The organism is Streptomyces sp. GQ60 (assembly GCF_059758875.1).
Window position 1 is genome coordinate 564,759 of record NZ_JCAXEG010000003.1, and the last position, 54,363, is coordinate 619,121.

Below are 54,363 nucleotides of genomic sequence, written 5' to 3' on the forward strand. Positions count from 1 at the left end.
GTGGGTGCCTACGAGATCCCGCTCGGGGACGTGGTCGGGTCGGTGCGGCACCGCCTCGGGCTCGGGGGCGCCCCCCTCGACCGGGTCGGGGAGAGCGTGCTGTGGAACGTACGGCTGCCGCGCGTGGTACTCGCCCTGCTCGTCGGGGCCAGCCTCGGCTGCGCGGGGGCGCTGATGCAGGGGGTGTTCGGCAATCCGCTGGCCGAGCCCGGGGTCATCGGGATCTCGGCGGGCGCGGCCGTCGGCGCGGTCGCCGCGATCGGGCTGGGCCTGACCTTCTTCGGCAACTGGACCATCACCGCCTGCGCGTTCGTCGCGGGACTGATCACCGTCGGCGCCGTCTACCTGCTCTCCCGCAACGGCGGCAAGCCCCCCAAGACGGAGGTCGTCACCCTCATCCTGACGGGCATCGCCGTCAACGCCTTCGCGGGCGCCCTGATCGGCCTGTTCATCTTCTTCGCGGACAGCGGCCAGGTGAACCAGATCACCTTCTGGCAGCTCGGCTCCCTCGCCCAGGCCACCTGGCCCAAGGTGCTGGCCGTGCTGCCCTGCGCGCTGACCGGCCTGGTCATCGCCCCCTTGTACTCCCGCAAGCTGGACCTGCTGTCGCTCGGCGAGCGCCCCGCCCGCCATCTCGGCGTGGAGGTGGAGCGGCTGCGCCTCGCGCTGATCCTGGTCGTCGCGCTGCTCACGGCGGCCGCCGTCGCCGTCGCCGGGATCATCGCCTTCGTCGGGCTGCTCGTGCCGCACCTGCTGCGCATGGCCAACGGTCCGGGCCACCGGTTCCTGGTGCCCGGCAGCGCCCTCGCCGGAGCCGTGGTGCTGGTCGCCGGGGACCTGGCCGCACGGACCCTCGCCCAGCCCGCCGAGCTGCCGCTCGGCGTCCTGACCGCCCTGTTCGGCAGCCCGTTCTTCTTCTGGCTGCTGCGCCGCACCCGCCGCAAGCAAGGAGGCTGGGCATGAGCGTCCGGTTCCGTTCCGGCCTCGCCGCGCTCCGCGGGCGGGGGCGCGCCGTCCCCGCCCGGCCCGCCCCCGGCGCGCCGCTGGCCGAGGTCGCGGACCTGCGCGTACGGCTCGGTGGGCGCGAGGTGCTCGCCGGGATCGGGCTGACCGTGCGGGCCGGGGAGGTGCTGGCCCTGGTCGGGCCGAACGGCGCGGGCAAGTCGACCCTGCTGGCGGCCCTGTCCGCGGACCTGCCGGCCGCCTCCGGGGAGGTGCGGATCGACGGGCGCCCGGTGGGCGACTGGCCGGCCCCCGAGCTGGCCCTGCGCCGGGCGGTGCTCCCCCAATCGGCCGCGCTGGCCTTCCCCTTCCCGGTGGAGGACGTCGTACGGATGGGCCGCGCACCCTGGGCGGACACCGAACTGGCCGACTCCGACGAGGAGGCGGTGGCCGCGGCGATGGCCGCCACCGAGGTGACGGGCTTCGCGGCCCGCCCGTTCTCGGCGCTCTCGGGCGGCGAACGGGCCCGGGTCGCGCTGGCCCGCGTACTGGCCCAGCGGGCCCCGCTGCTGCTGCTCGACGAGCCCACGGCGGCCCTGGACCTGCGCCACCAGGAGCTGGTGCTGCGGATCTGCCGGGAGCGGGCGGCGGCCGGGGACGGGGTCGTGGTGGTCCTGCACGACCTGGGCCTGGCGGCGGCGTACGCGGACCGGGTGGCCGTGCTGCACGACGGCCGGATCGCGGTGGACGGCCCGCCGGCGGACGTGTTCGAGGACGGGCTGCTGAGCCGGGTCTACCGCCAGCCGGTGGAGGTCCTCCCCCACCCGCGCACCGGGGCCCCGCTGGTGGTCCCCGTACGGGACGAGGAGCCCGGTGAACCGGGGCCCGGCCGTCCCGCCGTACGCAACGGCCACGGCCACCGGGGCTTGACCTCGGCCTGACCCGGTCACGGGGCCTGCGCGGGGCGCCCGCAACGGCCCCGCGTCCGGGGCGCGAAGGGTGCACCGCGCGGCACCTGAAGGCCGCGCGGACCTGGTCCGCGCGGCCTTCGCCGTCGTTACGGGATCCGGGTCCCGGCCCCGCCGACCCGGACGCGGGGGTCGCCGGAGCGCAGCTCGACCGTGAGCACGCCCGGGCGGCCCATGTCGGCGCCCTGGTGGAGGGTGAGGACCGCGTCGGCCGGGACCAGGCCGGTCTCGCGCGCGTACGCGCCGAAGGCGGCCGCGGCCGCGCCGGTCGCCGGGTCCTCGACGACGCCGCCGACCGGGAAGGGATTGCGTACGTGGAACTCCGTCGGGCCCGCCCGGTACACGAGCTGCGCGGTGACCATGTCGAGGCGCCGCAACAGCGCCTCCAGCCGGGCGAAGTCGTACGAGAGGTCCGCGAGCCGGGCCCGGGTGGCGACGCCGATCACCAGGTGGCGGGCGCCGGCGTAGGCGATCCGCGGCGGGAACTGCGGGTCCAGGTCGGCGGCCGGCCAGTCCAGCGCGGCCAGCGCCTCGGCGAGGTCGGCCGGGTCCAGGTCCTCGGTGTGCGGTTCGACGCTGGTCAGGGTGGCGCGCAGCCCGCCGCCCTCCCGGGTCACGGACACCGGCACGGTGCCGGCCGGGGTCGCGAACAGCAGCTCGCCGGGCCCGATCCGCTCGCCGAGCGCGACGGCGGTGGCAACGGTGGCGTGCCCGCAGAAGGGGACCTCCACCTTCGGGCTGAAGTAGCGCACGGAGAAGGCCCGGCCCCGCTCCCCGCCGAGCCCCTCGGGCGGGGCGGTGAGGAAGGCCGTCTCGCTGTAGCCCGCCTCGGCGGCGATCTCGAGCATGGCCGCCTCGTCCAGGCCGCTCGCGTCGAGCACCACCCCGGCCGGGTTTCCGCCTTCCGGGTCGTCGGAGAAGGCGGTGTAGCTCAGTACGTCGATAGTCATGATCACCACAACCCCGGCCCCCGGGCGGCCATTCCCCCTTGGGCGGTACAAGATCGGCCGCGGCCGGCGCACGCGTCAGCCGCGCCCGATGTACGGCATCGCCGTCGCCATCACCGTCGCGAACTGCACGTTCGCCCCCAGCGGGAGTTCCGCCATGTGCAGCACCGTGCGCGCCACGTCGGCCGCGTCCATGACGGGCTCCACCGCGAGCTGTCCGTTGGCCTGCATGATCCCGGTCTGCATCCGCTCGGTCATCTCGGTGGCCGCGTTGCCGATGTCGATCTGCCCGCACGCGATCCCGTACGGGCGCCCGTCCAGCGACAGGGACTTCGTCAGGCCGGTCATGGCGTGCTTGGTCGCGGTGTACGCGATCGAGTTCGGCCGGGGCACGTGCGCGGAGATGGAGCCGTTGTTGATGATGCGTCCGCCCTGCGGGTCCTGGGCCTTCATCACCCGGAAGGCCGCCTGCGCGCAGAGGAAGGAGCCGGTGAGGTTGACGTCGACCACCGAGCGCCAGGCCTCGTAGGAGATGTCCTCCAGCGCGACCCCGGCCGGGCCGAAGGTGCCGGCGTTGTTGAAGAGCAGGTCGATCCGTCCGTAGCGCTCGCGCACCGTCTCGAACAGCGCCGCCACGTCGTCCGGATCGCTCACGTCGGCCCGTACGCACAGCACGTCGGCGTCCGGGTGGGCGGCCCTGGCCGCCTCGGCCGCCTCTTCCAGCGGCCCGGTCCGGCGGCCGGCCACGGCCACGGCCCATCCGGCGGCGGCGAGGGTGAGGGCCACGGAGCGGCCGATTCCGGATCCGGCTCCGGTCACTACGGCGATCTGCTTCACACGTGCGTTCATGGGGCCGCAGGTTACGTCACACGCTCCGCCCGTCCCGGAACGTTCCGATAGCTGAGAGCATGGGGCGGCAGGGGTGCTGAGAAATGACGATAGGACTGGAGCTTCCGTATGCCGGAGAGAGGCCCCGTGACAGCGCCCTCGAAGACAGCGTCCTCGCACGACGCGTCGCACTCGACCCCCTCCCCTTCCCCCGCCCTCACCGCCCCCCTGGCGGCCGCCCGCCGGACGGGGCTGCTCGTCACCTTCATCCTCGGCGGGCTCACCGCGCTCCCCCCGCTGTCCATGGACATGTACCTGCCGGCGCTGCCGACGGTGACCACGGCCCTGAACAGCCCGGCCGCGACCGTCCAGCTCACCCTGACCGCCTGCCTGGCCGGCATGGCTCTGGGCCAGCTGGTGATCGGCCCGATGAGCGACAAATGGGGCCGTCGGCGCCCCCTGCTCATCGGCATGGTCGTCTACGTCCTCGCCACGGCCATCTGCGCCTTCGCCCCGACCGTAGAGCTGCTGATCGGCTTCCGGCTGCTCCAGGGCCTGGCCGGCGCGGCCGCGATCGTGATCGCGCGGGCCGTCGTACGCGATCTGTACGACGGGGTCGAGATGGCCCGGTTCTTCTCCACCCTGATGCTCATATCCGGCGCGGCGCCGATCGTCGCCCCGCTCATCGGCGGCCAGGTGCTCCGCTTCGCCGACTGGCGGGGGGTCTTCCTCGTCCTCACCGTCGTGGGGGCCCTGCTGACCGTCCTGGTCTGGCGCAGGCTCGACGAGACGCTGCCGCCCGAACGGCGCCAGACCGGCGGGGTCGGCGCCGCGCTGCGGACCATGCGCGGACTGTTGGCCGACCGGGTCTTCGCCGGCTACACGTTGGCCGGCGGGTTCTCCTTCGCGGCGCTGTTCGCGTACATCTCCGCCTCGCCGTTCGTCGTGCAGGAGATCTACGGGGCTTCGGCCCAGACCTTCAGCCTGCTGTTCGGCGTCAACTCCCTCGGCCTGATCGCGGTGGGCCAGATCAACGGCAAGCTGCTGGTCGGCCGGGTCAGCCTGGACAAGGTGCTGGGGTACGGGCTCGCGGTCATCATGGCGGCCTCGGCCGCCCTGCTCCTCATGACCGCCGGGGTCTTCGGCGAGGTCGGGCTCTTCGCGGTCTGCGCCGGGCTGTTCGTCCTGATGTCCGCGATGGGCCTGGTGCTGCCGAACACCAACGCGCAGGCCCTGATGCGCACCCCGCACGCGGCCGGCTCGGCCTCCGCCCTGCTCGGCACCTCCTCCTTCCTGGTCGGAGCGGTGGCCTCCCCCCTGGTCGGCATCGCCGGCGAGGACACGGCGGTACCGATGGCCGTGGTCCAGGCGGCCTGCTCCCTCCTCGCGGTCCTCTGCTTCGTCGTCCTGTGCCGCCCCTGGCGGCCGAGCCCCACGACGGTCTGACCGGCCGGGGCCGGGCACGGGCTTCGCAGCCGGCCCGGCCCCGTAAACTTGGCGGGTGAACGACACCGCCACCACCACCGCCGAAACCCTGCGCAGCGCCCTCGCGGGCCTGCTCGACGGCCTCCCGCAGAAGCAGGCCACGGCTGCCGTGGAGCGGCTGATCGCCAACTACCGCGGCGAGATCCCGACCGACACGCCCGTCCTGCGCAACCGCTCCGACGTGGCCGCGTACGCGGCGTACCGGATGCCCGCCACCTTCGAGGCCGTACGGTCCGCCCTGGACGGGCTCGCCGGGGCGGCCCCGGGCTGGTCCCCGGCCTCGCACGTGGACGTGGGCGGCGGCACCGGCGCGGCGGCCTGGGCGGCGGACGCCACCTGGGGCGGGCGCCGCGAGACGGCGGTACTGGACTGGGCGGACCCGGCCCTGCTCCTCGGCAAGGAGCTGGCCGCGGCCTCCTCCTCCGCCACGCTGCGGGCCGCCGAGTGGCGGCGGACCGTCATCGGGGCCGGTCTGGCGCTCCCCGACGCGGACCTGGTGACGGTCTCGTACGTCCTGGGCGAACTGACCCCGGAGGCCCGCCGCGAGGTCGTCGCCGAGGCGGCGCGGGCCGGTCAGGCCGTGGTGCTGGTCGAGCCGGGCACGCCCGAGGGGTACCTGCGCATCCGCGAGGCCCGCGACCAGTTGATCGAGGCCGGACTGCGGGTCGCGGCCCCGTGCCCGCACGACGGGACCTGCCCGATCGAGGTCGGCAAGGACTGGTGCCACTTCTCGACCCGGGTCAGCCGTTCCTCCCTGCACCGCCTGGTCAAGGGCGGCTCGCTGTCCTACGAGGACGAGAAGTTCAGCTACGTGGCCGCCACCCGCTTCCCGGTGGAGCCGGCCGCCTCCCGGATCACGCGCAGGCCGCAGCTCCGGAAGGGGCTGGTGCTGCTGGAGCTGTGCGGACCCGAGTCCGAGGGCCAGACCCGGGTCAACGTGACCAAGCGCCACGGCGACCTGTACAAGGCCGCGCGGGACGCCGACTGGGGCCAGGAGTGGCCGCCTCCGCAGGGGGCCTGAGCCCCAAGGAGAGGCTCAGGCCCGTAGGAGCCGGCCTAGGGCCTCAGCTCCTGCGTGCAGCACTTCACGCTGCCACCTCCCTTGAGCAGTTCCCCCAGGTCCATCGGGACCGGCTCGAACCCTCGCGCCCGCAGGGGCGCGAGGAGTCCGGTCGCCTCCTGCGGGAGCAGCACGTGCCGGCCGTCCGAGACCGCGTTGAGCCCGAGGGCGGCCGCGTCCTCGGCCTGCGCGATCAGCGCGTCGGGGAAGAGCCGGCGCAGGACCGCCCGGCTGCCCTCGGAGAAGGCGTCCGGGTAGTACATGACCTCGTCGCCGTCGAGCACGGACAGGGCCGTGTCCAGGTGGTAGTAGCGCGGGTCGACCAGATCGAGCCCGATGACCGGGCGGCCGAAGAACTCCTGGGCCTCGTCGTGCGAGAGCGGGCTGGAGCGGAAGCCCCGGCCGGCCAGGATGTAGGTGGCGGTGACGGCGAAGTCGCCCTCGCCCTCGTTGACGTGGGACGGCTCGTGAACGTCCTGGAACCCGTGGGCGCGGAACCAGTCGAGGTGGATCTCCGCTTCGGCGGCCCGCTCGGGATGGGCGAACCGCGCGCCCAGCACCCGGCCGTCGACGACGAGGGCGCCGTTCGCCGCGAAGACCATGTCGGGCAGACCGCGGTCGGGGACCAGGGTCTCGACGGTGTGGCCGAGGGCCAGGTAGCGGTCGCGGAGGTCCTCCCACTGGGCCATGGCCAGGGGCAGGTCCACCGGTTTCGTGGGGTCCATCCACGGGTTGATGGAGTACGTGACCTTGAAGTGCGCGGGTGGGCACATCAGGTAGCGCCGGGGTGTGGCGTCTCTGCGCAATGCAGGCTCCTCACGGTGATGAGAAGAGAATCGTCTCTCCTCGACGAGGACGGCGCAGTGAACTGACCGGGTGGTTTCCCGAACGGCTGAAAGACGAGCGGTTCGTGGTTGATAAGTTGCCGAAATGAGCTCCAGCCCTCTCCCCGCTTCCGCCCCCCGGTCCCCGGACGCCACGCGTCGCAGCGACCGCTCGCGGCGGGCCATCCTGGACGCCGCGCTCGACCTGGTGGGGGAGGTCGGCTACAACAAGCTGACCGTCGAGGCCATCGCCGCCCGCGCCGGAGTCGGCAAGCAGACCATCTACCGCTGGTGGCCGTCGAAGGCCGCGGTCCTGCTGGACGCCTCGGTCGCGCTCGCCGGGGACGCGCGGTCCGAGGGTGCCTGGACCGGCTTCCCCGACACCGGGGACCTGGCCGCCGACCTGAAGTACGTACTGCGGGCGACGGTGGACGAGTTCGCCGACGAGCGGTACGCGGCCCCCGCGCGCGCCCTGACGGCGGCCGGCGCCACCGATCCCGAGCTCGGGGCACGCTTCACCGAGCAGCTGCTGGAGCCCCAGCTCGCACTGTACGAGGAGCGGTTGCGGTCGGCCCGCGAGGCCGGACAGCTCCCGCCGGACACCGATCTGCGGCTGACCGTCGAGATGCTGCTCGGACCTCTGACCTACCGCTGGCTGCTGCGCACGGCGCCGCTCACGCACGCGTATGCGGACGCGCTGGTGGACTCGGTGCTGGGCGGGGCCGGCGCGAGGCCCTGACCAGGGGCGGGACCCGGCAGGGCCGGGGTGGGAGCCGGTCGGGACCGGGGTGGGATAAGTCATGAGCCTCTGATGGCCGAGAACATATGGCCGATTTCTATGGTTATGTGGGAGTCCTGGTCGGGGGGTGCGGTCACCCGGCGCCCAGGATGGTGGGAACATGTGAGGGTCTGCCGGGGCAATGGTGTAGGTGAGGGGATAGATGGGGTCTGAGTCGGGCCGCGTCAAACGCGGCGAGCAGAGCAGGATTTCCCAGTGGCTGCGCCGCAAGCCGAAACCCGACGCCGAGGACCCCGCACGGGAACGCGAAGCCCTGCTGCTGGCCGTCGCCGCGGCGGGTCTGCCGATCTCGCCCGCCGCGCATCCCGCCGGCTACCGGTGTTCGTGCGACCGGATCGGCTGTCCGACGCCCGCACGACACCCCATCTCCTTCGCCTGGCAGACGCAGTCCACGACGGACCGCGCGCAGGTCGAACGCTGGGCGCGCAACCAGCCCGCGGCCAACTTCATCACCGCGACCGGCATGGTCCACGACGTGCTGGACGTCCCCCTGGAAGCCGGGCACAGCGCGCTGGAGCGCCTGCTGGCCGCCGGCATCGAGGTCGGCCCGGTCGCCGAGTCCGGCGGTACGGGCGACCAGGCCCGGATGCTCTTCTTCACCGCGACCCGGGGGACGCCCGAGGACGAGGACGAGTGGTGGCCCTGCGAACTGGACTGCCACCCCGAGACGATGGACGAGCACCCCGGGCTGCGCTGGCACTGCCGGGGCAGCTACGTACTGGTGCCGCCGGCCGCCCTGCCGGGGGACCTCTCGGTGACCTGGCTCCGCGGCATGGAGCATCCGCTCGTCGATCCGCTGACCCTGCTGGAAACCCTCACGGACGCGTGCGCCACCTACGCCGGCGCCTCGGACCACACCCCGGCCGCGGTCGCCTGGCCCCTGGGCCGCTGACGGCTGCCGCCCGGACCTGACCGGCCCGGCGCCGCCGAGCCCCGGGCGGGCGGCCTCCGCGGGGCGTATCCCCGACCCCCGCGCCGCGTGGGCCCACGACTGCGGGTAGGTCGGCCCTGCGGGGGCGAAGTCCCCTACCCGCCCTTCCACCGTTCCCCGGGCGCTGCCCGGACCCGGTCCTCAGGCGCCGGACGGCTGAAGGGCCTCGAAGCTGCCCGGGTCGGGGACGGGGGCGGGGTGGGGCGGGGTGTCGGCCGGGGCCCCACTCGCAGCCCCAGATCAGTGGATCTGGGTGACCACCACGTCGAGGGACCATGGCTTGCCCGGCTTCGCGGGGGCTGCGGCCTCCACCGTGAAGCCCAGGTCCCGCAGGGCCGTCACCAGCTCCGCCGGGGACGCGGGGACGGCGCCCGCCGACAGCAGGTCGCGGACCAGGCGGCCCTTGGTGGCCTTGTTGAAGTGGCTCACCACCGACCGCTTCTCCACCCCGTCCACCATCTGGGAGTGCAGCACCCGGACCGTGGCCGTGCGGCCCGCCACCTCTCCCTTGGGCTTCCACGCGGAGGCGTACGCCGAGGACCGCAGGTCCAGGACCAGCCCCTCCCCCGCCGCCTCCGGCATCACCGACGCCATCGGTTCGCGCCAGAACGCGCCCAGCGCCCCCAGCCCCGGCAGCTTCACGCCCATCGAGCACCGGTAGGAGGGGATGCGGTCCGCGACCCGGACCGCTCCCCACAGGCCCGAGAAGACCAGCAGGGATTCCCCGGCCAGGGACGCCGCCGCGGGCGAGAGGGTCGACAGGCCCAGCGCGTCGTAGAGGACGCCCGTGTAGATCTCCCCGGCCGGGCGGGCGACCGCCGTCGGCAGCTCCGCGTTCTTGGCGACCTCGCCGCGCAGGCCCTCGCTCAGGCCGAGCACCTCGCGGGCCTTCAGCTCGTCGCCCGCGCACAGCTCGACCAGCTCCTCCAGCACCGCGGCCCGGGCCGCGGCCAGCCCCGGCAGCGAGAGCGTCTCCGGCTTCAGCGGTGCGCCGGAGCCGCCGGCGGCCTTTCCTTCGGACGGCGGCAGCAGCACGAGCACGGTGGTTCTCCTTCGGACGGGCGGCACAGCAGCGGGGGTGCGGCCCCCGACCAGGGTAGACGGCTCGCCGTGCCGCCCGGGCCCACCGGCCGTAGGGGGTGTCTTGCCGATCAGGCCGGGCTCGCGGTGTCTGGTGCCGCGCCCCGCCGCCTTCTCGTCGGTCGACGACGCTCCGCGTCGCCTCCCTCCTCGGCCTTGCGACGCACGACACCAGACACCGCTCCCTGATCCGGCCTGATCGGCAAGACACCCCCTAGGCTCGGCTCATGCCACGCCGTCATATGATCATGACCGGCGCAGACGGGGCTGCTCTGCGGGCCGCGCTGCGTGAACTGCGGACGAAGCTGGAGGTGCCGGAGGAGTTCCCGGCGCCCGTACTCGCCGAGGCCGAGCGCGCGGTACGCGGCCCCCTCCTGCCGGACTTCGACGCCACCGACATCCCCTTCTTCACGATCGATCCGCCGACTTCACGCGATCTGGACCAGGCCATGCACCTGGCGAAGCGCGCCTCCGGCGGCTACCGGGTCCACTACGCCATCGCCGACGTCGCCGCCTACGTCACCCCCGGCGGCGCGATCGACACCGAGGCCCACCGCCGGGTCACCACCCTCTACTTCCCCGACGAGAAGGTCCCCCTGCACCCGGCCGTGCTCTCGGAGGGCGCCGCCAGCCTGCTCCCCGACCAGACCTGCCCGGCCCTGCTGTGGCGGCTCGACCTGGACGCCGAGGGGCGGGTGGAGAGCACCGGGGTGCGCCGCGCGCTCGTGCGCAGCCGGGCCAAGCTCGACTACGGCGGCGTCCAGAAGGCCATCGACGCGGGCACCGCCGAGGAGCCGCTGGCCCTGCTGCGGGACATCGGGCGGCTGCGCGAGGCCCTGGAGGCGGAGCGCGGGGGGATCTCGCTGAACGTGCCCGAGCAGGAGATCGTGGAGCACGGGGGTTCGTACAGCCTCGCCTACCGGGCTCCGCTCCCGGCCGACGGCTGGAACGCGCAGATCTCCCTGATGACCGGCATGGCGGCCGCCGAGCTGATGCTCGCCGCCGGGACCGGCATCCTGCGGACCCTGCCGTCCGCCCCCGACGGAGCGGTCGGGCGGCTGCGCCGGGCGGCGAAGGCCCTGCGGATCGAGTGGCCGCACCACGTCCCGTACGCGCAGCTCGTGCGCGGGCTCGATCCGCACCGGTCCGCCCACGCCGCCTTCCTCCAGGAGTGCACCACCCTGCTGCGCGGCGCCGGCTACACGGTCTTCACCGGCGGCGAGTCCCCGGACCCCGTGCTGCACGCCGCGGTCGCGGCCCCGTACGCCCACTGCACCGCGCCGCTGCGCCGGCTCGTCGACCGGTACACGGGCGAGCTCTGCGTGGCGGCCGTCGCCGGGACCGAGCCCCCGGGGTGGGCGCTGGAGGCGCTCGACGCCCTGCCGAAGGAGATGTCGGACGGAACCCGGCTGGCGAACTCGGCGGAGCGGGAGTCCGTGGACCTGGTGGAGGCGGCGCTGCTCAAGGACCGCGTCGGGGAGACCTTCGAGGCGACGGTCATCGACGTCAAGGACCGGGAGCCGCTGGTCGGCACGGTCCACCTGGCGGACCCGGCGGTGATCGGCCGCGTCGAGTCCGCCTCGGCGGAGCTACCGCTGGGCGACCGGATCAGGGTCCGGCTGACGGAGGCGGATCCGGGGCGGGCGAAGGTGCTCTTCGTGCCGGCCTAGGGCGTCTCTTTCGGATCTTGCCGTCAGGCCCGCGTCGTTCGGTGCCGTGCCTCGCCGCGCTGCCGGGGCTCCCGCGTACTGGACGTACTCGGGTGCCCCGGCAGTGCGGCGAGGTGCGGTGCCGGGCGGCGCGGGCCAGGCAAGATCCGAAGGAGACGGCCCAGGCCGGCGCGGAGTGCGGGCGTCGGCGGTGGACGCTCCGCGCTGCCGTCGGGGGTGATCCGCTGGCGGGGGTGATCCGCTGGCGGAACGCTCTGGTCATCGCGTCCCGTGACCTGGCATCATCGGCCGACCGCGCGGTATCACCGGCCGCGCAACAGCGGGGGGAGGGACCGGACATGGGCTCGGTCGACGTCTTCGACGTACGCGCGATGCCCGCCGCCGCGGGCCGCCGATCGGCGCGCCGCCGCCCGCCGGCCGCCGCACTGCGGTCGGTCATCATCAACTACACGGGGTTCCACACCGAGTTCACCGCCCCGAGGCGCCGCCTGGAGCTGCCCACCGGCTGCGTGACGCTGGTCTTCAACTTCTCCGAGGGCCTGTGGGTCTCCCGTACGGAGGACCTCGCCGAGGCCCGGCCGCGGCCCGCCGCCCGGGCCATGATCAGCGGCCCGCGCACGGTGCCGGCGATCGGGGTGCACGCGGGGGTCGTGCACGGGCTGGAGGTGAACATGACCCCGCAGGGCTGCTACCGGCTGTTCGGCATCCCGATGTGGCACTTCGAGGACGCCCACGTGGACCTGGTGGAGGTGCTCGGACCGCAGGGCGGCCACCTCACCGAACGACTCCGGGCGCTCCCCTCCTGGACGGAGCGCTTCGCCCTGCTCGACGCGCTGTTCCACGCCCGCCTCGACGGCGGCCCCCGCACCGCGCCCGAGGTCGACGGAGCCCTCTCCGGGCTCTGGACGGACAGCGGCTCCCTGGCCCGGGTGAGTGCCGCGACGGGGTGGAGCGCCCGGACCGTACGGGCGCGGTTCCGCGAACAGGTGGGCCTCTCCCCCAAGGCCATGGCCCGCGTGTTCCGGCTGCAGCACGCACTGCGGATGCTGGCGGCGGGAACGGCGGCCGCACAGGTGGCGGCGGCCTGCGGCTATCACGACCAGGCGCACCTGAGCCGCGAGGTGAAGGCGATGACGGGGCTGCCCCCGTCCCGGTTCGTCCTGCTGCGGGGCGGCCTGGCGCCGGGTTCGGCCCTGGACCGGATGGCGGGCCGGGTCAGCAGCGTGATGCTGGCCGGCTAGGCCGGCTCTTTCGGATCTGGCCGTCAGGCCCGCGTCGTCCGGTGCCGTGCCTCGCCGCGCTGCCGGGGCTCCCGCGTACTGGACGTACTCGGGTGCCCCGGCAGTGCGGCGAGGTGCGGTGCCGGGCGGCGCGGGCCAGGCAAGATCCGAAAGAGGCGGCCCAGGCCGGCCGCCGCGCCCGGCGGGTCGCGGCCCGGGGCGCGCCTCGGATCGCGTCCCGGGGCGCGGCGGACCGTGCCGTCCGGCGGCGGCTCCCCCGTTGGATTCCGCCGGACCCCGCCGGCGGGCGTCGGCTCCCGTCGGCGAGCGGTTCGCCCGCCCTGGGCTGAGGACCCCCGTACCCCAGCCCGCGGGCGAGCGCTCCGCCCCCCTGGTCCTGCGTCTGGAGCCTGCCGCCGTGGCGGCATCGCGACTCCTCCCCCTTCCGTCCTGCGCCCACCGGTTCCGCCGCTCAGTCGGCTAGACGCGGTGCGTCGAGCGATTGAGCGCCGCTCCATCTAGTGGGCTAGACGGCTGGACGAAGATACGCCGCGGCACACATGCCCTGTCAAGGTCCCGCGGGGCACCCCGAGGGCAATATGACGTGGGTCACATTCCCCGGGGTCCGCTAGCTGGGTAGACGCACTTCGTTGCACTGTGTGGCGAAAGCCATCTAGGCCAGTAGATAATGCCGGTGATGATTTAGTACTGGACCATCGGATCCAGCAGCAGACGGGAGCAGTGACGGTGATGGGTGAGGAGACCCCCACCGGCCGGCGGGACACCATGGGTGACCGCCTCGGCTTCTTGATCGAGACGATCCATCCGGCGGGCCGCGGTCCGTACACGTACCAGGAGATCGCCGAGGGCACCAAGAAGCTGTCCGGACCCTCCGTCTCGCACGGCACCGTTCAGACCATCCGCCTGAACAACAACCCGAACCCGGGCATCGACTCGATCCGCGCGATCGCCAACTTCTTCGGCGTCACCGTCGGATACCTGGCCGACGGCGAGAACGCCCAGGCGATCGAGCAGCGGATCGAGGAGCGGATCATGCGGCTGCGCGAGGAGATGGGCAAGGCCGCCGCGGCCGACGAGTTCGCCCAGGTCCTCGAGGACGAGCAGGTCAAGGCCGCGGCCTTCCGTCTCAGCGGGTTGTCCGCCGGGTCCATGCGGTCCGTCACCGGCTTGATCAAGCAGCTCCGGAAGGCCGAAGGGCTTCCGGATGTGAAGCCGCGGCGCCGCCGCGGCAAGGAGTCCTGAGGCGCGAATCGGCCACGCACCTCACCCGAGCAGTCGTATTCCGGCCACCGACCCGCCCTCAGTGAGCCCCTGCTGCGCTTCCGGTTACTCTCAAACCCGATCGGGTGTGCGGACTGGGCGACGACGGCGGGGAGGGCGACCATGCGCTGGTGGAAGCGCGCCGACGCGGAGTGCGCCGCCGTCGCGGACCGGCTCGTCATCCCCCGGCCGTTCGACCTCGAAGCCTTCTGCGAGGGCATAGCCGCGCAGCGCGGCCGGCCGCTGATCCTGCTGCCCCTCGACGGCCCCCCCGACCCGGCCCTGCCCTGCGGGATATGGCTCGGACTGGACGTCGCCGACCTCGTCTTCTACGACGCCGTCGCGGCCGAGATCCTCAAGGTGCAGATCGTCCTCCACGAGATCTCGCACATGCTGCTCGGCCACGTCGCTCCCGAACTCGACATCCCCGAACAGGCGTCGGACCAGGAGATCGCCCGGGCCTCCGAGCACTTCCAGCGCCTGCTGACGCGTACGCACACGGCCGTCTCCGGACTCGACCGCCCCGAGCTGCCCGTGGCCGAGATCATCCGCACCGAGGCGGCCCGGATCAGGAACGTCGCCCGCGTCAGCGAATCGATCGACGAGGAACTCGGCCTCGACATCGACCGCCTGGCGCACCTCATGGGGCGGAGCAAGTTCGCCAGCCCGCAGGAGCGGCAGGCCGAGACCCTGGCCACGCTCATCCACGAGCGGGCCGGCCGCTACCACACGACGCAGTCGACCTCCAGTGAGGCCGAGGACCGTCTCGTGCGGCTCCATGACGCCCTCGGGCACCCCGTTCGGAATACGTGGTCGTGAAGTGAAACACCTCGAAATCGCCATCCTGGCCATGCTCTGGACGGTGACGGTCTGGCGCGCCCCCTCCGCCGTCCGCTCGGTCAAACAGCGGGCCCTGTGGACGGCCTTCGCCGCCCTGACCGTCTCCATGACGCTCCGCCTCCCCGGCGTGATGCGCACCCTGGACGACTGGGCGGGAGTCAACAACCTCTCCACCCTCTTCAAGCACTGGCTGGGCATGATCGCGGCCGGCGCGGTCGTCGACTTCGTCGTCGCCATCGCCCGCCCGGAGACCGGCCGCCGGCTGCGGGCCCGCCACTACGCCGCCCTGACCGCGATGACGGCCATGGCGGTGCTCTTCGTGTTCTTCGTCCCGCGGCCCCGCGAGATGACCGACTTCTTCGAGGAGACCGCGGGCAACGGCTGGGCGACGGTCTACTACCTCCTCTTCGTCGTCTACCTCGGCATCGCCATGGCCACCGCCACCTGGCTCTTCTGGGGCAGCGCCCGGCACGCCAGCGCCCTGTGGCTGCGGACCGGCGTCCGCCTCATGGGCATCGGAACCGCCGTCGGCGTGCTCTACACCCTGCTGCGGGCCGGGTACATCGCGAGCCGTCTCGCGGGCCTCACGGACGACACCAGCGACACCGCGGTCGACAACGTCACGGACGCCCTGAAGTACCTGGCGATCGGCTTCATCCTCATCGGGAGCAGCATCCCGGCGTTCGGCGTGGCCTGGCGCACCGTCCAGGACGGCCGCCACCACCGGCAGCTCCAGCCGCTCTGGCAGGACCTGACCGCGGTGACCCCCGACATCGTCCTGAAGACCGGAGTCCTGCGCAGCCCCCGCCTGCGGCTGTACCGGCGGGTGATCGAGATCCGCGACGCCGCCCTGACCCTCGACGCCTACACCGCCGGCGACGTCCGCGAGCGCGCGCACCGCGCCGCCCTGGAGGCCGGATTCGACCCGGCGACGAGCCCGGCGGCCGAAGCCCTCTGGCTGCGGGCGGCCCGCGAGGGCAAGGCCCGCGGCGTCCTGCCGGTCCGCGGCACGCAGGAGCCGGCGGCCACCGTCGGGACCGACGAACTCGACTTCAGCACCGAAGTACTGCGACTCATCCAGCTCGCCCGGATCTACCACTCCGCCGTGGCCGACGACTTCCTCACCACGACCAGCCAGGAGGCGACGGCGTGACCGCCACGCTCACCCAGCCCACCGAGTCCCGATCCGCCCGCCTGATCACCGACGGGCTCGATCCCAAGACCTGGATCATCGCCGACACCGTCCTGATCGGCTGGCACACCGCCGGCCTCGCCGGGATCGGCTGGGGACTCCTCGGCTGCCTGTTCGCCGCCGTCATCCCGCTGGTCTTCATCAAGTACGGCATCCGGCGCGGCCGCTGGGCCGACCGGCACGTCGGCCAGCGCCAACAGCGCATCACCGTGATGGTGTTCATCATCGGCTCGGTCGCCACCGGCATCCTGCTGATGGCGCTCCTCGGCTCCCCCCGCACGATGATCGCGCTGATCGCGGCCATGCTGGTCACCCTCGCGGCCCTGCTCGCCGTGACCCCCGCCTGGAAGATCAGCGTGCACGCGGCCGTCTCCTCCGGGAGCGTCGCCATGCTCGCCATGACCTACGGGCCCTGGCTGCTGCTCGCCTACCCGCTGGTCGCCGTCGTCGGCTGGTCCCGGGTCGAGCTGAAGGACCACACCCTCGCGCAGGTCGTCGTGGGCGCCGCGGTGGGCGCGGCCGTCGCGGCCGCCACCTTCGCGCTGGTCCGCTGAGCCGGGCGCCCGCCCCACTGTTTTCGAGCCGTGCCGTTTTCGACAAGACAGGCGCGCTCCGGCTTGTCACGCTCGGCGCACACGGTCGGCACTGCGACAGCCCGTCACGGGGGTACGGGCTGCCGCAGTGCGTCGACCAGTGCGCGCGGCTCGTCCGCGTGGAAGCGGATGACGCGGGCCTCGGCGCGGGCGCCGAGCGGGCGGCGGAAGGCGAGCGGGCGGGTCAGTTCCACGGTGACGGTGGTCTGGCTGCCGACGATCAGGTCGAGCACCCCGTCCTCGGAGAGGGTGACGAGCCGTCCCTCGGGGTAGCGCCGGTCCACCCGGACCGAGGCCAACGCGTCCCGCGGGACGGTCAGGTCGAAGAGGGCTCCGTAGCGGATGCGCAGGGTCCCGTCGGAGCCCACCACGTGCGGCCGGGTGACGCAGGCCGCGTGCAGCGCGAGCATCAGCAGCACCCCGTACACGTCGAGGACGAGCACCACCCGGTGGACGGCCGGCCAGGGGATCAGGAAGGCCAGCGCCACCGTCTCGATCAGCGACACGAACACCAGCCCGTACATCATGGCCGTCTGCGGTCCGGTGTACGGGGCCGCGTGGTCTCCGGCGCGGGCCCCGTGCGGCGGCCGCCGCAGCGCCCAGCGGGCCAGCGAGGCGGACGCGCGCAGCTCGTGGAGCACGAGGCGGCGCACGGTCACGGGGACCACGGCCCGTACGGCCTCGCGGCGGGCCTCGCCCGGGTCGGTGCCGCGGGCGCGCGAGGCGGCGTACAGGGAGTACAGGACGCCCGCCTCCAGGAGGAGGACCGCCGGCACCACCGCTTCGGCGGCGGCGAGCACCCAGCCGGGCGGGCGCACTCCGGCGGCCACGCAGACCACCAGCGCCAGCTCCGCGGGGAGCACGGCGGCCACCCCGGTCCGTGCCGCCCGGATCGCGCTCATTCCCGGCCCCGCTTCGTCCGCCCGGCGCTGTCCGTGAAGGCTTCCGTCACCCGGCGGACGACCTCCGCCTGCGCCGGGGCGTACTCGGCGAGCAGGGCCTCCAGGAAGCCCGGCACCGCCCGCGGCCCGGCGGCCCCCTCCGTCGCCGCCACCGCCGCGAACACCTCGGCGGGCACCGCGGCCACCAGTTCCCCGGCGAGCGGCCCGATCCGGGGATCGTCCTCGGCCGCGTCGGCGAGCTCGTCGAGCCGCTCGTACAGCGCGAGCACGGCCGGATCGGCGGCGACCGTCCCGAGCAGGGTGTAGAGCTCCTCCCCCACGGCGCCCGAGGCGTCGAGCAGGCTCAGGTGCTCGCGGTCGAGCGCGGCGGACGGCGAGGCCGTCGCGGGCGCCCTGGCCAGCAGCTCCGCGAGCACGGGCGACACGGGCTCGGTCTCCCCGGGCGGGGCGGCGAGCAGCACGGCGAGGCGCCGCCTGCGCTCGGCCAGTTCGGCCTGCTGGCGGGCGAGGTCGGCGTCGAGCTCGGCCAGTACCTCGGCCGGCTCGCGCCCCGCGTCGTCCGCGAGCACGTCGCGCACCTCGTCGAGGCTGAGCCCGAGCTCGGTCAGCCGGCGTGCCCGGGCCAGCCGGACGGCGTCGCGCACGCCGTAGGCGCGGTAGCCGTTGGGGCGCCGGTCCGGCTCGGGGAGCAGGCCGACGTGGTGGTAGTGCCGGATCGCCCGGGTCGTGACCCCGACGAGCGCGGCGATCTCTCCGATCCGCACGGGTCCAGTAGAAACCCTGCCGTTGCGTCAAGGTCAAGCCGTGATGACGCAGCCGGTACGATGGGCGGCACGACAGACGAGTCGGCCGGGCGGCCGCGTCGGGATCCCCGGATCCCGCCGAGGAACGTCCGGGCTCCACAGGGCAGGGTGGTGGCTAACGGCCACCCGGGGTGACCCGCGGGACAGTGCCACAGAAAACAGACCGCCTGGGGCTTCGGCCCCCGGTAAGGGTGAAACGGTGGTGTAAGAGACCACCAGCGCCTGAGGTGACTCAGGCGGCTAGGTAAACCCCACCCGGAGCAAGGTCAAGAGGGGCCGTTTCCGAACGGCCCTGCGCGAACGTTCGAGGGCTGCCCGCCCGAGTTCGCGGGTAGACCGCACGAGGCCGGCGGCAACGCCGGTCCTAGATGGATGGCCGTCTCCCCGGCGACCGCGAGGTCACCGGGTGACAGAACCCGGCGTACAGGCCGGCTCGTCTGTCGGCGAACAGCCCCCGCTCACCCGTTCGTTCGGGGCGGGGGTTTCGTCGTACCGGTGGCGCCGCCGTTGGTCACGCCTCCCAGTGGGCCCGGTAGCGGGGCCGGTAGGGCTCGATGACCGTCTCGGCGTCGTACAGCGCGGCACGGCAGGCGGCACGGGCCCGTGCCCGGGAGCCGCGCTCCGCGGAAGCGGCGGCCTCGGACAGGGATCCCGCGAAGGCGCAGCAGTACCGCCGGCTGTCGAAGGCGCGCCGGATCTCCCGCGGTTGCGGGCGCCGGCCTTGTTCCGCCGCGGTACGCAGCTCCGCGGCGGAGTACCGCAGGCTGCGCAGGTCGACGCGGCGCCAGGGCCCCCTGTACGGACTCCGGCCGGGGATGTCGTGCTCCGCGCGCCGCTGGGCGGCGAACGGGGTGCGCTCGGCGGGAATGTGGTGGGCGGTGCGGGACACGGAGAGCCTCCAGTCGCACCCCAGGGCCTTCCTGGGTGCTACCGGAAGCCGGACGGGTACAGCTGCACGGGGCCCCTCCTCCTGTCCGCACGTGACCCCGTTCTACCAAACGGCGGCGCGCTGCGGCGCGGGGATTGCGACGAGGCCCCCCGCCCGGTCGGGGCGGGGGGCCTCGTCGTGCGGCCGGGCGCGGTGGCTCAGCGCAGGTGGGACGTGTCGTTCAGGAGGCGGACCGAAGCGTTGCCGTCGGCGTAGTAGGCGACCGCCGACAGGGAGGCCGCCGACAGCTCCATGCGGAACAGGGCCTCCGGCGGGGCGCCCAGTGCCAGCCGGACCAGGATCTTGACCGGCGTCACGTGCGAGACCAGCAGGACCGTGCGGCCCGCGTGCTCGGCGAGCAGCCGGTCCCTGGTCGCCGAGATGCGGCGGGTGGCCGAAGCGAAGCTCTCGCCGCCGCCCGTGGGGGCGGCCCTCGGGGAGTCCAGCCACGCCTGGAGGTCCTCGGGGTGGCGCTCGCGCGCCTCCGCGAAGGTCAGCCCCTCCCACGCGCCGAAGTCGACCTCGCGCAGGCCCTCTTCGACGGTGACGGTGAGCCCGAGCCGGTCGGCGACGGCCTGCGCGGTCTCCCGGCAGCGCCGCAGCGGGGAGCTGATCACCGTCTGGACGGTGCCGCGGGCCGCCAGCGACTCCGCGACCGCGGCGGCCTGGCGGCGGCCCGCCTCGGAGAGCTCCGGGTCGCTGCCGCCGCTGCCGGAGAACCGCTTCTGCGGGGTCAGCGCGGTCTCTCCGTGGCGCAGCAGCACGAAGGTGGCGGGGGTCCCCATGTCGGGGCCCCAGCCCTGTCCCGCAGCGGGGGCGGAAACGGTGCCGGTGGACGCGACGGTCCCGGCGGCCTCGGCAGCCGTGTCCGGCCCGGAAGCGGGGGCCGCCGGGGTCGCCGGGACCGTCGGGAACTGCGCCGGGGCGGCGGCGGGCACCGGGCCCGCCAGGTCGGCCGGGTCCCCGAACAGGGTGTCGGCGCCGGCCGGTGCGGAGCGGGCCGTCCCGCCCGCAGTAGAGCCCGCCCGGGTCCGCGTACCACCGCCGGAGGCCAGCGCGGCCCGGACGGCCGCGGCACCCTTCGCCGCGTCACCCGGAGGGCCCGCCGGCGGGGTGGCGGCCAGGGCGCGGGCCGCCGAGGCGTCGAGGGCGGCCGAGGAAGCGGAAGGCTCCCACTGCTTGCCGCGCTTGCCCGCGTCCATCGCCTCGTTCGCGAGCCGGTCCGCGTGCTTGTTCTTCTCCCGCGGGATCCACTCGTACGTCACCTGCGCGCGCGGCATGGCCTTCGCCGCCTCCGCCGCGAGCGGCTTCATGTCCGGGTGCTTGATCTTCCAGCGCCCCGACATCTGCTCGACGACGAGCTTGGAGTCCATGCGTACGAGGACCACCGCGTCCGGGTCCAGCTCGCGGGCGGCCTTCAGCCCGGCGATGAGGCCCTTGTACTCGGCCACGTTGTTCGTCGCGACGCCGATGTACTCCGCGCGCTCGGCCAGCGTCTCGCCCGTCACCGGGTCGAGGACGACGGAGCCGTAGCCGGCGGGCCCCGGGTTGCCCCGGGAGCCGCCGTCGGCTTCCACAACGAACCGCGGCATCAGATGCCCGCGTCGGCCATGCGGACCAGGATGCGGCCGCAGCTCTCGTGCCGGACGACCTCGTCGCGGGCGGCGGCCTTGATCTCGTTGACCTCGGCGAGGTCGAGCTCCAGGCGGCAGCCCTCGCAGCGGCGCTGCGACAGGCGGGCGGCGCCGACGCCGCCCTGCTTCACGCGGATCTTCTCGTACAGGGCGATCAGCGCGGCCGGCATCGTGGTGACGATGACCTCGCGGTCCTTGGCGATGCCCGCGACCTCGGCGTCGATCTCGCCGGTGGCGGCGTCGCGGCGCGCGGTGGCGTCGACGAGCTTGGCCTCCAGGGAGGCGACCCGGTCGGTGAGCTCGGTGACGCGCTCCTGCGCACCCTCCAGACGCTCCATGACCTCCAGGACCACGTCCTCCAGGTCACCCTGGCGCTTGGCGAGGGAGACGACCTCGCTCTGCAGGTTGGCCAGGTCGCGGGCGGAGATGCCCGCGCCCGAGTCGAGGCGGGCCTGGTCGCGGGCGGCGCGCTGGCGCACCTGGTCCACGTCCTGCTCGGCCTTGGTCTGCTCGCGGGCGGCGTCGGTGGCCTGCGTCTGGGCGGCGACCAGGAAGTCGCGCTGCTGGGCGAGGTCGCTGGTCAGCGAGTCGACCTCGGCGTGCTCGGGGAGCATCTTGCGCTTGTGGGTGAGCTGAGACAGCCGGACGTCCAGGGCCTGGACGTCGAGAAGTCGGATCTGGTCGGCGGGCTCGGCGTTCAGTTGGGGGCTCCAGGGTGAGAAGGGGATGTCACGGACGGCGCGTGCGCCGTCCACGGGTCGGTGGCCGTGCGCGAGACGTGGGTCCGCAGACCCCAGCCGTTGCGCTCGGAGATGGCGTCCAGCTGGGCCGCGGCCTGCTCGCACCAGGGCCATTCGGTCGCCCAGTGGGCGGCGTCGACGAGGGCGAGCGGACTCTGCTCGCGGGCCTCGGACACCGGGTGGTGGCGCAGGTCGGCGGTGACGTACGCGTCGACACCGGCGGCCCGGACCTGCGCGAAGAGGCTGTCGCCGGAGCCGCCGCTGACCGCGACGGTACGGATCATCGCGTCGGGGTCACCGGCCACCCGGATGCCCTGCGCGGTCGGCTGGAGCCAGGCGGCGACGCGCGCGGTGAACTCGCGCAGCGTCTCGGGGCGGTCCAGCTCGCAGAGGCGGCCTAGGCCCCGGCGGCCGGCGGGGTCGCTCGGGTCGGGGACCAGCGGGCCGGTGACGCGCAGGTCGAGGGCGCCGGCGAGGGCGTCGGAGACGCCCGGGTCGGCGGTGTCGGCGTTGGTGTGGGCGACGTGCAGCGCGATGTCGTTCTTGATCAGCGTGTGTACGGCCCGGCCCTTGAAGGTGCCGGCGGCGACGGTGGTGGTGCCCCGCAGGTAGAGGGGGTGGTGGGTGACGAGCAGGTCGGCACCCAGCTTCACCGCTTCGTCGACGATCTCCTGGACGGGGTCGACGGCGAACAGCACCCGGGAGACCTCGGCGTCGGGGTCGCCGCAGACCGTGCCGACGGCGTCCCACTCCTCGGCCCGCGAGGGGGGCCACAGAGCGTCCAGCGCGGCGATGACTTCAGAGAGACGGGGCACAGGCCAAGGCTACCGTCCGTGGCGACCGGCCCGGCGCTCCGATCCCGGCGGAACCGGGGCGGGAGCGCGGGGCGGGCCGGGGCGGGAGCGCGGGGCGGGCCGGGGCGGGAGCGCGGGGCGGGCCGGGGCGGCCCGGCCGGCTACTTCACGAGGAACCCGCGCAGGTCGTCGAGGACCTTGTCGGCGGCGGTCACGCCGAGGCCCAGGTACCAGGTCTCGTCCGGGACGTCCTTGGCCTGGCCCTGCTTCACGGCCTCCAGGCCCTTCCACAGCGGGTTGGCCTCGGCGGAGTCGCGCTTGGTCTTGTCCTTGGCCCCGTAGACGCCGGTGAAGATCCAGTCGGCGGCGGCCTCGTCCATGCGCTCCGGGCTGATCTCCACCGCGAGGTCCTCGACCTGCTGGTTCTGCGGGCGCGGGATGCCGGAGTCCTTCAGGATCGTGCCGATGAAGGAGGCGCCGGCGTACAGCCGGGTCTTGCCCGGCATGTAGCGCAGCATCGTGACGGTCGGCTTCTTCTCGCCGAGGTCCTCGCCGAGCTTCGCCGCCTTGGCCCGGTAGGCGTCGAGCTTGGCCTTGGCGTCGGCCGTCTTGTCGAGGGCGGCGGCGTTGAGGAGGTAGTTCTCCTTCCACGGGAAGCCGGGGCGGATGGAGAAGACGGTCGGGGCGATCTTCGAGAGCGCGTCGTACTTGTCCGCGGAGCGGAGCTGGCTGCCGAGGATCAGGTCGGGCTTGAGGGCGTTGATCGCTTCGAGGTTGAGGTTGTTGATGGTGCCGACGGACTTGGGCTCGCCCGCGTCCTTCTTCAGGTACGCGGGGACGCCCTCGTCGCCTTCGGTGGGCGCGTAGCCGACCGGCTGCAAGCCCAGCGAGACCACGTTGTCGAGCTCGCCGACGTCGAGGACGACGACCCGCTTGGGCGCGGCCTTGAGCTCGGTGGAGCCCATGGCGTGGGTGACCGTGCGCGGGAACTGTCCCGCGGCGGCGGTGGTCCCGAAGGCCGCCGTCTGCTTCGCCGCGTCGGAGAAGTCCTTGCCGCCCTGGGCCGCGGCCTTCTTCTCGGTGCCCCCGGCCGGGGCCTCCTTGCCCGGCGTCGCGGCCTTGTCGTCCTGGCCTCCGCAGGCGGTGAGGACGAGTGCGGCGGCAGCGGCCAGGGCGACGGCGGCAGATCCGCGGCGTCGGAGGGACATGGGACGTCTCCTGAGGGTGGGGAGCGGGCGGCACGCCAAGAGAACCGAATGGTCCGCATTAGCGGGTTAGGTGTACCTAACCAGGTCCCTCACCCTAAACGCCCTGGTATCGCACAGCACAATCGCCTCCCCCTCCACAGCCGAACCGCCGCCCGGCCACCCGTATGTGTGAAGCGGGGATTGTCGCGTTGTCCGGGGGGAAGCTCGATCACTACGTTCCTCGGCGGAGGTGCTCGCAGATGACTGTCTGTGCCATCGAGAAGACCAGCGCGACCCCGTTCACCATCGCCGCGGACGGGTCCTACGCCGCCCGGCTGGCCGGGGACGGCGAGGCCCGTTATCCGGAGCGCTGGACGCTGACCGGGCCCGAGCCGTACGCGGTGCCCCTGCCCCTCGCGCAGCCCGAGGAGGCCGACAGCGAGGTGCTGCCGCTGGCCGACGGGCGGGTGCTGATCCACCGTCGGGTGGCGGAGCGGCACGCCTTCGCGCTGCTGTACCCGACGGGCGGCGGCGAGGCGGGCGCGGGGCCCCGGACCGGAGAGCTGCAGCTCGGCGCGATCCCCGTGGTGGACGGCGTACGGGTCACCCTGCTGCCCCCGTCACCGGACGGGCACGGGGCCTTCGCCCTGGCCGTGGGGGCCGCGTCGACCACGGTGTGGCAGGTGGCCGGGGTCCCCTTCGGGCCGGAGCGCGTCGCCCGGATCCCGGGGCGGTGTTCGGGCGGGGTATGGCTGGACCGGACCGGCCGGCTGCTCGCACTGGACCGCGAACTGGACGGCCTTGACGGGCCGGTGACCAAGGCCGTGGCCGTGGACCTGCGGCGGGCCGGGGAGATCTCGCCGCTGCTCCAGATCGCGGAGGCCAGCAACGACCGGCTGCTCCTGGCCGACCCCGACAGCGGGCTGCTGCTGATCCGCTCGGACGCGCCGGGCGAACCCCGGCTCGGCTGGGGGGTCCTGGGCAGTGCCCGCCCGGTCCGCTTCCCGGAGTGCCTGCGGGCCGTCGGGGCCACGGCGACGCCGTTCGCGGTGCAGCCGGGGCAGGTGCTGATGCCGGAGAGCTGCGGGGTGGCCCTGCGGGTGGACGAAGCCGGCGACGGCTACGGCGGCGCCGTGGCCGGGCTGGCCCTGTGGCGCCCCGCCGACCGGCACGTGTTCCGGCTCGGCGCCCCGGCCGGCTGGCTCGGCGCGACGGGCCGCTGGACCCCGGAGGGCCGCCTGCACCTCCCGTACGCCACCCCCGAAGTGCCGTGCGGACTCCTGGGCATGACCCTCCCGGTCGCCCCTCCCCCGCCCGTCCGACTGGACCCCATCCCCCTCCCGCCCGCACCCGCCCGGCCGGTCCCCTTGCAGCAGGCCCCGCTGGGGTGAGCGTCTCCGGGTTCCGGGCGTCTGCTATCCAAGCCCGGTGACGAACTCCAAGCCCTACGACGCGGTCCTCTGCGACCTCGACAACGTGATCCGCTTCTACGACACGGCGCACGTGGCCGAACTGGAGGCGTCGGCCGGCCTCGCGCCGGGCACGACCTCGGCGGTCGCCTACGCACCGGCCCTGGACGGGCCGCTGCTCCTGGGGCTCACGACCCCGGAGCAGTGGGTCCACGCGATCGCGGCCGAGCTCGCGCAGGACGACAGGGTGTCGTCGGCCCGCGCGGACGAGCTGGCCCGGGCCTTCGCCGGGTCGCCGTTCTCGGCCGACGGGACGGTGGTGGCGATGCTGCGCCGGCTCCGGGCATCGGGCACGCCGCTGGTCCTGGTCACCAACGCGACCCTCGACCTGGAGGACGACCTGGAAGCGCTGGGGCTGGCGGACCTCGCCGATCACGTGGTCAGCAGCGCCCTGGTGGGCGTGGCCAAACCCGACCGGGAGATCTACGAGATCGCCGCCGGGCGGGCGGGAGCGGCCGTGGACCGGTGCCTGTTCATCGACGACCGGCTGGAGAACATCGAGGCCGCCGTGGCGCTCGGAATGACCGGCGTGCACTACCGGGAGCCCGCCGACCTGCACGGGCCGCTGGCCTTCGCGCTCCTGCGGTGACCGGTGGGCGGGCGCGCCTGCGGGACGGCGGGTCCGATGACCCGCCGCCCCGTGGGGACGGTGTCAGCCGTCGTGCTTGAGGCCGAGGACTTCGGCCGCCGCGAAGGTCTCGTTCGGCGGGCGGGAGTCGTAGTGCGGGGTGAGGACTTCGTCGAGTTCCTCGTAGGAGAAGGACTCCTTGGTGGTGTCGAACTTCGCCGCCACCTTCGGGCGCTCCATGACGACCACGATGCCGCCGTGGACGACGAACAGCTGCCCGTTGGCCTTCGCCGAGGCCGGTGAGGCCAGGTAGCCGACCAGCGGGGAGACGTGCTCGGGGGCGAGGGCGTCGAGCTTGCCCTCCTCCGGGACCTGGAAGCCCGCGAAGACGTCCTCGGTCATCCGGGTCCGGGCGCGCGGGCAGATGGCGTTGGCCGTCACCCCGTACTTGGCGAGCGCCAGGGCGGTGGACGTGGTCAGGCCCACGATGCCGCCCTTGGCCGCCGCATAGTTGGGCTGGCCGGCGGAGCCGCCGAGGAAGGCCTCGGAGGAGGTGTTGATGATCCGGCCGTAGACCGGCCCGCCGGCCGCCTTGGAGCGTTCGCGCCAGTGCACGGAGGCGAAGTGTGTCGTGTTGAAGTGGCCCTTGAGGTGGACCCGGATGACCGAGTCCCACTCCGGCTCCGACATCGAGAAGACCATCCGGTCGCGCAGGATGCCCGCGTTGTTGACCAGGATGTCGAGCTTGCCGAAGCTGTTCACCGCCAGCTCGACCAGCTCGCGCGCCTGCTCGAAGTCGGCCACGTCGCCCAGGTGCGCCACCGCCTGTCCACCCGCGGCCCGGATCTCCGCCGCGACCTCCTCCGCCGGAGCGGCCGAGGCCTCGCCGGAGCCGTCGCGGCCGGGCTGCCCGAAGTCGTTGACGACCACGCTCGCGCCGAGCCGGGCGAGTTCGACCGCCTCGGACCGGCCGAGGCCGCGGCCCGCCCCGGTGACGATGGCGACGAGTCCCTCAAGTGGCAGTGACATCCGTACGGTTCCTCTCGAAACGGGTCAGAGTTCGATGCAGGTGCGCAGGGCCACGCCCGTACGCATCTGGTCGAGCGCGTCGTTGATCTCGGCGAGCTGCACGCGGTGCGTGATCAGGCCCGCCAGGTCCACCCGGCCGGCCCGCCACAGCGCGATGGTGCGCTCGTAGGAGCGGAGCACGTCGCCGCCGCCGTACATCGACGGCAGGATCTTCTTCTCGTCGAAGAAGAGGGAGAACATGTTGATCGAGTAGTTGTCGTCGAGGGCGCCCGCGCCGACCACGACGACGGAGCCTCCGCGGCGGGTCATGTCGTAGGCGGTCTTCGTGGTCGCGGACTTGCCGACGACCTCGAAGACGTAGTCGAAGCCCTCGCCCGCGGTGATCCGGTTCTTGGCGTCGGCGAACTCCTCCGGGGAGACCGCCTCGGTGGCGCCGAAGCGCAGTGCGGCCTCGCGCCGGGAGGCGACGGGGTCGACGGCGACGATCTGGGCCGCGCCCTGCACCTTGGCGCCCTGGATGACGGAGATGCCGACGCCGCCGCAGCCGATGACGGCGACCGAGGAACCGGCCTCCACCTTGGCGGTGTTGATGGCGGCCCCCAGGCCGGTGGTGACTCCGCAGCCGATCAGGGCGGCGATGTCGAACGGCACGTCGTCGGGGATGGGAACGGCGCAGCCCGCCGGCACCACCATCTCCTCGGCGAAGGTGCCGGTGCCCGCGAAGCCGAAGATGCTGCTGTCGCCGCGCTGGAAATTGGGGGTGGCCACGTTGCCGAAGGCCTCCAGGCACAGGTGGCCCTGGCCGCGCCGGCAGGAGGGACAGTGGCCGCAGGGCGGGAGCCAGCAGACCAGGACCCGGTCGCCGATCGTGTGGCTGGTGACGCCGTCGCCCACGTCGGTGATCACGCCGGAGCCCTCGTGGCCCGGAATGAAGGGGGCGGGCTGCGGGAGGACGCCGCTCATCGCGGAGAGGTCGGAGTGGCACAGGCCGGTGGCCTTGACGCGGATCTTGACCTTGCCGGGGCCGAAGCCCACGGCCCGCATGTCCTCGACGACTTCGAGCTTGTCCTGGCCTATCTCGCTCTGGAGTGCTGCGCGCACGGTGCGGCTCCTTCTGTGTGTCTGCGGCTGCGGGGTTTCGCGTGCTTCGGCTGCCGGGTCCGCTCGGCCTCGTTCGACTCGGCCTCGTTCGGCTCGGCCGTGTCCGACTCAGCCGTGTTCGACGACGGTGTCGGCGAGGACCGGGGCGTCGTCCCGGTCGGCGGCGCTCACCGTGACGAGGACCCGGCCGGGCTCCTGCCACATCCGGATCCGCAGGGTCTCGCCGGGGAAGACGATCCCGGCGAAGCGGGTGCGGTAGGAGCGGACGCGGGACACGTCGCCGTCCAGGACGGTGTCGACCACGGCCTTCAGGGTCATGCCGTACGAGCACAGGCCGTGCAGGATCGGCTGGTCGAAGCCGGCCATCTTGGCGAACTCGGGGTCCGCGTGGAGCGGGTTCCAGTCTCCGGAGAGGCGGTACAGCAGCGCCTGCTCCTCGCGGATCTTCCGCTCCTCGATCCGGTCGGGCGCCCGCTCGGGCTGCTCCGCCTTGACGGAGGGGCCGCGGTCGCCGCCGAAGCCGCCTTCGCCGCGTACGAAGATCGACGCGTCGGAGGTCCACAGCGGCCCGTCGGCGTCCGCGACCTCGGTGCGCAGGACGATCACGGCGGCCTTGCCCTTGTCGTAGACGGCGGCGACCTTGGCGGTGGAGGCGGCCCGTCCCGTGACCGGAATGGGCCGGTGCAGCTCGATGGACTGGCTGCCGTGCAGCACGTTGGCGAGGTTGACCTCGATGCCGGGCGCGGCGAGGCCGCCCATCATGGCCATGCCGGCGCCGGCGACGGTCGCGAAGCTGGGGAGCACGTGGAGCTTGGACTCCAGGGTGTAGCGCAGCTCGTCCGGGTCGGTGGCGGCCCCGGGGTTGTTCGGGGAGGTCCCCGCGCCGAGTCCGAGGTGGTAGAGCTGGATGTCCTTGTGGTCCCAGGCGATGTTCCCCCGGCGGGGTTCGGCGGCGAGGGCCTTGGCGGCATCGATCGGCATGGGCGTGCTGCTCCCTGTGTTGGAAACACCGTCTTCGGGGCACCGGCTGCGCGGCACCGGTCGTGAACCGGCCGTACGGCACCGACTGTGCGAGCGCGGCGCCTTGGAAGACCTCGGCGCGGCCGTCCGCACCGTCGGCCGCACCGAGGTCGTATGCGGGACCGGCACTCTAGAACGCGTTCTAGGTTGCCGGTGAGGGAATGTATAACGCACGCCCCAGCACTTGGGAAGACCGCTGACTACACGTCAGATGTGCCTCCCCGGCGGGCCGGTCGGAGCCACCCGGCCTCCCTCCCGCCCGCTCACCGGCCCGACCGCCGCGCCGAGCCCCTGAACAGCAAGGTCACCCGGAGATGCCGCGCCGACCACCGCGCGGCGGGACGGGACCCCGCGGCTGGTGCCCGTCGCCGCCGTCTGTTTCTTCGCGGCGCTGTTCGGCGCGTGGCACGCCTGAGGGCCTACTCTGACCAGGTGGACGAAATGCCCGTTTCCCTGCGCCCTGCCCGATCCCTGCGGGTGTTCCTGGACCCGCCGAACCCGGCCCTGGCGGTCCTCCTCGGCCTCCAGCCGGACATCGAGGTCGTGGCTTCGGCGCTGGCCCGCCCGGCGGTGGCGCTGACGGAGTCGGTGGACCGCGTCCCCGTGCTCCTGGCGGAGGACCCGGAATGCCGGATCCTGGTGATGACGGGCTCCGCCCATCCGGGGCTGCCGGAGGCCGCGCTCGCCGCCGGCGCGGCGGGCCTGGTGCTGCGGGACGGCCCCGTCGAGGACCTCGCGGACGACATTCGCCGCGCCTCCCGGGGGGAAACGGTGGTCGACCCGGCGCTGGAGGCCCCGCAGGCGCCGCAGGCCTCGTAGACCTCGCAGGCCTCAGAGGCCCTGCCTGCCCGACATGCGCCCGCCCCGCGGATCCTTCCGGAGGATCCGCGGGGCGGGCGGGGCCGTGAGCGCGTGGACGGCGTGGAGGGCGGACTCAGCCGGCGGCGGGCGCCGTCCAGTCGTCGACCGTCCGCGACGGGTCCAGCGCGACCGGCAGGCTCTCCAGGCCGCGGAAAGCGGGGAAGGGTCCCTTGAGCCACTCCTCGCGGCCCGCCTCCGGGGTCGCCAGGACCATGTCGGGGAACCGGTCGAGCAGGGCCGTCAACGCGGTCTCCAGCTCCATGCGGGCGAGCGGGGCACCGAGGCAGTAGTGGGGGCCGTGCCCGAAGCCGAGGTGGGTGCTCTGCAGCCCCTTCCGGGTCACGTCCAGGGTGTCCGGTTCCGGGAACTTCTCCGGGTCGCGGTTCGCGGAGGAGATCGCGATCTGGACCAGCGAGCCCCGGGGGATGGGCACTCCCCCGATCTCCAGGTCCTCCAGGGCGTAGCGGAACGTGGAGGTCTCCACGGAGCACTCGTACCGGACGAGCTCCTCGACCGCCTGCGGCAGCAGCCCCCGGTCCGCCCGGACCAGGGCCAGCTGGTCCGGGTGGGAGAGCAGGGAGAAGACCGCGTTGCCGATCTGGTAGGTGGTGGTCTTGTGACCGGCGAAGAGCAGGACCCACATCATCGAGACGAGTTCGTCGTCGGTCAGCGCCCCTTCCTCGTGCTGCGTCCGGATCAGCACCGTGAGGAAGTCGTCCGCGGGTTCCGCGCGCTTGCGGGTGACCAGACCGGTGAAGTAGTTCCGCAGCCAGTGCTCGGCCGCGGCCAGGTCATCGGCCATGTCCTTGCTGAACCGGGACCGCGTGACCTGCCCGAACCACTTCAGGACCTGGGTGCGCTCGTCCCCGACGATGCCGAGCAGTTCACAGATGACCATGACGGGGAGCGGCAGGGCGAAGGAGGTCATCAGGTCGACCGGGGCGTCCGTCGGGCACTCGGCCAGCAGTTCGCCGGCGAGCTGCTCGATGCGGGGGCGCAGGAGCTTGACGTGGCGCGGGGTGAAGGCCTCGTGGGCGATGTGCCGCAGCCGGGTGTGCCGAGGGGGGTCGGCGAAGATCAGGTTGTCGTCGAGGGCGTCGCAGGTGTCGCCGAAGACGGCGTGGTAGATGTCGATGCCCTCGTGCATGTCCTTGCCGATGCGCGGATCGGACAGCGCGAGCCGGGCGTCGTCGTACCGGGTGACGAGATACGTGTCCACCCCGTGGCGCGTCGTCAGCTTGCAGACGGGGGCCTGCTCGCGCAGCGACCGGTAGACCGGGTAGGGGCACGTGCGGTACTCCGGCGTGCCCATGGACACCGCCGCCACGGCTGCGTCGACGGGGATGCCGACGGGAAGGCCGTCACTGACTGCCACTGCGGGTTCGGTCGTCACGGGCTCAGACCTCTCGTGGGGCTCGACTGTCCAGCCACCTGACTCCCTCTGCCCGGGGGCCGAAAAACGCCGGGAAAGACGGATTACCCCGTTCGGGGCCGAAACTACGCCCGCCTGAGCGGATCGGCCGGGTCCCCGTCCTGTCCCGCGAGCACCCGCGCGGGGCGGCCGTAGGGTCCCCCCATGCCGGACATCGCAGACCTCACCCCGCCGGACGACGGCAGTCGCCACCGGATCGACGTCCACCACCATTTCTGCGCCCCGGAGTGGCTGGAGTGGGCCGAGGGCCAGGGCCTGGTGAACCGGAAGGCCCTTCCGCCGTGGGCGCGCTGGGACTCCGCGGCGGCCCTGGACCTGATGGACCGGGCCGGGATCGCCACCGCCGTCCTCAAGCCGATGCTGCCGGCGCGGTACGCGACCTCCGCGCAGCTCCGCGAGGCCACGGCCGTCACCCTGCGGGCTGCGGCGGAGGTGGCGGACGCGCATCCGGGCCGCTTCGCGTTCCACGCCCCGCTGTTCCTCGACGACCCGGAGGTCTCGCGCTGGGCGCTGCGGCGCGGGCTCGACGAGCTGGGGGCGGTGGGGGTGAACGTGACGGCGAACTACGGGGGCGTCTACCTGGGCGACCCCTCCTACGACCCCCTCTTCGCCGAACTCGACGAGCGGTCCGCCGTCGTGGACACCCATCCGCACAACCTGCCGCTGCCCGGCGGGGGCGCGGCCGGAGGACCGGCGGCGGTGGCCGTTCCGGGGATCCCGAACTTCCTGTGCGACTTCCTCCTGGACACGACGCGGGCCGCGCTGAACATGATCCACAAGGCCACCCTGGACCGGTTCCCGAACCTGTCGGTGATCCTGCCGCACGCGGGCGGCTTCCTCCCCCACATCGCCACCCGCGTACAGGCCTTCGCGGGCGCGCTCACCCCGTCCGTGGAGCCGGCGGTGGTCCGGGACCACCTGCGCCGCTTCTACTACGACACGGCCGGACCCATGTCCCCCGCGGGCACCCTGCTCGCGATGGCGGACCCCGACCGCATCCTCTTCGGCAGCGACTGGCCCGCGTGCCCGGCGGAGATGGTCACGGACATCGCCCTGCCGGCGCTGGCGGACGACCCCGCGCTGACGCCGGCGCACCGCCGCGCGGTCAACCGGGACAACGCGCTGCGCTTGATGCCGAGCCTGGCTCCGCTGAGCCCGGCCCGCGTCTGACCGCCCGCCTCGGCCGTAACCCCGTTCTCGGCCGTACCCGGTTCTCCGCGGAGTCTAAGATCCAGCCGACGGTCATCACAGCGCAACGACCGGTCCTCGACGAGAGATGGGAAGGCTGATCGTGGCCCGTTACATACGCGTGGGAGCGGTTCTGCTCATCGGGGGCCTGATCGCGGGCGGCACGGTGTGGGGCGGGGTGACGTTCGCCGAAAGCATGGAAGCCGAACTCCGCGACCCCGCCGCGGTTGCCACCGCGGCCCCCGCCAAGCGGCCCGCCGGTGACGTCCTCACCGATGCACAGCGCGCCGGCCTGGGGCCCGCCGTCGCCACCGGCCGCGAAGGCAGCGAGAAGGTCGCCACCGCGCACCAGGCGGTGTGGGAGGACGAGGACATGCGCCTGGCGAAGATCCCCGTCGTGCTCACCAACCCCGGCGATGTGCAGCAGCGCGTCGAGACGGGCCTGAGCGTGTACTCCGCACGCGGCGAGGCGTCCACGTCGCTGTGGGAGGGAACGGTGGACTCCGGCGGTGAGCTGGCCCCCGGCACGTCGGTGGTGACCTACGTGACCGTGCAGTCCGTACGCGACCTCGCGGCGTTGCGGATCGAGCTCCGGCGGACGTCCGGCGAAGGCTGACCCCGCCGGACCGCGCGGTCCCGGCACGGCGGCGGAGCTACTTGCGCAGGAGCGTGACCACCGCCGCGCCGCCCAGCCCTATGTTGTGCGCCAGGGCCACCCTCGCCCCGGGGACCTGTCGGGGGCCCGCCTGGCCGCGGAGCTGCCAGACGAGTTCCGCCGCCTGCGCCAGGCCCGTGGCGCCCAGGGGGTGGCCCTTGGAGATGAGGCCGCCCGAGGGGTTGACCACCCAGCGGCCGCCGTACGTCGTCGCCCCCGACTCCACCAGTTCCCCGGCGCCGCCGTCCTCGCACATGCCCAGCGCCTCGTACGTCAGCAGCTCGTTGATCGAGAAGCAGTCGTGCAGCTCGATGACGTCCACGTCCGCGATCCCGAGCCCGGAGGCCGCGAAGACGGCCCGCCCCGCCGCCGCCGTCATCGGTTTGCCGACCGCGTCGATGCAGGAACCGGAGGAGAAGGACGCCTCCGTGTCCGTGGTCATGGACTGCGCGACGATCTCCACCGCCCGGTCGGCCAGCCCGTGCCGCTCCACGAAGCGTTCCGATACGACCACGGCCGCCGCCGCCCCGTCCGAGGTCGGCGAGCACTGGAGCTTCGTCAGCGGCTCGTGGATCGTCTTCGCCGCGAGGATCTCCTCCACCGTGTACACGTCCTGGAACTGCGCGTTCGGATTGTTCGCCGAGTGCCGGTGGTTCTTCGCCCCGACCGCCGCCAGCTGCGCGGCCGTGGTCCCGTAGAGCTTCATGTGCTCCCGCGCCGCGTTACCGAAGATCTGCGCGGTCGGCGGGGACATCTCGAAGCCGTGGCCGGCGGCCATGATCCCGTAATGGCGGGCGACCGGGGAGGTCTTGAATTCATCAGCGGCTCCGCCGCGGGCCCCTCCCTCGGAACCGCCGCCCAGCGCGCCGCGCTTCATCTTCTCGAAGCCGAGCGCCAGCACGCAGTCGTTGATCCCGCCCTCCACGAACTGCCGGGCCATCATCAGCGCCGTCGATCCCGTCGCGCAGTTGTTGTTGACGTTGTAGACGGGGACCCCGCTCAGCCCCAGCTCGTACGCGGCCCGCTGGCCGGCCGTCGAGGCCTGGAAGCAGTAGCCGACCGGGACCTGCTCGACGAGCCCGTAGTCGATGCCCGCGTCCGCGAGCGCCGCCTCGCCGGCCTCCTTCACCATGTCCCAGTACTGCCAGTCCCTCGACTCCGGCTTCTCGAACTTCGTCATGCCGACGCCCACGATGTACGACTTCATGTCTGACCCCACTGCCCTTCGGTGTCTTCAGTCCCTGGGAAGGCCGAGAATCCGCTCGGCGACGACGTTGAGCTGGACCTGCGTGGTGCCCCCGGCGATGGTCAGGCAGCGGGACATGAGCATGCCGTGCACGGCCCGCTTCCCCGCCCCCTCGCTCACCGCGCCCGCCGGGCCCAGCAGTTCGAGCGTGAGCTCGGCGGTCCGCTGCTGGTGCGGGGTCTGGACGAGTTTGCGTACGGACGCGCCCGCGCCCGGTTCCAGTCCGGAGACCTGCTGGAGCGTGGTGCGCAGCCCGATGCAGGCCAGCGCGTGCGCCTCGGCGGCCAGGGCCCCGATCCGCACCCGGTACCCGCCCTCGAGTTCGGCGGAGCGGGCGAGCAGCGCCTCCAGGCCGCTGTCGAAGGTCATCTGGTCGGCCATGTGGACGCGTTCGTTGCCCAGCGTGTTGCGGGCGACCTTCCAGCCGCCGTCCTCCGCGCCCACCAGGGCGTCCGGCGGCAGCGGCACGTCGTCGAAGTAGACCTCGTTGAAGAGGGCCTCGCCGGTGATCTCCTTGAGCGGACGGATGTCGATCCCGGGGGTCTTCATGTCCACGATGAAGTAGCCGAGGCCCTTGTGCTTGGGGGCGTCCGGGTCGGTGCGGGCCAGCAGGATCCCGTAGTCGGCGCTGTGCGCGGAACTCGTCCACACCTTCTGCCCGTTGACGATCCAGCCGTCCCCGGACCCCGACCGCTCCGCCTTGGTCCGCAGCGAGGCGAGGTCCGAGCCCGCGCCCGGCTCGGAGAAGAGCTGGCACCAGGTGACGTCCCCGCGGAGCGTGGGGAGCACGTAGCGCTCCTGCTGCTCGGAGGTGCCGTGGGCGAGCAGCGAGGGGACGATCCAGGTGGCGATCCCCAGGTCGGCGACCTTGACGCCGGCGGCCGCCATTTCCTGCTGGACGACGAGCTGCTCGACGGGACCGGCGCCGAGCCCGTACGGGGCCGGCAGGTACGGGGCCGCGTACCCGGTGGGCGCCAGCACCCGGCGGGCGGTGGCCGGGTCGAGGCCGGCCGCGTCCGCGAGGGCGCTACGGGCCTTCGCGCGGTGGGTCTCGGCCCGCGCGGGCAGTTCCAGGCGCAGTTCGCGCCGGGCGCCGGCGGCGGCGAGCCGCACGGCGCGGACCCGGTGGCCGTCGCCGGGGCCGAGGAGCTGGCGGGCGACGAGGGCCCGGCGGAGGTAGATGTGGGCGTCGTGCTCCCAGGTGAAGCCGATGCCGCCGAGCACCTGGACGCAGTCCTTGGCGCAGGAGTACGCGGCGTCCAGCGCGGTCCCGGCGGCCAGCGCGGCCACCAGCGAGCGCACCTCGGCCGGCTCCTCGGTGGCCTGCGCGGCGTCCCAGGCGAGCGCCCGGGCCTGCTCCACGCGCACCAGCATGTCGGCGCACAGGTGCTTGATCCCCTGGAACTGCCCGATGGGCCGCCCGAACTGCTCGCGCACCTTCGCGTACTCGGCGGCGGTCCGCAGCGCCCACGCGGCGGTGCCGCAGGCGTCGGCGGCGAACAGCACGCAGGCGAGGTCCCGTACGAGGGCGGCGTCCAGCTCCAGCAGGGCGCCCGGCCCGGCCGTGACCCCGCGGGCGCGGACCTCGGCGGTGGGCCGGGTGGGGTCGGCACTGTCCTGCGTACGGATGTCCAGCGCGGCGGCGTCGACGGCGAACCAGCGGGTCCCGTGCGCCGTCTCGGCGGCGAGCAGCACGAGCTCGGCCTCGCCCGCGCCCAGCACCGGCGGCGCGGTCCCGTCGAGGAGGTACCCGCCCTCCACGGCCACGGCGGTCAGGTCCCCGGGCCCGAGCGCCACGGCCCCGACCCGCCCGCCGAGGGGCTCGGCCCCGGCCCGGTCCAGGAGTACCGAGGCCAGCACGCTCGGCAGGTACGCCCCGGGCAGCGCCGCCCGGGCGGCCTCCTCCACCGCGACGGCGAGGTCGAGCAGGGTCCCGCCCTCCAGGTGCGGCTCCAGCAGCCCGGAGGCGAGCAGTCCGTCCCAGTAGGCGGGGCGAGAGCCGGTCTGCGGCGGGGTGTCGAGGAGTTTGCGCACCTCCTCGGGCGGCACGGCCCGCGCGACCCACCCGCGCACGGCTTCGGCCAACTCCCGCTGTTCCTCTGTGATTCCGATGCCCATGCGCGGCAGAGTAGAACACGTTGCATTCTGACGGAAGGTCAGAACTGAAACACGTTCTCGCTTTGGCGGCGCACGGTGCCGCGCCGGAGGGCCCGTCGGGGGTCCGGTCGGGAGGCCCGCCGGCGGCGGTGGTACGCCACGGTGACCACCGCCAGCAGCGGCCCCCAGGCCACCAGGGGCAGGTAGCAGGCCGTCATCACCCAGTACGCCGCCCCCGTGGGGGAACCGGGGGCGCCCATGTTCCCCGGGTCGTTCCAGCCGATGGCCCCCAGGACTCCCAGCAGGGTGAGCGCGGCGGCCCCCAGACCGGCGGGGATCACGGCGGCGAGCGGCCGGACGGCCCTGCCGCCGATCAGCGGCAGCCACCGCGGCACGACTTCGCCCCAGCGCCGCACGAGGCCCAGGGCGAGGAAGCCCAGCAACTCGGCGAAGGCGCTCAGGCCTATCAGGTAGAGCGAGAACCCGCTGCCGAACCTGACGTCCGCCAGCGGATCGCCCCCGGAGAAGCCGAGCGGCACTCCGCACGCTCCGGCGATCCGCCACAGCCCGGTGGGCAGCGGGGCGAGCGCGGCGAGCTGGGCGAGCCGCACCACTCGGCGGCTCGGCCGGCGCTCCACGGCCGCTCTCATTCCTTGTCCCCCGCGTTCTCGGAGTTCTCGGCGTTCTCGGCGTTCTCCGCGTTCTCCGCGTTCTCCGACGGGTTCGCCGGGAACACGTGCACGACCTTGAAGTCGCCGCTCTCGGCGATCTCGTACGGTGCGGCGCTCAGGCACTTCGGCACCTCCAGCCCCTCGAAGCCGGACACGGCCCAGCTGTAGCCGACCCGGTCCTTCTTCCCGTCGCCCTTCCCGTCGTAGACGGTGAAGCCGACGCGCTTGCCGACGGCACCGGGGGGCAGGTCGGAGCTCGTGATGACGCCGGTGGCGGTCGCGACCGGACCGCCGGTCAGCAGGCAGTCGATACGGCCTTCGGCGTACGCGCCCTGCTTCCCGTCGGCGGTGTAGTGGCTGAACCGGAAGGTGCCGCGCGAGGTGCCGGCCGGGGCGTCCGGCTCGTCCGGCTCGACCGGGGCGAAGCCGTGTGCGTCGAAGGAGAAGCGGACCTGCTGGCCGTCCGCCCGGTACATCTGGGCGGAGCCCGTGAGGCTCGATTCCTTCGGCGCCTTCCTCGCCCCGTCCGAGACGGAGGCGGAGGCAGTGGCGGAGGCAGTGGCGGAGGCGGAGACGGCGAGGCCGGCGATGACCGCCAGCGCGGTGAAGCCGACGACGGACGTACGGAGAGAGGCACTGCGCAACATAGTGAACTCCTCGATCCCGGCGGCCGGATGAGCCGCTGTTCGGTGTGGCCTCAGCCTCCGCCACCGGGACGGTCCGGGACCATCGGCCGAAGGGGAGATCCACTCGGGGGCCCGGCGGGCCCTCTATGCCGTTCGGCAGAGGCCGCCCGCCCGGACTGCCCCTAAGGTCGTGGGGGTGAAGATCATGGGCATGGCACACCGGGACCGCGCCGTCGTAGGCGCCGTGGCCGCCGCCTGCTGCGCCGCCGCGCTCTTCCTGGGCGTACGGGCACTGCCGGCTCTCGCGGCCGCCGGAATCGCCCTCGGCACCTTCGGCTGCCTGCCGCGGTCGCGCGAGTGGACCGGAGCCGCCACCGGCGGCGCCGGCGGCCTGCTCCTGGTGGCGGCGTTCGCCTGGCCCGGACGCGGAACGGCCGAAGGAGCGGCGTGGCACATGGTGGCCGTAGGAGCGGTGCTGCTGCTCCTGACGGCGGCGGTGCGCTGGTCGCCCCGGCGGCAGCTCCTGACGGGCGGCGGGCTCGGCGCCGTGGCCGTCGCCGCATGGACCGTCCCGCTCGTACCGGAGGCCTCCTTCTTCGAGCGCCTCGGCCTGATGGCCTTCTGGTCGGCGCCGATCGTCGTCGCGGCCGTCATCGGCGGCTATCCCCGCCTGATGGAGGACCGCCGCCGACAGGCGGTCCTTGCCGCACGCCGCGCCCAGCAGCTCGAACTCGCCCACGATCTGCACGACTTCGTCGCCCATGACGTGAGCGGGATCGTCGTGCAGGCCCAGGCGGCCCGGTTCGTGGCCGCGCACGATCCGGCGGCCGCGGCACTCGCACTGGAACGGATCGAGCGGGCCGGACTCGCGGCACTGGAATCGATCGACCGCACGGTCCGGACGCTGCGCGCGGCCGAGGAGGGCGCCGGCGAGAACACCGGCAACGACGGCGGCACCGGCAGCGGCCCGACCGGAGGCGAGGCCGCGGGCGGCGCCCGTACGGTCCTCCCCGGCACCGGCCAACTCCGCGAGGTCGTGGACCGGTTCAGTGAGACGGGGCAGATCCGGGCCCGCCTCGACCTGGCCCCGGACGTCGCCGACGCCCTCTCCCGCGAGGGCGCCGCCACGGTCCACCGGGTCGTGGTGGAAGCGCTCACCAACGTACGCCGACACGCGCCGGGAGCGGCCGGGGTGCGCGTCGCGCTCAGCACGGACCGTACGGCCGTCACGGTCAGCGTGACCAACGACGGCGGCCGCGCCCGCTCTTCCCACCTGCCCGCGCTCCCCCGCCTCGAACGGGGCGCCGGGGGCGGCGGACTGCTCGCGCTGGCCGAACGCGTCCGCGCATCCGGCGGCACCTTCGCCTCGGGCCCGCACCAGGACGGCTGGCGCGTGATCGCGACACTTCCGGCCACCGGATCGCACGCCACGGCATCATGATCCCGTGACCACCCGCATCCTGATAGCCGACGACCAGGAAGACGTGCGCAACGGCTTCCGCCTCATCCTCGACTCGCAGCCCGACATGACCGTCGTCGGGGAGGCGGCCGACGGTGAGACGGCGGTCGAACTCGCCCGTGCGCTGCGGCCCGACGTGGTGATCGCCGACATCCGGATGCCGCGCCTGGACGGCCTGGAAGTGACCCGGCTGCTGGCGGGCCCGACCGCCGAACACCCCGTCCGCGTCGTGGTCGTCACGACGTTCGACCTCGACGACTACGTGCACACCGCACTGCGCAACGGCGCCTGCGGCTTCCTGCTGAAGCGGTCGGGTCCCAATCTGCTGATCGAGGGCGTACGGGCGGCGATGGCCGGGGACACCCTGATCAGCCCGCAGCTCACGGTCCGGCTGCTGCGCGGCCTGTCCGCGCCGCAGGCCCGACCGCAGGCCGCCGCCGAGCCGCGGACCGGGGCCGAGGACCCCCTGACCGCGCGGGAGCGCGAGATCGCCCTGCTCGTCGCCCGCGGACTGACCAACGCCGAGGTCGGCGCCGAGCTGTTCATCTCGCCGGGCACCGCCAAGACCCATGTCGCCAACATCCAGGCGAAGCTGGCGGTGCGCAACCGGGTGGGCATCGCCGCGTGGGCCTGGGAGACCGGCCTGGCGAGCGGTACCTGACACCGTCGTTTCACGGACGTCAGGAACGTTCGTAGTAGTAGCCCTCGCCGTGCGAGGGGCCCACGTTGTGCTGGAGGCCGGCCGGCAGGCTCTTCGTGAAGAAGGAGGGGTCCAGGACGCCGCAGAACTGGCTGGTGGACTTGGACTTGTCCACGGCGGCCGCGCCGATGTTGATCCGGGTCCCGCCGGAGGCCAGTGAGGTCACCTTGGCGATGTTCTCGCAGTGCCCCATGTTGGACTCGTTGATCAGCCGGACCGCCCCGGAGCGAGTGATGATCACCGTTCCTGGCTGGCCGATGTTGAAGTCGCCCTTGTAGGTCCAGGTGCCGGCGAAGTACGCGGGGACCGCGTCGGCGCCGCCGGACGAGCCGCCACCGCTGGGCGAGCCCCCGCCGCTCGGAGAGCCCGATCCCCCGGGGGTGGCAGTCGGGACGGTGCCCGTACCGGTACCGGTGCCTCCGGCGGCCGGGCCCCCGCCGCCCTGGCTCGCGCCACTGCCGCCCGGGGTGCCGGATCCGCCGCCGGGGGTGCCCGCGCCCGCAGCGGCGGCCTGGCCGTCCGGCACCGGTACGGGAGGGCTCTGGGCGGCCTGCGGGCTCTCGGAGTTCGGACTGGCCGGGGCGGCGGGCGAACCGCTCGCCGCCGAAGGGGAGCCTGAGGAGGCGCCGGGCGTCACGGGCGCACTGCTCGCCGGGGGCGAGGCCTGCGACCCGCCGCCACCGCCGCCGAACGGCTGGAGCAGGGCCACCGTGCCGCCGCCGACGGTCAGCACCAGGACGGCGGGCACGGCTATGGTCCAGCGCCGCCGGGCCCCGCGCCGCTCGTTCTCCGCGGTACCGGTTCCTACGGCCCGTCCGGTCACCAGCGCGGCCACCGACCCGCCCACCGCCCCGCCCGCCGACCCGCCTGCTGGCTCGACGACCTCGACGACCTGCTCGCCGGACCCGCCGGGCTCGGCGACGCCGTCGGCCTCACCGGCCCCGCCGGACTCGCCCGCCTCCGGCCGCAGTCCGACCGTCTCCCGGTCGGGGGTCTGCCCGTCTCCCGGGCCCCCGGCCTCCACCACCGCGGGTACCGCCTCCGCGTCGAGCAGCCGGGCCGCCTGCCGGGCCAGCCGCTCCACCACCTCGGGCGGCAGCCACGCCCCGCCGCGCACCGCCGGGCGGACCCGCTCCGGGTCCGCCAGCAGCTCGTCCACGCCCGGCCGTTCCTCGACGCCCTTGACCAGGCAGCGGCCGATGAGCGTGCGCAGGGAGGCGTCCGCCACCCGCTCCAGGGCCGGGTCGCCCTCCACGATCTGGAACATCACCGCGTGCTGGTTGCTGGCGCCGTGCCCGAAGGGCAGCTCGCCCGTGGCCGCGTACATCAGGACACAGCCGAGCGTGAACACGTCGCTCTTCGCCCCGGCCCGCTGCCCGCGCACCTGCTCGGGCGACATGAACCCGGGCGAGCCGACGACCATGCCGGTGCTGGTGAGCAGCGATTCGACGGAGGTCTCCAGGGCGCGCGAGATCCCGAAGTCGATGACCCGGCTGCCCTCGACGGTCAGCATGACGTTCGACGGCTTGAGGTCGCGGTGCACGATCCCGGCCGTGTGGATGTCCTTCAGCGCGTGCAGCAGCCCGTCCGCGAGGGCGTGTACGGAGGCCACGGGCAGGGGGCCGTGCCGGCGCACGATCTGCTCCAGCGAGAGCCCGGGTACGTACCCGGTGGCCACCCAGGGCCGTTCGGCGTCGGGGTCCGCGTCCAGGACGGGGGCGGTGTACCGCTCGCCCACCTTCCGGGCGGCGTCGATCTCGCGGCGGAAGCGGGCCCGGAACTGCGCGTCGGCCACGTGCTCCTCGTGCACCACCTTCACCGCGACCGTGCGCCCGCCCTCGGACCGGGCCAGGAACACCCGTCCCATGCCGCCGGCACCGAGCCGACCGAGGAGCAGATACGGCCCGATCCGGATCGGATCACCGGCGGCGAGCGGCTTTATGCCCCCGTCGACGTTGTCATCACTGCCGCCACCCTGCCCCTTGCCGGTCCCGCTGCCCATGCTGCCCGTCCCCCGGTGATCCCCGTCGGGCGGCCGGTCGGCCCGCCCCGTCGAACTCGGCTCAGGGTAGAGCCAGTTCACCTGCACCCTGAAGGCAAGGTCGGGCGAGTGGGAGAAATGGCCCGGCGGACGGTCTCCGTACCAGCGCTGGCCGACCCCGCGAAGGCGGCGGACCCCGCCGCCCCGACCGCCGCGGGCGTCCGGTGCAGCGGCAGGCCGTCAGAGACCGCGGACGAACTCCGCGAAGGCGGCCGGGCCGACGGTGAGGACGGGGCCGTCGGGGACCTTGGAGTCCCGGACGGCGATCTGGCAGGGCTGGGGGGCGATCTCTACGCACTGGCCGCCGGTGTCAGAGCTGTACGAGGCCTTGCGCCAGGCGGCTTTGCCGAGGGGTGCGCACTCCACGCACTGGCCACCTGTGTCACCGCTGTACGAGGACTTACGCCAGCGCGCGCCCGTCAGGTCCTGGATGCTGTCCATAGCGTTCCTCCATCACACGGGCGATCAGTGCCGCCGAGCCCTCCACGGACAGGGCGGCGGCCTGAAGGTGATCGTAACGGAGCGACCCCTCCCTGAGAGCTTGTGGATTAGCTGTCATGTGGCCCTGGACGAAGTCCTCTGTGTAGACGAGATCCGGGTCTCCGTCGAACCGCAGGAGGTTGAATGAGCCCATCAGCCCCGCATGCGCACCCACACCGAAGGGCAGGATCTGCACTTTCACCCACTCCCGGCTTCGCAGCTCCAACAGGTGGGCGAGCTGGTTGCGCATGACCTCCGCGCCGCCGATCTCCTGGTGCAGGACAGCCTCGCTCATGACCACCCACATCAGCGGCGGCTCGCTCCGGTCCATGATCCGCTGCCTCTCCATACGGGCGGCAACCTTTCCGTCGAGGCCCTCGTCACCCCGGACGCCCAGGATCGCCCGCGCGTACCCATCGGTCTGCAACAGACCATCCACCAACTGCGCCTGGAACGAAGAGATGTACGTCGCCCGCGCCTCCATCTCCGCGTACGCCTGGAACCACGTCGGCAACTGGCTCCGTAGGACCAACCCCACCAGCCGGGAGAACACACCGCCCGTCCCGAGTGCCGCGTCGACCCGTTCCGAGAAATCGCGGGTCGGCACCTTCCTCGCCGTCTCGATCTGGCCGATCAGCGAGGCGCCGCAGAAGACGATGCTCCCGAGCTGGCCCTGTTTGAGGCCGGCGGCCTCCCGTAGGCGGCGCAGTTCCGCGCCGTAGTAGTCCAGCGGAGAGGCGCTGGGGTCGAGGTCACGGACGTTGACCATGGAGCGGTCACCTCCAAGCACACGCATCACGGCGTTCGTTTCGGTCCATAGCCGAGCGTAACGACGCCGCCTCACCCTGATGTCATGAATCTCGCAACTGGCCCCTCATCAGCAGGAATTGACGACAGCTATCGCATGGGCTTCACCGTCGGTGACCATTCGGCCCGGCACATGCGGCGCATCCTGCGGATGTTCCTCACCCAGTGGGAGCTCGACGCCCTGGCCGACGCCGCGGAGCTCGCGCTCACCGAGCTGGTCGCCAACGTCGTGCGCCACGTACCCGGACGGGGCTGCGCGGTCCTCATCCTGCGGCAGCCGGACGGACTGCGCGTGGAGGTGTCGGACGGCTGCCCCTCGCCACCGCGCCCCGCGCCCGACTCCGGGGAGCTGAGCGAGGGCGGCCGCGGCCTGCTCCTGGTCGAGGCGGTGACCGACCGCTGGGGCACGAACCCGAACTCCACGGGCAAGACGGTGTGGTTCGAGTGCGACGCCCCTCCCCCGGCGGCTAGCGGCTCCGCGCGTGCTCCACGGCGGCCGCGGCCAGGCCTGCGATGAGCGGGTGGGCGCGGGTGCCGTCTCCGTCGAGTTCGGGCTGGAAGAGGGTGGCCAGGAAGAAGGGGTGCTCCGCCAGTTCGGCGATGCGGATGTCGCCGGATTCGTCGGCGCCGGTGAAGGTCATGCCGTGGGCCCGCAACAGGTCCAGGTGGAGCGGGTTGGGACCGTAATCGCAGTGGTACCGCGCCTGCGTGCGGTCCGCGCCGAGCAGCCGGGCGGCGCGGGAGCCGGGGGTGAGCCGTACGGCGCCCTCGTGGCCGACCAGCGAGCAGGCCAGCGGGACGACCACCGCGTCCGCCTCGACGGTCGCGGGGTCGTTCTCTGCGTGCGCGGCCCGGTCGAGGCCGCAGACGGTACGGGCGAACTCCAGCAGGGCGTGCTGGAAGCCGCCGCAGGTGCCGAGGAAGGGGATGTCGTTCTCGCGGGCGTCCCGGATCGCCGTGAGCACTCCGGCCTCGCTGCGGTACGGGCTGCCGGGCAGGACCCAGACGGCGTCGAAGCCGTCCATGCCCTCGCCGGCTTCCTCGGTGGGGATCCAGTAGGCGTCCAGGTCCAGGCCCTCGCGCAGGCGCAGCGCCTCCAGCAGGCCGGGGACGCGGGCGTGGGAGCGCACGGCGTCGGAGCGGTCCGCGATCAGCGCGATGCGTGCGGTGGTGTGGTGCGCGTTCATCGGATACCTCCATGGAAATCCCGCCCTTCAGGGCGGGTAGGAATAGGACTCCTGCGGAGCGGGGCAACGGGTTGGGATCCGCCGCCAGGGCGGATCCCAGTGCCCTGATCAGCAGACTTGGGATTCACATGCAGGCTCGCTAGTTTGTGAGCATGGCCGCAAGCCACGTGAAGCGGGCGTTCAAGTACCGCTTCTATCCGACCGATGCGCAGACAGCTGAGCTGTCGCGCACCTTCGGTTGTGTGCGGAAGGTCTACAACCTGGCGCTCGCTGCCCGTACGGAAGCGTGGGCGCGGCAGGAGCGGGTCAACTACAACGCCACCTCGGCCATGCTGACTGCGTGGAAGAAGACCGAGGAGCTGTCCTACCTCTCCGAGGTGTCGTCCGTTCCGCTCCAGCAGGGCCTTCGGCATCTGCAGGGCGCGTTCGCCAACTTCTTCGCCAAGCGGGGCAAGTACCCGCGCTTCAAGTCGCGGAAGAAGTCCCGCAAGTCCGCCGAGTACACGTCCAGCGCGTTCCGCTACCGGGATGGTTCGCTGACCCTGGCGAAGATGGCGGATCCGCTGGCGATTGTGTGGTCGCGACCGCTGCCCGAGGTTGCCGTGCCGTCCACGGCGACCGTGTCGCAGGACGCGGCCGGGCGGAACCTGGTCGCCATCGACCGATGGTTTCCCTCCTCCAGGCTGTGCTCCGCCTGCGGCACCATCGCGGGCAAGATGCCGCTGCACGTCCGTGAGTGGACGTGCGGCTGCGGCGTGACCCACGACCGCGACCTGAACGCGGCGAGGAACATGCTGGCGGCCGGGCTGGCCGTGCCCGTCTGTGGAGCTGGCGTAAGACCTCAACGGAGTACTCCGGGCGGGCAGTCGGCGACGAAGCAGAAAACCCCACGGTGCGAGCCGTAGGACTCCCCTCCCTTCAGGACTCCGTTGGGGATCCTTCAGGGAGGGAAGGATGTCAAGACGGCCATCCTGCGAGCTGCTGGTCCATCACGTCCAACGATGATCCTCACTATCCACATAAGCGATACTGATGCGCATGGATCCGCATCTGCTGCGCACCTTCGTCGCGGTCCTCGAACACCGCTCCTTCTCCACCGCCGCTTCGGTCCTCGGCTACACGCAGTCGGCCGTCTCCCAGCACATCGCGGCGCTCGAAGCCGACGTGGGCGCCCGGCTGGTCGAGCGGCGGCCCGTCGCCCCCACGGAGGCGGGGGTCCGGCTGATGGAGCACGCCCCCGCGCTGCTCCTGCGCCTGGACGCGGCCCGCGCCGACATCGCCCGCCTGCACCGGGCCCCCGACGCCCGGCTGGGGGTGGCCTGTTCCCCCGCGGCTTTCGGCCCCGCGCTCGCGCAGGCCCTGGCCCGGTTGCGCGCCGCGGGGCCGGTGGAGGTCGACCTGTACGTCCTGGGCCGGGACGCGGTGGTCGAGGAGTTCCTGACCGCCCGCGCCGACCTCGGCCTTCTGGACGGGGTGGCCGCGCCCAGCGACCCCCTCCCGCTGCCGGACCTCGGCCCCACCGTGACCCTCGCCGTCACCGAGGAGCCCCTGGCCGTGCTCTTCCCGCACGACCACCCCCTGGCGCGGCGGAGTTCGGTCCGGCTGCCCGACCTCGCGCAGGCGCAGTGGATCGACGCCCCCGACACGGCGCTCCCCCTCGCCCGGCTCCGCGAGGTCAGCCACACGCCGGGCTTCCACCCGCGCATCCGCCACCACGGCACCGACCCGCACGCCCTGGCCGCCCTGGCCGCCGCCGGGCACGGCCTGACCGCGCTCCCGCTCTCCCTGGCCGCCACGTTCCCCGGCACCACGGCGGTCCCGGTCCGCACCCCGCGCCTGGTCCACCGCACGGAACTCCTCCACCCGACGGACCCTTCCCGGCACGCGGCCCGGCTGACGGCCCTGCTCACGGGCCTCGGCTAGGGCCTGTCGGCGCGACCGCCCGTCGGGTTCAGAGCGCCCGGGCGATCAGTTCGCCTCCGGCCCGGACCCAGAAGAACACGGCCATCGCACCGGTCCCGAGCCCGATCACGGTCAAGACGACCGGCGGGACGAGGGTGGAGGTGAAGTCCGGCTGCGTGTTCAGCTCCGGATCTCGCGGATCGTAGGTGATGTCGATCCGCTCCGGTCCCCACCCGACAGTGGCCCTCCGATGCCGGGTGCCCTCCGCAGTGGTGAACTCGTAGATCGTCTCCTCGACGCCCTCGTCGTCCTTGCCGCGGAGCCACAGGCTGCCCTCCACGGTGACGCCCCGGGTACGCAGGACCCGCCATTCCCGGGCCCCCGTCCAGCCGACCGCCAGGCAGACCACCCCGAGGGGCCGCCATCGCCGGCGCGAACACCCAGAACGCCACTGCCTCGTCGGTGGACATCGCGGACGCGCGGTCCGCCGCCGGCAGCACGAGCAAGAGCACGGCCCCGGTGACGTAGCAGACGCCCATCAGCCCGGCCACGGTCAGCATCCACGTACTCCACTCGGAGGCGTGGCGCTTCACCGTCACCCGCCCCGCCCCGCCCCGGGCAGCGATTCGGCCTTCCGGGGCGGAAGCGAGCGGCGCGCTTCCTCCGCGAACGCCCGCATCGCCGACGCGTTGCGGCCGGTCACCCTGTACGAGGAGTCCGAGGACGCCGGCTCCGTCTCGTCGGTCGAGCCGGTGAGAACGACCACCAGCTCCCGTTCTGCGTCGGCCGGCAGGTCTATGCGCTGGATCGCCGTCGGGGGGATGCGTCGGGTCTCTCGCCGGGAGCGCAGCACCAGGGCCCCGTCCGCGAGCCGGGCAGCCCGCCCGCGCCTGCCCGGCAGGACAGCGGGCGAAGAAGCGTTCGATGCGGTCACGACGACACCGCAGGGCACCCCCTGCCCACCCGGGCCGGCGGAAGTCCTGGCGCGCGTCGGGCCGTCAGGACGCCGGACGGGAGGACTCGCCGTGTTCCAGGAGGAACTCGGTCGCCCGGGCGATGGCCTCGGCGTACGTGGGGTGCACGGCCTCCGATTCCTCTTCCCGTCCGTCCGCGGCGACGGCGGTGTACCACCAGGCGTCGGCGTCCGGGTCGTGGTGGATGACGGCGGTGCCGCCCGCGTAGCGCAGCGGGATGGACTCGCTGGCGGAGCGCTTCGCCACCGCGTGGGGCCACTTGAGGCGGGCCGACTGGCGCTTGATGCCGCCCCAGGCCGCGCCGAGCTGCGCATAGCTGGCTCCGCTGCGGCCGGCCACGGTCGCCGCACTCTCCGCCATCCGGTCGACGGACCGCTTGGCTTCGTAGAGCGCCCGCAGCAGGGCCAGTTGTACGTCGGGCGCGGCCATGAGGGCGGCGTCGAAGGGCTTGCCGGCGGCGTGGTAGGCCTGCGCGCGCGTCGAGATGCGCCGGGCCAGCGGGCGGACCGCGTCGAGCACCTGGTCGTCCATGGCGAACGCCTCGTCCTCGGCGGGCTCGCTCCAGGCGGGCTCCACCAGGTTCATGACGGTGGCCCAGAAGTCCTCGTCGTTCCGGTCGGGGGTCGGGATCGGTGTCGAATCATCCATGTGACATGTTTACCTGCCGCGAGCCCGAACGACAAGTAAAGCTGTCGAGTTGCTGGTCGACAGTCACTCGTGTCGCAGCCCCCGCACCGCGCCGGAGCCCGCCCGGGGGCGGGGGGGCCGAGCCCCGGCCATGGCGCCCTACCGGCGGGTAAGGCACCATGGGCCGCCGATGTGCGCAGATGTACGCCGTACGCCACCCACCCCGCAGGAGGAACACCATGGCCAGCCCCAAGCCGGAGACCCTCGCCGCCTTCGAGGCCGCCAAGGGGTTCATGCCCGTAGGAGAAGGGCTCGCCCTGTACGGGGCGGCCGCCTCCGCGGCGCGGCTCGGGCTGCCGCTCCTGGAGGTCGGCACCTACTGCGGGCGCTCCACGATCCTGCTCGCCGACGCCGCCCGCGAGGCGGGGGTGAGCGTGCTCACCGTGGACCACCACCGGGGCAGCGAGGAGCAGCAGCCCGGCTGGGAGTACCACGACCCGAGCGTGGTGGACCCGGAGATCGGGCTGATGGACACCCTGCCCACCTTCCGCCGGACCCTGCACAAGGCCGGCCTGGAGGACCACGTCATCGCGATCGTCGGCCGCTCCCCGCAGGTGGCCGCGACCTGGGGCGGCAAGCTCGGCCTGGTCTTCATCGACGGCGGCCACACCGACGAGCACGCCACGGGCGACTACGAGGGCTGGGCGCCGCACGTCGCCGAGGGCGGCACGCTGGTGATCCACGACGTGTTCCCCGACCCGGCCGACGGCGGCCAGGCCCCGTACCGCATCTACGTGCGCGCCCTGGCCTCGGGCGCCTTCGAGGAGGTCTCGGCGACCGACTCCCTGCGCGTCCTGCGCCGCACGGGCGAGGGCATCTGACCCCCGGGCCCGGGCTCGAGGCCGGAGGTGCGGCCCCGAGCCGCACTGCCGGAACCGGACCCGGACGCGGCCCCGGACCGGGACCAGGACACGGACCCGGCATATAACCTCACCGCGCCCCCGGATGGCCCAGGGTCCGTACACCCGACCGACCCCCGGTCTAGCATCGCCGGGTGCGCTACGACGAAAGCTCCCCGCCGCTCCCCGAGTCCTCGACGTCCATCAGTCCGGACCGGCCCTGGTACGCCCGCCGGTCCACCCTGGTGGTCGCGGCGGCCGCGATCGCCCCGGCCGCTCTGGCCGGGTGGGTGCTGACCGAGGTGCTGAGCGGGGGCGCGGGCGACGACTCCCGGCCGCCCCGGATCGTGATGCCGCTCTCGGCGTCGGCGGCGGCACCCTCCACGCCGGCGGCGACGGGATCCGCACCGGCATCCGCGTCGGCTCCGGCAGCGAGCCCGGCCCCCGGTACGACCCCCGCGGGGACCGGCACCGCTCCGAGCCCCGCCGCGGCCAACCCCCTCGCCGGCCGCACCGTCGTCATCGACCCCGGCCACAACACGGGCAACTTCAAGCACACCACCGAGATCAACCGCCGGGTGGACATCGGCACCAACCGCAAGGAGTGCGACACCACCGGCACCACCACCAACTCCGGCTACATGGAGGCGGAGTTCACCATGGACGTGTCCCGCCGCCTGCGCACCGTCCTGGAGGCCAAGGGCCTCAAGGTGGTCCTCACCCACGAGGCGGGCAAGGAACGCCCCTTCGGCCCCTGCATCGACGAGCGCGCCCGCATCGGCAACCAGGCCGCCGCCGACGCCGTGGTCTCCGTCCACGCCGACGGGGTCTCGGCCGGCAGCCGCGGTTACCACGTGATCCTCCCCGCCAAGGTCAAGGGCGGCAGCGCCGACACCGCGAGGATCGTCGAACCGTCCCGGCAGCTCGGCGAGCGGATCGCCGGGAACTTCGCCCGCACCACCGGTTCCGCCCCCGCCAACTACCTGGGAGGCGGCACCGGATTGGTCGTCCGCGACGATCTGGGCGGGCTGAACCTCTCGACCCGTCCCAAGGTGTTCATCGAGTGCGGCAACATGCGTGACGCCAAGGACGCGGCGCAGATGTCGAGTCCGGAGTGGCGGCAGAAGGCGGCCCAGGGCATCGCGGACGGCATCGTCGGCTTCCTCGGCGGGTAGGGCCACCAGGACCGTCCCTCCGGACGGCCCGCAGCCCCGATCCTCTCGGCCGCGGCAATGCTCCGTACCATGGTGCCGCCCGCCCCCTGCGTCACGGCGGGCGCCCACGGCACCACGAGACGACGAGACCGAGAAGGACACCTGACACGTGAACATCCGATCCCTCACTCGAGGCGACGGCGTGGTGATCGGAGCAGCGGCGCTGCTGTTCATCGCCTCGTTCCTCGATTTCTATTCCGTGACCAACATCGACACCGAAAGCGCGTGGGACACCGACTCGTACGGCCTGGTGCTGCCGAGCATCTTCCTGATCGCGTTCGTCGCCGTCGGTCTGCTCGTCGCCGGGCGCCTGCAGCCCGCCGGACGCCAGCTCCTGGGCCTGCCGTTCCAGGCCTGGGGCACGGTGCTCTCCGTGGCGGCGGCCTGGTCCGCGCTGTGGGGGCTGATCGTCTGCCCGACCGGGAACGACCTGGGCGCGGGCGCCGTCATCGCCTTCCTCGCCACCGCGGCGCTGGCCGGCGTCACCCTCTTCGGCCCGAAGGTCCCCGCGCTCGCCGCGCAGCTCGTGCCGGACCCGAAGCCCGCCGCCACCGCCGTCCCGCCGTACGGCGGCCAGCCGCAGCCGGGCGCCGGGTACGGGTACCCGGGCGGCCAGGAGCCGCAGCCGTACGGGGCCGCGCCGCAGCCGGTCCCGCCCTACGGCGGCGGCCACGAGCAGCCCCAGGCCCCGCAGGACCCGACCCCGCCGCCGGCCCCGGCGGCGGACTTCACTCCGTTCTGGTTCGCCGTTCCGGTGGCCCGTCCGCTCTTCGCCGAGGACGGCAGCCCCGCCCCGATCGCGGAGCTCGCGCCCGGCACCTGGTACCTGGCCGTGGAACAGCGCGGTCCGGCCACGCTGATCGCCCAGACCCAGGACGGCCGCCGCGGCGTCCTGAACGACACCTCGGGCATCCAGCGCGGCTGACCCCGGGCACGCTCACGCACAACGACCCCCCGCCCTTCCGGGCGGGGGGTCGTTGCCCTACAGTCACCTGACGCATCGTCAGATTCGTGGAGGGGACCGTCACATGCGCCTCGGACTCGCACTCGGCTACTGGGGCCGCGGCCCCAACCCGGACCACCTCGACCTCGCCTCCGAAGCCGAGAACCTCGGCTACGACTCCGTGTGGACCGCCGAGGCGTGGGGCTCCGACGCCTTCACCCCGCTCACCTGGATCGCCGCGCACACCTCGCGCATCCGCCTGGGCACCGCCATCGCGCAGATGGCCGCCCGCACCCCGACCGCCACCGCCATGCAGGCCCTGACCCTGGACCACCTGTCCGGCGGCCGGATGATGCTCGGCCTCGGCCTGTCCGGCCCGCAGGTGGTCGAGGGCTGGTACGGGCGCCCCTTCCCCTCCAGCCCGCTGACGGCGACCCGGGAGTACGTGGACGTCATCCGCCAAGTGCTGCGCCGCGAGGCCCCGGTGGCCCTGGACGGCCGCTTCCACAGCCACCCGTACCGGGGCGCGGACGGCACGGGCATCGGCAAGCCGCTCAAGCCCATCACCCACCCGCTGCGGGCCGACCTGCCGGTCCTGCTCGGCGCGGAGGGCCCCAAGAACATCGCCCAGACCACCCGCATCGCGGACGGCTGGCTCCCCCTCTACTGGTCGCCGACCCGCACGGACGTCTACCAGGCCTCGCTGTCCGAACTCCCCGACGGGTTCATGATCGCCCCGATGGCCCGGGCGAAGGTCTGCGACGACGTCGCGGAGGGACTCCTCCCCGTGAAGGCGATGCTGGGCTTCTACATCGGCGGGATGGGGCACGCGGCCCGCAATTTCCACGCCGACCTCATGGGCCGGATGGGCTACCAGGAAGAAGCGCACCGGATCCAGGAGCTGTTCCTGGCCGGGCGCAAGGAAGAGGCCGTCATGGCCGTCCCGGACGCCTTCGCGGACGAGATCTCCCTGATCGGACCGCGGGAGCGGATCGCCGAACGCCTGGAGCTGTGGCGCAAGGGCCCGGTGACCGACCTGCTCCTGACCGCCCCCGACCCGCACACCCTGCGGGTCCTGGCGGAGCTGAACAGCTAGGCCGTCTAGGTTCCGGCCCGTCCAGGTTGCGCGCCGGCCCGGGTCCGGGACCAGGATCGTCCTTCCTCGGACGAGGGTGCCCGCTTCCGCTTCCGCGTGTACGTCGGCCAGGTCGGCCAGCGGGCGGACCGCGGCGGGGGCGACCTCCAGGTCGCCCGCGTCGACCAGCGCGACCAGGCGCGAGAGCTGCCGGGTGTCCCGGCGGGCCACCACGTGGATGCCGCCGGGGATCGGGGTCGCCACGGAGACCGCCACGCCGCCCGGGCCGAGGAGGGCCGGCAGGGCGGCGGCGGCCTCCGGGCCGAGCGGGTCCAGGTTGAGCACGGCGTCGAGCGGTTCGCCCTCCAGGGCCGCGCGGAGCGGGCCGGCCGTGTGGTCGATCACCCGCCCCGCCCCGTACCGCCGCACCGCCGGCGCGCTGCGCGGGCTCGCGGTCGCCACGACGGTGGCCCCGGCCCAGCGCGCGAGCTGCACGGCGAAGGCGCCCACGCCGCCGCCGGCCCCGTTGATCAGGATCCGGCTGCCCCGGCCGATCCCCGCCGCCTCGAACAACGCCTGCCAGGCCGTCAGGCGGCCACCGGGATCGCCGCCGCGGCCGTGAGGGGGAGGGAGCGGGGGGCGGGGACCAGCAGTTCGGGGGCGGCGGACACGTACCGGGCGGCGGCTCCGCCCGCGTCCAGCCGGCCGATCACCCGCTCCCCCGTGGCGACGGCCGTGCCCGCCAGGTCCCAGCCCGGGACGTGCGGCAGGTCCAGGGGCAGGACCTGCCGCAGCAACCCGGCGCGCAGGGCGAGTTCGGACGGGTTGAAGGAGGTGGCCGCCACCTCCACGAGGACCTCGCCCGTAGCCGGGACGGGGACCGGCACCTCCTCGTGGCGGATGACGGCGGGGCCGCCGTAGGCGTGGATGCGGGCCGCGCGCATCGTGGCGGCGGGGCGGCGGGTTTCGTTCATGGTCCCCACGCTACGAGCCGGGCGGAAGACGATCCATGCGTGAGGATCCAGGTTTCCTGCGCATCCGTCTAAGCTGCCGGGCGTGGACGTACTCAGCGATGTCATCGCGCTCATGCGTACGGGCAGGCCCACGTCGGCGCTCGTGGAGTGGCACGCGCCCTGGGGCCAGCGGTTCCCCGCGGTCCCCGGGTCGGCGGGCTTCCAGGTGGTGCTCAGCGGGAGCTGCCTGCTGGCGAGCGCCTCCGGGCCGGTCCGTCTGAACGCCGGGGACGTGCTGTTCCTGCCGCACGGGCACGGGTACACGCTGCTCGGCGAGCCGTCGGCGGAGCCGGCCGAACCCCGCTGGGACCCCGACCGCGAACCCGCCCTGCTCGTCCGGGACACCGTCGGGGAGCCGGGCGGCGGGCCGGTCACCGTGACCCTGTGCGGCGGGTACCGGATCGAGGCGGAGCACGCGCATCCGCTGTTGCGGGAACTCCCCGAGGTGCTCCACCTGCCCGGCGGACAGCCCGGCGCGGCCGAGGCGGTGGCCCTGCTGGCCCGGGAGGCGCAGGAGCCCGGGCTGGGGACGGACACGCTGCTCCCGGCCCTGCTGGACGTGCTGCTGCTGTACGTGCTGCGGGCGCACGTGGGCGGGGTTCGCGGACCGGGCGGAGCCGCCGGGGAGGCCGGGCGGACGGGCTGGGCGGCGGCGCTCGCCGACCCCGCCGTCGGCGCCGCGCTGGCGGCCGTCCACGCCGAACCGGACCACCCCTGGACGGTCGCCTCCCTGGCGGCGCGGGCCGGGCTGTCGCGGGCCGCCTTCGCCCGCCGGTTCCACGAACGCGTCGGGCAGCCGCCGCTCGCCTACCTGACGTGGTGGCGCATGACCACGGCCGCGCGCCTGCTGCGCACCACCGACACGCCCCTGTCGGTGGTGGCGGCCCGCTCCGGCTACACCTCGGAGTACGCCTTCGCCCACGCCTTCAAACGGACCTACGGGATCCCGCCCGGCCGCTACCGCGGCGCGCGGCGCGACGAGGTGCCTGCCTAGGCCGGCTCGTCCGTCTCCGCAGTCCCTGCCGTCCCTGCCGTCCCTGCCGTCCCGCCGCCGTCCGGCTGCTCCACCGCGGCCAGCAGTTCCCGCAGGTCCAGCGGCATCACCGCGATCTCCATGTCGCCCGCGGTGCCGCCGTCCTCGAACGCACAGGTGACGATCCGCGAGCCGGGGTTGATGGAGATCCCCTCCTTCACCGAGGGCGCCCGTACGCCGATGGCGCGGCCGCCGGTCAGGGTCACGGGCTCGCCCCGGCCGGGCACCCAGCGGGCCGCGCCGCGGTCGGCGTAGACCCGGCCGCTGCGCCAGCGGCCGGTGCCCGCGGGCCTGCGCGCCATGCACGGGATGCCGGGCACGGGCGCGACGGCCCCGCGCCGCAGGTGCTTGCGGCGCATCAGCCAGGCGGTTCCGGCGGCGGCGCCGGCGAGGACCAC

Annotated in this window: 54 protein-coding genes, 1 other RNA gene and 2 pseudogenes (2 of these 57 running past the window's edge); 28 read left to right on the forward strand and 29 right to left on the reverse strand. The window is 73.6% G+C overall.

Annotated elements, in window-relative coordinates; genetic code table 11:
- Together AC6CKD_RS11165 and AC6CKD_RS11170 are read left to right on the forward strand one after the other, a co-directional pair.
- Positions 1-963, forward strand: partial view of a FecCD family ABC transporter permease gene (locus tag AC6CKD_RS11165; RefSeq protein ID WP_498326849.1) — the 3' portion only. 186 nt of this gene lie to the left of the window's left edge; 963 of the gene's 1,149 nt are visible here — the last part of the coding sequence; its start codon lies beyond the left edge, outside the window; its stop codon occupies positions 961-963.
- Complete coding sequence (locus AC6CKD_RS11170) at positions 960-1,883, forward strand: heme ABC transporter ATP-binding protein (protein WP_498326850.1); 924 nt, start codon at positions 960-962, stop codon at positions 1,881-1,883. The genes AC6CKD_RS11165 and AC6CKD_RS11170 overlap by 4 nt, the downstream gene beginning before the upstream one ends.
- Positions 1,884-1,999: 116 nt before the next feature.
- On the opposite strand, the gene AC6CKD_RS11175 is transcribed toward AC6CKD_RS11170, so the two are convergent.
- Both AC6CKD_RS11175 and AC6CKD_RS11180 read right to left on the reverse strand, forming a co-directional pair.
- Entirely contained in the window at positions 2,000-2,860 is an 861-nt protein-coding gene (locus AC6CKD_RS11175; RefSeq protein ID WP_498326852.1) for a PhzF family phenazine biosynthesis protein, read from the reverse strand.
- A 75-nt stretch (positions 2,861-2,935) separates the two neighbouring features.
- Positions 2,936-3,706 carry an SDR family oxidoreductase gene (locus AC6CKD_RS11180; protein ID WP_498326853.1) on the reverse strand — a complete coding sequence of 257 codons (771 nt, stop codon included), beginning with the start codon at positions 3,704-3,706 and terminating at the stop codon, positions 2,936-2,938.
- A gap of 108 nt (positions 3,707-3,814) precedes the next feature.
- Here AC6CKD_RS11180 and AC6CKD_RS11185 point away from each other — a divergent pair, with 108 nt between their 5' ends.
- Positions 3,815-5,131, forward strand: coding sequence for a Bcr/CflA family multidrug efflux MFS transporter (locus AC6CKD_RS11185; RefSeq protein ID WP_498326854.1), 1,317 nt, complete (start codon positions 3,815-3,817; stop codon positions 5,129-5,131).
- A gap of 55 nt (positions 5,132-5,186) precedes the next feature.
- Positions 5,187-6,191 carry a small ribosomal subunit Rsm22 family protein gene (locus tag AC6CKD_RS11190; protein ID WP_498326855.1) on the forward strand — a complete coding sequence of 335 codons (1,005 nt, stop codon included), beginning with the start codon at positions 5,187-5,189 and terminating at the stop codon, positions 6,189-6,191.
- 35 nt (positions 6,192-6,226) lie between these two features.
- Here the strand turns inward: AC6CKD_RS11190 and ddaH are convergent.
- Positions 6,227-7,063, reverse strand: a pseudogene (ddaH, locus tag AC6CKD_RS11195) (dimethylargininase); the annotation flags it as partial.
- 97 nt (positions 7,064-7,160) lie between these two features.
- On the opposite strand from ddaH, the gene AC6CKD_RS11200 reads away from it, so the two are divergent.
- Together AC6CKD_RS11200 and AC6CKD_RS11205 are read left to right on the forward strand one after the other, a co-directional pair.
- Positions 7,161-7,793 carry a TetR/AcrR family transcriptional regulator gene (locus AC6CKD_RS11200; protein ID WP_498326856.1) on the forward strand — a complete coding sequence of 211 codons (633 nt, stop codon included), beginning with the start codon at positions 7,161-7,163 and terminating at the stop codon, positions 7,791-7,793.
- Positions 7,794-7,995: 202 nt separating this feature from the next.
- Complete coding sequence (locus tag AC6CKD_RS11205; RefSeq protein WP_498326857.1) at positions 7,996-8,745, forward strand: bifunctional DNA primase/polymerase; 750 nt, start codon at positions 7,996-7,998, stop codon at positions 8,743-8,745.
- Between the two features lie 279 nt (positions 8,746-9,024).
- On the opposite strand, the gene yaaA is transcribed toward AC6CKD_RS11205, so the two are convergent.
- On the reverse strand, positions 9,025-9,825 hold the full coding sequence (yaaA, locus tag AC6CKD_RS11210) for a peroxide stress protein YaaA (RefSeq protein ID WP_498326859.1): 801 nt from the start codon (positions 9,823-9,825) through the stop codon (positions 9,025-9,027).
- Between the two features lie 266 nt (positions 9,826-10,091).
- Between yaaA and AC6CKD_RS11215 the strand changes: the two genes are divergently transcribed.
- The 6 genes from AC6CKD_RS11215 to AC6CKD_RS11240 all read left to right on the forward strand — a co-directional run bounded on the left by AC6CKD_RS11215 (position 10,092) and on the right by AC6CKD_RS11240 (position 16,621).
- Positions 10,092-11,534, forward strand: coding sequence for an RNB domain-containing ribonuclease (locus AC6CKD_RS11215; RefSeq protein ID WP_498326860.1), 1,443 nt, complete (start codon positions 10,092-10,094; stop codon positions 11,532-11,534).
- A 338-nt stretch (positions 11,535-11,872) separates the two neighbouring features.
- Positions 11,873-12,775, forward strand: a complete 903-nt coding sequence (locus tag AC6CKD_RS11220; protein ID WP_498326861.1) for an AraC family transcriptional regulator — start codon at positions 11,873-11,875, stop codon at positions 12,773-12,775.
- A gap of 729 nt (positions 12,776-13,504) precedes the next feature.
- A complete protein-coding gene (locus AC6CKD_RS11225; protein ID WP_478688777.1) occupies positions 13,505-14,017 on the forward strand; it encodes an XRE family transcriptional regulator in 513 nt (170 codons plus the stop codon).
- Between the two features lie 141 nt (positions 14,018-14,158).
- The gene (locus tag AC6CKD_RS11230; RefSeq protein WP_498326862.1) at positions 14,159-14,854 is read left to right on the forward strand and encodes a hypothetical protein; all 696 of its coding nucleotides are present in this window, start codon (positions 14,159-14,161) and stop codon (positions 14,852-14,854) included.
- Between the two features lies 1 nt (position 14,855).
- Entirely contained in the window at positions 14,856-16,028 is a 1,173-nt protein-coding gene (locus AC6CKD_RS11235) for an MAB_1171c family putative transporter (RefSeq protein WP_498326864.1), read from the forward strand.
- Positions 16,025-16,621: a hypothetical protein gene (locus AC6CKD_RS11240; RefSeq protein ID WP_498326865.1), complete on the forward strand. Its 597-nt coding sequence runs from the start codon at positions 16,025-16,027 to the stop codon at positions 16,619-16,621. The genes AC6CKD_RS11235 and AC6CKD_RS11240 overlap by 4 nt, the downstream gene beginning before the upstream one ends.
- Positions 16,622-16,725: 104 nt before the next feature.
- Here the strand turns inward: AC6CKD_RS11240 and AC6CKD_RS11245 are convergent, their stop codons facing one another.
- On the reverse strand, positions 16,726-17,562 hold the full coding sequence (locus AC6CKD_RS11245) for a hypothetical protein (RefSeq protein ID WP_498326867.1): 837 nt from the start codon (positions 17,560-17,562) through the stop codon (positions 16,726-16,728).
- Positions 17,559-18,326 (reverse strand): MerR family transcriptional regulator, encoded by a 768-nt coding sequence (locus AC6CKD_RS11250; protein WP_498326868.1) that lies wholly within the window; start codon positions 18,324-18,326, stop codon positions 17,559-17,561. The genes AC6CKD_RS11245 and AC6CKD_RS11250 overlap by 4 nt, the downstream gene beginning before the upstream one ends.
- 77 nt (positions 18,327-18,403) lie before the next feature.
- Here AC6CKD_RS11250 and rnpB point away from each other — a divergent pair.
- Positions 18,404-18,805, forward strand: an RNA gene (rnpB, locus tag AC6CKD_RS11255) — RNase P RNA component class A.
- Positions 18,806-18,876: 71 nt separating this feature from the next.
- Here rnpB and AC6CKD_RS11260 read toward each other — a convergent pair.
- The 5 genes from AC6CKD_RS11260 to AC6CKD_RS11280 all read right to left on the reverse strand — a co-directional run bounded on the left by AC6CKD_RS11260 (position 18,877) and on the right by AC6CKD_RS11280 (position 23,669).
- Complete coding sequence (locus tag AC6CKD_RS11260; protein WP_498326870.1) at positions 18,877-19,254, reverse strand: hypothetical protein; 378 nt, start codon at positions 19,252-19,254, stop codon at positions 18,877-18,879.
- A 197-nt stretch (positions 19,255-19,451) separates the two neighbouring features.
- Complete coding sequence (locus tag AC6CKD_RS11265; protein WP_498326872.1) at positions 19,452-20,885, reverse strand: bifunctional RNase H/acid phosphatase; 1,434 nt, start codon at positions 20,883-20,885, stop codon at positions 19,452-19,454.
- Complete coding sequence (locus AC6CKD_RS11270; RefSeq protein WP_498326962.1) at positions 20,885-21,628, reverse strand: zinc ribbon domain-containing protein; 744 nt, start codon at positions 21,626-21,628, stop codon at positions 20,885-20,887. The genes AC6CKD_RS11265 and AC6CKD_RS11270 overlap by 1 nt, the downstream gene beginning before the upstream one ends.
- Positions 21,625-22,482, reverse strand: coding sequence for a Nif3-like dinuclear metal center hexameric protein (locus tag AC6CKD_RS11275; RefSeq protein ID WP_498326873.1), 858 nt, complete (start codon positions 22,480-22,482; stop codon positions 21,625-21,627). The genes AC6CKD_RS11270 and AC6CKD_RS11275 overlap by 4 nt, the downstream gene beginning before the upstream one ends.
- Positions 22,483-22,622: 140 nt before the next feature.
- Positions 22,623-23,669, reverse strand: a complete 1,047-nt coding sequence (locus AC6CKD_RS11280) for an ABC transporter substrate-binding protein (RefSeq protein ID WP_498326875.1) — start codon at positions 23,667-23,669, stop codon at positions 22,623-22,625.
- Between the two features lie 239 nt (positions 23,670-23,908).
- Between AC6CKD_RS11280 and AC6CKD_RS11285 the strand changes: the two genes are divergently transcribed.
- Together AC6CKD_RS11285 and AC6CKD_RS11290 are read left to right on the forward strand one after the other, a co-directional pair.
- A complete protein-coding gene (locus AC6CKD_RS11285; RefSeq protein ID WP_498326877.1) occupies positions 23,909-25,039 on the forward strand; it encodes a hypothetical protein in 1,131 nt (376 codons plus the stop codon).
- Positions 25,040-25,076: 37 nt separating this feature from the next.
- A complete protein-coding gene (locus tag AC6CKD_RS11290) occupies positions 25,077-25,706 on the forward strand; it encodes an HAD family hydrolase (protein ID WP_498326878.1) in 630 nt (209 codons plus the stop codon).
- 63 nt (positions 25,707-25,769) lie between these two features.
- On the opposite strand, the gene AC6CKD_RS11295 is transcribed toward AC6CKD_RS11290, so the two are convergent.
- From AC6CKD_RS11295 to chsH3, 3 genes are all read right to left on the reverse strand, one after another.
- Positions 25,770-26,714: a 3-oxoacyl-ACP reductase gene (locus AC6CKD_RS11295; RefSeq protein WP_498326880.1), complete on the reverse strand. Its 945-nt coding sequence runs from the start codon at positions 26,712-26,714 to the stop codon at positions 25,770-25,772.
- A gap of 24 nt (positions 26,715-26,738) precedes the next feature.
- Positions 26,739-27,815: a Zn-dependent alcohol dehydrogenase gene (locus AC6CKD_RS11300; RefSeq protein ID WP_498326882.1), complete on the reverse strand. Its 1,077-nt coding sequence runs from the start codon at positions 27,813-27,815 to the stop codon at positions 26,739-26,741.
- A 108-nt stretch (positions 27,816-27,923) separates the two neighbouring features.
- The gene (gene chsH3, locus AC6CKD_RS11305) at positions 27,924-28,796 is read right to left on the reverse strand and encodes an enoyl-CoA hydratase ChsH3 (protein WP_498326883.1); all 873 of its coding nucleotides are present in this window, start codon (positions 28,794-28,796) and stop codon (positions 27,924-27,926) included.
- Between the two features lie 480 nt (positions 28,797-29,276).
- Between chsH3 and AC6CKD_RS11310 the strand changes: the two genes are divergently transcribed.
- Complete coding sequence (locus AC6CKD_RS11310; protein ID WP_498326963.1) at positions 29,277-29,654, forward strand: response regulator; 378 nt, start codon at positions 29,277-29,279, stop codon at positions 29,652-29,654.
- 115 nt (positions 29,655-29,769) lie between these two features.
- Here AC6CKD_RS11310 and AC6CKD_RS11315 read toward each other — a convergent pair whose 3' ends face one another.
- Positions 29,770-31,008, reverse strand: coding sequence for a cytochrome P450 family protein (locus AC6CKD_RS11315; protein WP_498326964.1), 1,239 nt, complete (start codon positions 31,006-31,008; stop codon positions 29,770-29,772).
- A 264-nt stretch (positions 31,009-31,272) separates the two neighbouring features.
- On the opposite strand from AC6CKD_RS11315, the gene AC6CKD_RS11320 reads away from it, so the two are divergent.
- Positions 31,273-32,298, forward strand: a complete 1,026-nt coding sequence (locus AC6CKD_RS11320) for an amidohydrolase family protein (RefSeq protein ID WP_498326885.1) — start codon at positions 31,273-31,275, stop codon at positions 32,296-32,298.
- A gap of 121 nt (positions 32,299-32,419) precedes the next feature.
- On the forward strand, positions 32,420-32,932 hold the full coding sequence (locus AC6CKD_RS11325; protein ID WP_498326886.1) for a hypothetical protein: 513 nt from the start codon (positions 32,420-32,422) through the stop codon (positions 32,930-32,932).
- A 37-nt stretch (positions 32,933-32,969) separates the two neighbouring features.
- Here AC6CKD_RS11325 and AC6CKD_RS11330 read toward each other — a convergent pair whose 3' ends face one another.
- The 4 genes from AC6CKD_RS11330 to AC6CKD_RS11345 are packed head-to-tail and all read right to left on the reverse strand — an operon-like array spanning position 32,970 to position 37,632.
- The gene (locus AC6CKD_RS11330) at positions 32,970-34,178 is read right to left on the reverse strand and encodes a lipid-transfer protein (RefSeq protein WP_498326887.1); all 1,209 of its coding nucleotides are present in this window, start codon (positions 34,176-34,178) and stop codon (positions 32,970-32,972) included.
- A 27-nt stretch (positions 34,179-34,205) separates the two neighbouring features.
- The gene (locus AC6CKD_RS11335) at positions 34,206-36,335 is read right to left on the reverse strand and encodes an acyl-CoA dehydrogenase family protein (protein WP_498326888.1); all 2,130 of its coding nucleotides are present in this window, start codon (positions 36,333-36,335) and stop codon (positions 34,206-34,208) included.
- A 38-nt stretch (positions 36,336-36,373) separates the two neighbouring features.
- The gene (locus AC6CKD_RS11340; RefSeq protein ID WP_498326889.1) at positions 36,374-36,964 is read right to left on the reverse strand and encodes a hypothetical protein; all 591 of its coding nucleotides are present in this window, start codon (positions 36,962-36,964) and stop codon (positions 36,374-36,376) included.
- A complete protein-coding gene (locus tag AC6CKD_RS11345; RefSeq protein WP_498326890.1) occupies positions 36,961-37,632 on the reverse strand; it encodes a hypothetical protein in 672 nt (223 codons plus the stop codon). The genes AC6CKD_RS11340 and AC6CKD_RS11345 overlap by 4 nt, the downstream gene beginning before the upstream one ends.
- Positions 37,633-37,816: 184 nt before the next feature.
- On the opposite strand from AC6CKD_RS11345, the gene AC6CKD_RS11350 reads away from it, so the two are divergent.
- Together AC6CKD_RS11350 and AC6CKD_RS11355 are read left to right on the forward strand one after the other, a co-directional pair.
- Positions 37,817-39,052: a sensor histidine kinase gene (locus AC6CKD_RS11350; protein WP_498326965.1), complete on the forward strand. Its 1,236-nt coding sequence runs from the start codon at positions 37,817-37,819 to the stop codon at positions 39,050-39,052.
- A gap of 4 nt (positions 39,053-39,056) precedes the next feature.
- Positions 39,057-39,731 (forward strand): response regulator, encoded by a 675-nt coding sequence (locus AC6CKD_RS11355; RefSeq protein WP_498326891.1) that lies wholly within the window; start codon positions 39,057-39,059, stop codon positions 39,729-39,731.
- 19 nt (positions 39,732-39,750) lie between these two features.
- On the opposite strand, the gene AC6CKD_RS11360 is transcribed toward AC6CKD_RS11355, so the two are convergent.
- The 3 genes from AC6CKD_RS11360 to AC6CKD_RS11370 form a co-directional block, all read right to left on the reverse strand.
- Positions 39,751-41,772 (reverse strand): serine/threonine-protein kinase, encoded by a 2,022-nt coding sequence (locus tag AC6CKD_RS11360; protein ID WP_498326892.1) that lies wholly within the window; start codon positions 41,770-41,772, stop codon positions 39,751-39,753.
- Between the two features lie 219 nt (positions 41,773-41,991).
- Complete coding sequence (locus AC6CKD_RS11365) at positions 41,992-42,252, reverse strand: DUF397 domain-containing protein (RefSeq protein ID WP_498326893.1); 261 nt, start codon at positions 42,250-42,252, stop codon at positions 41,992-41,994.
- A complete protein-coding gene (locus AC6CKD_RS11370) occupies positions 42,212-43,060 on the reverse strand; it encodes a helix-turn-helix domain-containing protein (RefSeq protein ID WP_498326894.1) in 849 nt (282 codons plus the stop codon). Before AC6CKD_RS11370 ends, AC6CKD_RS11365 begins: the two co-directional genes overlap by 41 nt.
- Before the next feature lie 84 nt (positions 43,061-43,144).
- On the opposite strand from AC6CKD_RS11370, the gene AC6CKD_RS11375 reads away from it, so the two are divergent.
- Positions 43,145-43,615: an ATP-binding protein gene (locus AC6CKD_RS11375; RefSeq protein ID WP_498326895.1), complete on the forward strand. Its 471-nt coding sequence runs from the start codon at positions 43,145-43,147 to the stop codon at positions 43,613-43,615.
- Here AC6CKD_RS11375 and AC6CKD_RS11380 read toward each other — a convergent pair.
- Complete coding sequence (locus AC6CKD_RS11380; protein ID WP_498326896.1) at positions 43,566-44,285, reverse strand: CTP synthase C-terminal region-related (seleno)protein; 720 nt, start codon at positions 44,283-44,285, stop codon at positions 43,566-43,568. The genes AC6CKD_RS11375 and AC6CKD_RS11380 overlap by 50 nt on opposite strands.
- 152 nt (positions 44,286-44,437) lie before the next feature.
- On the opposite strand from AC6CKD_RS11380, the gene AC6CKD_RS11385 reads away from it, so the two are divergent.
- Both AC6CKD_RS11385 and AC6CKD_RS11390 read left to right on the forward strand, forming a co-directional pair.
- Positions 44,438-45,190 carry an RNA-guided endonuclease InsQ/TnpB family protein gene (locus AC6CKD_RS11385; protein WP_498326898.1) on the forward strand — a complete coding sequence of 251 codons (753 nt, stop codon included), beginning with the start codon at positions 44,438-44,440 and terminating at the stop codon, positions 45,188-45,190.
- 133 nt (positions 45,191-45,323) lie between these two features.
- The gene (locus tag AC6CKD_RS11390) at positions 45,324-46,208 is read left to right on the forward strand and encodes a LysR family transcriptional regulator (protein WP_498326899.1); all 885 of its coding nucleotides are present in this window, start codon (positions 45,324-45,326) and stop codon (positions 46,206-46,208) included.
- Positions 46,209-46,236: 28 nt separating this feature from the next.
- Here the strand turns inward: AC6CKD_RS11390 and AC6CKD_RS11395 are convergent, their stop codons facing one another.
- The 3 genes from AC6CKD_RS11395 to AC6CKD_RS11405 all read right to left on the reverse strand — a co-directional run bounded on the left by AC6CKD_RS11395 (position 46,237) and on the right by AC6CKD_RS11405 (position 47,809).
- The gene (locus AC6CKD_RS11395) at positions 46,237-46,596 is read right to left on the reverse strand and encodes a hypothetical protein (RefSeq protein WP_498326900.1); all 360 of its coding nucleotides are present in this window, start codon (positions 46,594-46,596) and stop codon (positions 46,237-46,239) included.
- Between the two features lie 186 nt (positions 46,597-46,782).
- A complete protein-coding gene (locus tag AC6CKD_RS11400) occupies positions 46,783-47,121 on the reverse strand; it encodes a hypothetical protein (protein WP_498326902.1) in 339 nt (112 codons plus the stop codon).
- Between the two features lie 64 nt (positions 47,122-47,185).
- The gene (locus tag AC6CKD_RS11405) at positions 47,186-47,809 is read right to left on the reverse strand and encodes a hypothetical protein (protein WP_498326903.1); all 624 of its coding nucleotides are present in this window, start codon (positions 47,807-47,809) and stop codon (positions 47,186-47,188) included.
- A gap of 218 nt (positions 47,810-48,027) precedes the next feature.
- On the opposite strand from AC6CKD_RS11405, the gene AC6CKD_RS11410 reads away from it, so the two are divergent.
- From AC6CKD_RS11410 to AC6CKD_RS11425, 4 genes are all read left to right on the forward strand, one after another.
- Entirely contained in the window at positions 48,028-48,669 is a 642-nt protein-coding gene (locus AC6CKD_RS11410) for a class I SAM-dependent methyltransferase (protein WP_498326904.1), read from the forward strand.
- Between the two features lie 173 nt (positions 48,670-48,842).
- A complete protein-coding gene (locus tag AC6CKD_RS11415) occupies positions 48,843-49,862 on the forward strand; it encodes an N-acetylmuramoyl-L-alanine amidase (RefSeq protein ID WP_498326905.1) in 1,020 nt (339 codons plus the stop codon).
- A gap of 148 nt (positions 49,863-50,010) precedes the next feature.
- Positions 50,011-50,826, forward strand: coding sequence for a hypothetical protein (locus AC6CKD_RS11420; RefSeq protein ID WP_498326907.1), 816 nt, complete (start codon positions 50,011-50,013; stop codon positions 50,824-50,826).
- A gap of 103 nt (positions 50,827-50,929) precedes the next feature.
- Positions 50,930-51,940, forward strand: a complete 1,011-nt coding sequence (locus tag AC6CKD_RS11425; protein ID WP_498326908.1) for an LLM class F420-dependent oxidoreductase — start codon at positions 50,930-50,932, stop codon at positions 51,938-51,940.
- Between the two features lie 135 nt (positions 51,941-52,075).
- Here AC6CKD_RS11425 and AC6CKD_RS11430 read toward each other — a convergent pair.
- Both AC6CKD_RS11430 and AC6CKD_RS11435 read right to left on the reverse strand, forming a co-directional pair.
- A pseudogene (locus tag AC6CKD_RS11430) lies at positions 52,076-52,429 on the reverse strand (zinc-binding dehydrogenase); the annotation flags it as partial.
- 77 nt (positions 52,430-52,506) lie between these two features.
- Positions 52,507-52,893: an alcohol dehydrogenase catalytic domain-containing protein gene (locus tag AC6CKD_RS11435; protein WP_498326909.1), complete on the reverse strand. Its 387-nt coding sequence runs from the start codon at positions 52,891-52,893 to the stop codon at positions 52,507-52,509.
- Positions 52,894-52,975: 82 nt separating this feature from the next.
- On the opposite strand from AC6CKD_RS11435, the gene AC6CKD_RS11440 reads away from it, so the two are divergent.
- Positions 52,976-53,926, forward strand: coding sequence for an AraC family transcriptional regulator (locus AC6CKD_RS11440; protein WP_498326910.1), 951 nt, complete (start codon positions 52,976-52,978; stop codon positions 53,924-53,926).
- Here AC6CKD_RS11440 and AC6CKD_RS11445 read toward each other — a convergent pair.
- On the reverse strand, positions 53,923-54,363 hold the 3' portion of the coding sequence (locus tag AC6CKD_RS11445; RefSeq protein WP_498326911.1) for a hypothetical protein. Its footprint extends 12 nt past the window's final position; the window shows 441 of its 453 coding nt (coding positions 13-453); its start codon lies off the right edge, out of view; its stop codon occupies positions 53,923-53,925. The genes AC6CKD_RS11440 and AC6CKD_RS11445 overlap by 4 nt on opposite strands.

Excerpts from the sequence above, each read along its gene's own strand:
- AC6CKD_RS11375 (WP_498326895.1), top strand. The coding sequence starts at position 43,145 with ATGAATCTCGCAACTGGCCCCTCATCAGCAGGAATTGACGACAGCTAT.
- AC6CKD_RS11180 (WP_498326853.1), bottom strand. The coding sequence starts at position 3,706 with ATGAACGCACGTGTGAAGCAGATCGCCGTAGTGACCGGAGCCGGATCC.
- AC6CKD_RS11360 (WP_498326892.1), bottom strand. The coding sequence starts at position 41,772 with ATGGGCAGCGGGACCGGCAAGGGGCAGGGTGGCGGCAGTGATGACAAC.
- AC6CKD_RS11380 (WP_498326896.1), bottom strand. The coding sequence starts at position 44,285 with ATGAACGCGCACCACACCACCGCACGCATCGCGCTGATCGCGGACCGC.
- AC6CKD_RS11280 (WP_498326875.1), bottom strand. The coding sequence starts at position 23,669 with ATGTCCCTCCGACGCCGCGGATCTGCCGCCGTCGCCCTGGCCGCTGCC.
- AC6CKD_RS11225 (WP_478688777.1), top strand. The coding sequence starts at position 13,505 with ATGGGTGAGGAGACCCCCACCGGCCGGCGGGACACCATGGGTGACCGC.
- AC6CKD_RS11215 (WP_498326860.1), top strand. The coding sequence starts at position 10,092 with ATGCCACGCCGTCATATGATCATGACCGGCGCAGACGGGGCTGCTCTG.
- AC6CKD_RS11285 (WP_498326877.1), top strand. The coding sequence starts at position 23,909 with ATGACTGTCTGTGCCATCGAGAAGACCAGCGCGACCCCGTTCACCATC.
- AC6CKD_RS11340 (WP_498326889.1), bottom strand. The coding sequence starts at position 36,964 with ATGAGAGCGGCCGTGGAGCGCCGGCCGAGCCGCCGAGTGGTGCGGCTC.
- AC6CKD_RS11320 (WP_498326885.1), top strand. The coding sequence starts at position 31,273 with ATGCCGGACATCGCAGACCTCACCCCGCCGGACGACGGCAGTCGCCAC.
- AC6CKD_RS11330 (WP_498326887.1), bottom strand. The coding sequence starts at position 34,178 with ATGAAGTCGTACATCGTGGGCGTCGGCATGACGAAGTTCGAGAAGCCG.
- AC6CKD_RS11175 (WP_498326852.1), bottom strand. The coding sequence starts at position 2,860 with ATGACTATCGACGTACTGAGCTACACCGCCTTCTCCGACGACCCGGAA.
- AC6CKD_RS11405 (WP_498326903.1), bottom strand. The coding sequence starts at position 47,809 with ATGGATGATTCGACACCGATCCCGACCCCCGACCGGAACGACGAGGAC.
- AC6CKD_RS11425 (WP_498326908.1), top strand. The coding sequence starts at position 50,930 with ATGCGCCTCGGACTCGCACTCGGCTACTGGGGCCGCGGCCCCAACCCG.
- AC6CKD_RS11230 (WP_498326862.1), top strand. The coding sequence starts at position 14,159 with ATGCGCTGGTGGAAGCGCGCCGACGCGGAGTGCGCCGCCGTCGCGGAC.
- AC6CKD_RS11345 (WP_498326890.1), bottom strand. The coding sequence starts at position 37,632 with ATGTTGCGCAGTGCCTCTCTCCGTACGTCCGTCGTCGGCTTCACCGCG.
- AC6CKD_RS11335 (WP_498326888.1), bottom strand. The coding sequence starts at position 36,335 with ATGGGCATCGGAATCACAGAGGAACAGCGGGAGTTGGCCGAAGCCGTG.
- AC6CKD_RS11200 (WP_498326856.1), top strand. The coding sequence starts at position 7,161 with ATGAGCTCCAGCCCTCTCCCCGCTTCCGCCCCCCGGTCCCCGGACGCC.
- AC6CKD_RS11370 (WP_498326894.1), bottom strand. The coding sequence starts at position 43,060 with ATGGTCAACGTCCGTGACCTCGACCCCAGCGCCTCTCCGCTGGACTAC.
- AC6CKD_RS11295 (WP_498326880.1), bottom strand. The coding sequence starts at position 26,714 with ATGTCACTGCCACTTGAGGGACTCGTCGCCATCGTCACCGGGGCGGGC.
- AC6CKD_RS11205 (WP_498326857.1), top strand. The coding sequence starts at position 7,996 with ATGGGGTCTGAGTCGGGCCGCGTCAAACGCGGCGAGCAGAGCAGGATT.
- AC6CKD_RS11435 (WP_498326909.1), bottom strand. The coding sequence starts at position 52,893 with ATGAACGAAACCCGCCGCCCCGCCGCCACGATGCGCGCGGCCCGCATC.
- AC6CKD_RS11245 (WP_498326867.1), bottom strand. The coding sequence starts at position 17,562 with ATGAGCGCGATCCGGGCGGCACGGACCGGGGTGGCCGCCGTGCTCCCC.
- AC6CKD_RS11170 (WP_498326850.1), top strand. The coding sequence starts at position 960 with ATGAGCGTCCGGTTCCGTTCCGGCCTCGCCGCGCTCCGCGGGCGGGGG.
- chsH3 (WP_498326883.1), bottom strand. The coding sequence starts at position 28,796 with ATGCCGATCGATGCCGCCAAGGCCCTCGCCGCCGAACCCCGCCGGGGG.
- AC6CKD_RS11410 (WP_498326904.1), top strand. The coding sequence starts at position 48,028 with ATGGCCAGCCCCAAGCCGGAGACCCTCGCCGCCTTCGAGGCCGCCAAG.
- AC6CKD_RS11220 (WP_498326861.1), top strand. The coding sequence starts at position 11,873 with ATGGGCTCGGTCGACGTCTTCGACGTACGCGCGATGCCCGCCGCCGCG.
- AC6CKD_RS11390 (WP_498326899.1), top strand. The coding sequence starts at position 45,324 with ATGGATCCGCATCTGCTGCGCACCTTCGTCGCGGTCCTCGAACACCGC.
- AC6CKD_RS11350 (WP_498326965.1), top strand. The coding sequence starts at position 37,817 with ATGGGCATGGCACACCGGGACCGCGCCGTCGTAGGCGCCGTGGCCGCC.
- AC6CKD_RS11365 (WP_498326893.1), bottom strand. The coding sequence starts at position 42,252 with ATGGACAGCATCCAGGACCTGACGGGCGCGCGCTGGCGTAAGTCCTCG.
- AC6CKD_RS11310 (WP_498326963.1), top strand. The coding sequence starts at position 29,277 with ATGCCCGTTTCCCTGCGCCCTGCCCGATCCCTGCGGGTGTTCCTGGAC.
- AC6CKD_RS11385 (WP_498326898.1), top strand. The coding sequence starts at position 44,438 with ATGGCCGCAAGCCACGTGAAGCGGGCGTTCAAGTACCGCTTCTATCCG.
- AC6CKD_RS11265 (WP_498326872.1), bottom strand. The coding sequence starts at position 20,885 with ATGCCGCGGTTCGTTGTGGAAGCCGACGGCGGCTCCCGGGGCAACCCG.
- AC6CKD_RS11315 (WP_498326964.1), bottom strand. The coding sequence starts at position 31,008 with ATGGGCACGCCGGAGTACCGCACGTGCCCCTACCCGGTCTACCGGTCG.
- AC6CKD_RS11185 (WP_498326854.1), top strand. The coding sequence starts at position 3,815 with ATGCCGGAGAGAGGCCCCGTGACAGCGCCCTCGAAGACAGCGTCCTCG.